General features: G+C 71.9%; 50 protein-coding genes, 2 tRNA genes and 1 pseudogene (2 of these 53 running past the window's edge). 17 read left to right on the top strand and 36 right to left on the bottom strand.

The features are described from left to right. Positions 1-372, bottom strand: the beginning of a protein-coding gene (locus SOM35_RS01350) for an oxygenase MpaB family protein (protein ID WP_320514080.1). Its footprint begins 633 nt before the window's first position; 372 of the gene's 1,005 nt are visible here — the first part of the coding sequence; its start codon is at positions 370-372; its stop codon lies off the left edge, out of view. 194 nt (positions 373-566) lie between these two features. Here SOM35_RS01350 and SOM35_RS01345 point away from each other — a divergent pair, with 194 nt between their 5' ends. Then, a complete protein-coding gene (locus tag SOM35_RS01345) occupies positions 567-2,252 on the top strand; it encodes a long-chain-fatty-acid--CoA ligase (protein ID WP_253461887.1) in 1,686 nt (561 codons plus the stop codon). A gap of 87 nt (positions 2,253-2,339) precedes the next feature. Here SOM35_RS01345 and SOM35_RS01340 read toward each other — a convergent pair whose 3' ends face one another. From SOM35_RS01340 to SOM35_RS01305, 8 genes are all read right to left on the bottom strand, one after another. Then, positions 2,340-3,206, bottom strand: a complete 867-nt coding sequence (locus SOM35_RS01340) for an ABC transporter permease (protein WP_260497572.1) — start codon at positions 3,204-3,206, stop codon at positions 2,340-2,342. After that, entirely contained in the window at positions 3,203-4,267 is a 1,065-nt protein-coding gene (locus tag SOM35_RS01335; protein ID WP_320514077.1) for an ATP-binding cassette domain-containing protein, read from the bottom strand. The genes SOM35_RS01340 and SOM35_RS01335 overlap by 4 nt, the downstream gene beginning before the upstream one ends. A gap of 90 nt (positions 4,268-4,357) precedes the next feature. Further along, positions 4,358-5,125 (bottom strand): hypothetical protein, encoded by a 768-nt coding sequence (locus tag SOM35_RS01330; protein ID WP_320514075.1) that lies wholly within the window; start codon positions 5,123-5,125, stop codon positions 4,358-4,360. Positions 5,126-5,249: 124 nt separating this feature from the next. Next, positions 5,250-6,869 (bottom strand): inositol monophosphatase family protein, encoded by a 1,620-nt coding sequence (locus SOM35_RS01325; protein WP_320514074.1) that lies wholly within the window; start codon positions 6,867-6,869, stop codon positions 5,250-5,252. Further along, entirely contained in the window at positions 6,866-7,957 is a 1,092-nt protein-coding gene (locus SOM35_RS01320; protein WP_320514073.1) for an ABC transporter ATP-binding protein, read from the bottom strand. Before SOM35_RS01320 ends, SOM35_RS01325 begins: the two co-directional genes overlap by 4 nt. 26 nt (positions 7,958-7,983) lie before the next feature. Beyond that, positions 7,984-8,796 carry an ABC transporter permease gene (locus tag SOM35_RS01315; protein WP_320514071.1) on the bottom strand — a complete coding sequence of 271 codons (813 nt, stop codon included), beginning with the start codon at positions 8,794-8,796 and terminating at the stop codon, positions 7,984-7,986. Then, positions 8,793-9,818 carry an ABC transporter permease gene (locus tag SOM35_RS01310; RefSeq protein ID WP_320514069.1) on the bottom strand — a complete coding sequence of 342 codons (1,026 nt, stop codon included), beginning with the start codon at positions 9,816-9,818 and terminating at the stop codon, positions 8,793-8,795. The genes SOM35_RS01315 and SOM35_RS01310 overlap by 4 nt, the downstream gene beginning before the upstream one ends. Then, entirely contained in the window at positions 9,815-10,972 is a 1,158-nt protein-coding gene (locus SOM35_RS01305) for an extracellular solute-binding protein (protein ID WP_320514068.1), read from the bottom strand. The genes SOM35_RS01310 and SOM35_RS01305 overlap by 4 nt, the downstream gene beginning before the upstream one ends. 205 nt (positions 10,973-11,177) lie before the next feature. On the opposite strand from SOM35_RS01305, the gene SOM35_RS01300 reads away from it, so the two are divergent. Genes SOM35_RS01300 through SOM35_RS01285 form a run of 4 tightly spaced genes read left to right on the top strand, consistent with a single transcriptional unit; the run spans position 11,178 to position 13,143 of the window. Next, on the top strand, positions 11,178-11,306 hold the full coding sequence (locus tag SOM35_RS01300; protein WP_320514066.1) for a hypothetical protein: 129 nt from the start codon (positions 11,178-11,180) through the stop codon (positions 11,304-11,306). Continuing rightward, on the top strand, positions 11,303-12,316 hold the full coding sequence (locus SOM35_RS01295) for a LacI family DNA-binding transcriptional regulator (RefSeq protein ID WP_320514065.1): 1,014 nt from the start codon (positions 11,303-11,305) through the stop codon (positions 12,314-12,316). The genes SOM35_RS01300 and SOM35_RS01295 overlap by 4 nt, the downstream gene beginning before the upstream one ends. 38 nt (positions 12,317-12,354) lie before the next feature. Continuing rightward, complete coding sequence (locus SOM35_RS01290) at positions 12,355-12,792, top strand: DUF3054 domain-containing protein (RefSeq protein ID WP_320514064.1); 438 nt, start codon at positions 12,355-12,357, stop codon at positions 12,790-12,792. A gap of 9 nt (positions 12,793-12,801) precedes the next feature. Beyond that, complete coding sequence (locus SOM35_RS01285; RefSeq protein WP_320514063.1) at positions 12,802-13,143, top strand: hypothetical protein; 342 nt, start codon at positions 12,802-12,804, stop codon at positions 13,141-13,143. Between the two features lie 48 nt (positions 13,144-13,191). On the opposite strand, the gene SOM35_RS01280 is transcribed toward SOM35_RS01285, so the two are convergent. Next, positions 13,192-13,845 carry a spermidine/putrescine ABC transporter substrate-binding protein gene (locus SOM35_RS01280; RefSeq protein WP_111076251.1) on the bottom strand — a complete coding sequence of 218 codons (654 nt, stop codon included), beginning with the start codon at positions 13,843-13,845 and terminating at the stop codon, positions 13,192-13,194. Positions 13,846-13,999: 154 nt separating this feature from the next. Beyond that, a complete protein-coding gene (locus SOM35_RS01275; protein ID WP_253467839.1) occupies positions 14,000-14,929 on the bottom strand; it encodes a DUF3097 domain-containing protein in 930 nt (309 codons plus the stop codon). A gap of 80 nt (positions 14,930-15,009) precedes the next feature. On the opposite strand from SOM35_RS01275, the gene SOM35_RS01270 reads away from it, so the two are divergent. Next, entirely contained in the window at positions 15,010-16,062 is a 1,053-nt protein-coding gene (locus SOM35_RS01270; RefSeq protein WP_320514062.1) for a zinc-binding dehydrogenase, read from the top strand. Between the two features lie 107 nt (positions 16,063-16,169). Here the strand turns inward: SOM35_RS01270 and SOM35_RS01265 are convergent, their stop codons facing one another. The 9 genes from SOM35_RS01265 to mnmA form a co-directional block, all read right to left on the bottom strand. Beyond that, entirely contained in the window at positions 16,170-16,862 is a 693-nt protein-coding gene (locus SOM35_RS01265; RefSeq protein WP_320514061.1) for a methyltransferase domain-containing protein, read from the bottom strand. Further along, positions 16,859-18,028, bottom strand: a complete 1,170-nt coding sequence (locus SOM35_RS01260) for a type III polyketide synthase (protein ID WP_320514060.1) — start codon at positions 18,026-18,028, stop codon at positions 16,859-16,861. The genes SOM35_RS01265 and SOM35_RS01260 overlap by 4 nt, the downstream gene beginning before the upstream one ends. 122 nt (positions 18,029-18,150) lie before the next feature. After that, positions 18,151-19,653 carry an Asp-tRNA(Asn)/Glu-tRNA(Gln) amidotransferase subunit GatB gene (gatB, locus tag SOM35_RS01255; RefSeq protein WP_320514059.1) on the bottom strand — a complete coding sequence of 501 codons (1,503 nt, stop codon included), beginning with the start codon at positions 19,651-19,653 and terminating at the stop codon, positions 18,151-18,153. Next, positions 19,653-21,200: an Asp-tRNA(Asn)/Glu-tRNA(Gln) amidotransferase subunit GatA gene (gatA, locus tag SOM35_RS01250; protein WP_320514057.1), complete on the bottom strand. Its 1,548-nt coding sequence runs from the start codon at positions 21,198-21,200 to the stop codon at positions 19,653-19,655. The genes gatB and gatA overlap by 1 nt, the downstream gene beginning before the upstream one ends. Positions 21,201-21,211: 11 nt before the next feature. Continuing rightward, entirely contained in the window at positions 21,212-21,511 is a 300-nt protein-coding gene (gatC, locus tag SOM35_RS01245) for an Asp-tRNA(Asn)/Glu-tRNA(Gln) amidotransferase subunit GatC (protein ID WP_111076257.1), read from the bottom strand. A gap of 202 nt (positions 21,512-21,713) precedes the next feature. Further along, positions 21,714-24,077, bottom strand: coding sequence for a transglycosylase domain-containing protein (locus SOM35_RS01240; protein ID WP_320514056.1), 2,364 nt, complete (start codon positions 24,075-24,077; stop codon positions 21,714-21,716). 202 nt (positions 24,078-24,279) lie between these two features. Further along, positions 24,280-25,488, bottom strand: coding sequence for an alpha/beta hydrolase (locus SOM35_RS01235; protein ID WP_320514055.1), 1,209 nt, complete (start codon positions 25,486-25,488; stop codon positions 24,280-24,282). Between the two features lie 313 nt (positions 25,489-25,801). Further along, positions 25,802-28,150: an NAD-dependent DNA ligase LigA gene (gene ligA, locus SOM35_RS01230; RefSeq protein ID WP_320514054.1), complete on the bottom strand. Its 2,349-nt coding sequence runs from the start codon at positions 28,148-28,150 to the stop codon at positions 25,802-25,804. A gap of 74 nt (positions 28,151-28,224) precedes the next feature. Then, positions 28,225-29,331, bottom strand: coding sequence for a tRNA 2-thiouridine(34) synthase MnmA (gene mnmA, locus SOM35_RS01225; RefSeq protein ID WP_111076261.1), 1,107 nt, complete (start codon positions 29,329-29,331; stop codon positions 28,225-28,227). Between the two features lie 41 nt (positions 29,332-29,372). Between mnmA and SOM35_RS01220 the strand changes: the two genes are divergently transcribed. The 3 genes from SOM35_RS01220 to SOM35_RS01210 all read left to right on the top strand — a co-directional run bounded on the left by SOM35_RS01220 (position 29,373) and on the right by SOM35_RS01210 (position 31,669). Continuing rightward, on the top strand, positions 29,373-30,695 hold the full coding sequence (locus tag SOM35_RS01220; RefSeq protein ID WP_320514052.1) for an MFS transporter: 1,323 nt from the start codon (positions 29,373-29,375) through the stop codon (positions 30,693-30,695). Between the two features lie 83 nt (positions 30,696-30,778). Further along, positions 30,779-30,858: transfer RNA gene (locus SOM35_RS01215), tRNA-Leu, on the top strand. Between the two features lie 133 nt (positions 30,859-30,991). Then, complete coding sequence (locus tag SOM35_RS01210; protein WP_290158327.1) at positions 30,992-31,669, top strand: DedA family protein; 678 nt, start codon at positions 30,992-30,994, stop codon at positions 31,667-31,669. 266 nt (positions 31,670-31,935) lie between these two features. Here SOM35_RS01210 and rdgB read toward each other — a convergent pair whose 3' ends face one another. The 3 genes from rdgB to murI all read right to left on the bottom strand — a co-directional run bounded on the left by rdgB (position 31,936) and on the right by murI (position 34,221). Continuing rightward, the gene (gene rdgB, locus SOM35_RS01205) at positions 31,936-32,547 is read right to left on the bottom strand and encodes an RdgB/HAM1 family non-canonical purine NTP pyrophosphatase (protein WP_320514051.1); all 612 of its coding nucleotides are present in this window, start codon (positions 32,545-32,547) and stop codon (positions 31,936-31,938) included. Next, positions 32,544-33,290 carry a ribonuclease PH gene (gene rph, locus SOM35_RS01200; protein ID WP_290158331.1) on the bottom strand — a complete coding sequence of 249 codons (747 nt, stop codon included), beginning with the start codon at positions 33,288-33,290 and terminating at the stop codon, positions 32,544-32,546. The genes rdgB and rph overlap by 4 nt, the downstream gene beginning before the upstream one ends. Positions 33,291-33,357: 67 nt before the next feature. Beyond that, positions 33,358-34,221, bottom strand: coding sequence for a glutamate racemase (gene murI, locus SOM35_RS01195; protein ID WP_320514050.1), 864 nt, complete (start codon positions 34,219-34,221; stop codon positions 33,358-33,360). 140 nt (positions 34,222-34,361) lie between these two features. On the opposite strand from murI, the gene SOM35_RS01190 reads away from it, so the two are divergent. After that, positions 34,362-35,648: a nicotinate phosphoribosyltransferase gene (locus SOM35_RS01190; RefSeq protein WP_320514048.1), complete on the top strand. Its 1,287-nt coding sequence runs from the start codon at positions 34,362-34,364 to the stop codon at positions 35,646-35,648. Positions 35,649-35,664: 16 nt separating this feature from the next. On the opposite strand, the gene SOM35_RS01185 is transcribed toward SOM35_RS01190, so the two are convergent. The 3 genes from SOM35_RS01185 to SOM35_RS01175 form a co-directional block, all read right to left on the bottom strand. Continuing rightward, positions 35,665-35,928, bottom strand: coding sequence for a DUF3039 domain-containing protein (locus SOM35_RS01185; RefSeq protein WP_110823714.1), 264 nt, complete (start codon positions 35,926-35,928; stop codon positions 35,665-35,667). Between the two features lie 74 nt (positions 35,929-36,002). Continuing rightward, positions 36,003-37,574 carry an ABC transporter permease gene (locus SOM35_RS01180; protein ID WP_320514046.1) on the bottom strand — a complete coding sequence of 524 codons (1,572 nt, stop codon included), beginning with the start codon at positions 37,572-37,574 and terminating at the stop codon, positions 36,003-36,005. Next, complete coding sequence (locus SOM35_RS01175) at positions 37,550-38,785, bottom strand: ABC transporter ATP-binding protein (protein ID WP_320514045.1); 1,236 nt, start codon at positions 38,783-38,785, stop codon at positions 37,550-37,552. The genes SOM35_RS01180 and SOM35_RS01175 overlap by 25 nt, the downstream gene beginning before the upstream one ends. 355 nt (positions 38,786-39,140) lie before the next feature. Between SOM35_RS01175 and SOM35_RS01170 the strand changes: the two genes are divergently transcribed. From SOM35_RS01170 to SOM35_RS01155, 4 genes are all read left to right on the top strand, one after another. Next, positions 39,141-39,836, top strand: a complete 696-nt coding sequence (locus tag SOM35_RS01170) for a phosphocholine cytidylyltransferase family protein (RefSeq protein WP_111076269.1) — start codon at positions 39,141-39,143, stop codon at positions 39,834-39,836. 76 nt (positions 39,837-39,912) lie between these two features. Then, positions 39,913-40,764, top strand: coding sequence for an ABC transporter permease (locus tag SOM35_RS01165; RefSeq protein WP_320514044.1), 852 nt, complete (start codon positions 39,913-39,915; stop codon positions 40,762-40,764). Then, on the top strand, positions 40,764-41,534 hold the full coding sequence (locus SOM35_RS01160; protein ID WP_290158339.1) for an ABC transporter ATP-binding protein: 771 nt from the start codon (positions 40,764-40,766) through the stop codon (positions 41,532-41,534). The genes SOM35_RS01165 and SOM35_RS01160 overlap by 1 nt, the downstream gene beginning before the upstream one ends. A gap of 108 nt (positions 41,535-41,642) precedes the next feature. After that, the gene (locus SOM35_RS01155) at positions 41,643-41,945 is read left to right on the top strand and encodes a hypothetical protein (RefSeq protein ID WP_111075636.1); all 303 of its coding nucleotides are present in this window, start codon (positions 41,643-41,645) and stop codon (positions 41,943-41,945) included. 20 nt (positions 41,946-41,965) lie between these two features. Here SOM35_RS01155 and SOM35_RS01150 read toward each other — a convergent pair whose 3' ends face one another. The 5 genes from SOM35_RS01150 to SOM35_RS01130 all read right to left on the bottom strand — a co-directional run bounded on the left by SOM35_RS01150 (position 41,966) and on the right by SOM35_RS01130 (position 48,301). Then, the gene (locus SOM35_RS01150) at positions 41,966-43,198 is read right to left on the bottom strand and encodes a CDP-glycerol glycerophosphotransferase family protein (protein WP_320514039.1); all 1,233 of its coding nucleotides are present in this window, start codon (positions 43,196-43,198) and stop codon (positions 41,966-41,968) included. Positions 43,199-43,293: 95 nt separating this feature from the next. Further along, positions 43,294-44,199 (bottom strand): glycosyltransferase family 2 protein, encoded by a 906-nt coding sequence (locus tag SOM35_RS01145; protein WP_320514038.1) that lies wholly within the window; start codon positions 44,197-44,199, stop codon positions 43,294-43,296. Next, positions 44,199-45,047, bottom strand: a complete 849-nt coding sequence (locus SOM35_RS01140) for a CDP-alcohol phosphatidyltransferase family protein (protein ID WP_320514036.1) — start codon at positions 45,045-45,047, stop codon at positions 44,199-44,201. The genes SOM35_RS01145 and SOM35_RS01140 overlap by 1 nt, the downstream gene beginning before the upstream one ends. Positions 45,048-45,052: 5 nt before the next feature. Then, positions 45,053-46,096, bottom strand: a complete 1,044-nt coding sequence (locus SOM35_RS01135; protein WP_320514035.1) for a glycosyltransferase family 2 protein — start codon at positions 46,094-46,096, stop codon at positions 45,053-45,055. 174 nt (positions 46,097-46,270) lie between these two features. Beyond that, the gene (locus SOM35_RS01130) at positions 46,271-48,301 is read right to left on the bottom strand and encodes a S1C family serine protease (RefSeq protein ID WP_320514034.1); all 2,031 of its coding nucleotides are present in this window, start codon (positions 48,299-48,301) and stop codon (positions 46,271-46,273) included. 260 nt (positions 48,302-48,561) lie between these two features. Between SOM35_RS01130 and SOM35_RS01125 the strand changes: the two genes are divergently transcribed. Further along, positions 48,562-49,764 carry an aminotransferase class I/II-fold pyridoxal phosphate-dependent enzyme gene (locus tag SOM35_RS01125; protein ID WP_320514032.1) on the top strand — a complete coding sequence of 401 codons (1,203 nt, stop codon included), beginning with the start codon at positions 48,562-48,564 and terminating at the stop codon, positions 49,762-49,764. Positions 49,765-49,810: 46 nt separating this feature from the next. Here SOM35_RS01125 and SOM35_RS01120 read toward each other — a convergent pair whose 3' ends face one another. The 4 genes from SOM35_RS01120 to SOM35_RS01105 form a co-directional block, all read right to left on the bottom strand. Continuing rightward, positions 49,811-50,626 (bottom strand): carbon-nitrogen hydrolase family protein, encoded by an 816-nt coding sequence (locus SOM35_RS01120; protein WP_320514031.1) that lies wholly within the window; start codon positions 50,624-50,626, stop codon positions 49,811-49,813. A gap of 96 nt (positions 50,627-50,722) precedes the next feature. Further along, positions 50,723-50,799: transfer RNA gene (locus SOM35_RS01115), tRNA-Met, on the bottom strand. Between the two features lie 63 nt (positions 50,800-50,862). Beyond that, positions 50,863-53,898 (bottom strand): UPF0182 family membrane protein, encoded by a 3,036-nt coding sequence (locus tag SOM35_RS01110; protein ID WP_320514029.1) that lies wholly within the window; start codon positions 53,896-53,898, stop codon positions 50,863-50,865. A gap of 194 nt (positions 53,899-54,092) precedes the next feature. Then, complete coding sequence (locus SOM35_RS01105; protein ID WP_320514027.1) at positions 54,093-55,202, bottom strand: YlbL family protein; 1,110 nt, start codon at positions 55,200-55,202, stop codon at positions 54,093-54,095. 103 nt (positions 55,203-55,305) lie between these two features. Here SOM35_RS01105 and SOM35_RS01100 point away from each other — a divergent pair, with 103 nt between their 5' ends. Together SOM35_RS01100 and SOM35_RS01095 are read left to right on the top strand one after the other, a co-directional pair. Beyond that, positions 55,306-56,742, top strand: coding sequence for a zinc-dependent metalloprotease (locus tag SOM35_RS01100; protein WP_320514026.1), 1,437 nt, complete (start codon positions 55,306-55,308; stop codon positions 56,740-56,742). A 119-nt stretch (positions 56,743-56,861) separates the two neighbouring features. After that, positions 56,862-57,659 (top strand): annotated as a pseudogene (locus SOM35_RS01095) (TOMM precursor leader peptide-binding protein); the annotation flags it as partial. On the opposite strand, the gene SOM35_RS01090 reads toward SOM35_RS01095, so the two are convergent. Then, positions 57,610-57,671: the 3' end of an ATP-dependent helicase gene (locus SOM35_RS01090; protein WP_320514024.1), read on the bottom strand. It continues 1,684 nt past the right edge of the window; the window shows 62 of its 1,746 coding nt (coding positions 1,685-1,746); its start codon lies beyond the right edge, outside the window — the gene reads right to left on this strand; the stop codon is at positions 57,610-57,612. The pseudogene SOM35_RS01095 and the gene SOM35_RS01090 sit on opposite strands and share 50 nt — an antisense overlap.

Genomic DNA, 57,671 nt, shown 5'->3' with positions numbered 1-57,671 from the left:
CTGGCCGCGCACGCGTTCGTGGAGCCGCAGCACCCACTCGCTGCCGGAGGTCGCGGTCGCGGTGTCGCCGTGGGTGACGGTGTAGATCCAGCGGATGGTACCAGCGAGGCGTCCGAACGGGTCCTCCTTGTACCGCGAGTGGTCGGCGACCCCGGCGAGCGCCCCGGGGTGCAGGGCCTGGACGAGGAGGGCACGGACTCCGGCGACGATGGTCTGGTTGCCGCCGTGCACGGACCAGGTGGCGGAGCCGGGGCCGAAGAAGCCGGCGTCGGTGCCCTGCTCGAGCGCGTCCACCCACTCCGGGCTGCCCTGGGTGCTCCCGGTGAAGGTGGCCTGGAGACGGGTGCGGAACGCATCGGTGACGAACGACATGCCCTCATGCTCCGTCGGTCCCCTGACAGCGCGCCCGGCTGCACTCCGGAAACCGCGCCCGCCGCACGCACCACCCGCGCACCAGCACCAGCAGCACCAGCACCACCTGCCCACCGGACCCGCACCCACCCCCGCACCGCGCGCCAGCACCCCCGCCTGACAACCCCTCGGATCCGCCCGCTAGGTTGGACGACGTGAGCACCGACACGCCTCGTCCCTGGCTTGCCTCCTACGCGTCAGGGGTGCCGCACGACATCGAACCGATGACGGGGTCCCTCCCGGACCTGGTCGAGCAGTCCGCCCGGCGCTTCCCGAAGGCGGTTGCGCTCGAGTTCTTCACCCGCGAGACCACGTACGCCGAGCTCGAGGACCAGATCGCCCGCGCGGCGAACGGCCTGCGCAAGCTCGGCGTGACGAAGGGCGACCGGGTGGCGCTGGTGCTGCCGAACTGCCCGCAGCACGTGGTGGCGTTCTACGCGGTCCTCCGCCTCGGCGGCATCGTCGTGGAGCACAACCCGCTCTACACGCCGCGTGAGCTGCGCCACCAGTTCGAGGACCACGGTGCGACGGTCGCGATCGCGTGGGACAAGTCGGTGGCGACGCTGCAGGACTTCCCGGCGGACGTCGCCCTCCGCGCGATCGTGTCGGTGGACCTCACGCGCGCGATGCCCCGGACCACCCGTCTGGCGCTGTCGCTGCCGGTGGCGAAGGCCCGCGAGTCGCGGGCGAAGCTGACGACCTCGGTGTCCGGCACGACCCGCTGGGACGACCTGGTGTCGACCCGGAAGCTGTCGAAGCGGCACCCGCGTCCGGAGACGGACGACGTCGCGCTCATCCAGTACACCTCGGGCACGACCGGCACCCCGAAGGGCGCCGTCCTGACGCACCGGAACCTGCTGGCGAACGCCGCGCAGGCGCGTGCCTGGATCCCGCAGATCAGCGCGGGCGACGGCAGCGTCGTGCACGCGGTGCTGCCGATGTTCCACGCGTACGGCTTGACGCTGTGCCTCACCTTCGCGATGAGCATCGCCGGGAGGCTCGTCCTGTTCCCGGCGTTCGACCCCGCGTTGGTCCTCAAGGCGATCAAGAAGCGTCCGCCGACGTTCCTGCCGGCGGTCCCGCCGATCTACGCCCGGCTGCAGCACGCGGCCGACTCGGCGAAGGTCTCCCTGGCGGGCATCGACATCGGCATCTCGGGTGCGATGCCGCTGTCGCAGGACGTCATCGAGCCGTGGGAGGCGCGCACCGGGGGCTTCCTGGTGGAGGGCTACGGCCTGTCCGAGTGCTCCCCCGTGCTGATGGCGAACCCGGTGTCGGACGCCCGACGTCTGGGTGCGATCGGCCTGCCGCTGCCGTCGACCGAGTGCCGTGTGGTGGACCCGGACGACGAGTCGCGGGTGCTGGGCACGGACGAGTCCGGCGAACTGCAGGTCCGCGGCCCGCAGGTCTTCGGCGGCTACTGGGGCAAGGCCGAGGCCACCGACGAGGTCTTCACCTCGGACGGCTGGTTCCGCACCGGCGACATCGTGGCGATCGACGCGGACGGCTTCGTGCGGATCGTCGACCGGCTCAAGGAGCTCATCATCACGGGTGGGTTCAACGTGGCGCCGTCCGAGGTGGAGGACACGCTCCTCAAGCACCCGAGCGTCAAGGAGGTCGCGGTCGTCGGCGTCGTGCAGAGCGGCAACGAGCAGGTCGTGGCCGCCGTGATCCCGACCGATCCGGCGACGTTCGACGCGGAGGCACTCCGGGCGTGGTCCCGCGACCACCTGGCCGCCTACAAGGTGCCGCGTCGTGTCGTGGTGGTCGAGGACCTGCCCCGGTCGATGATCGGCAAGGTCCTGCGCCGCAAGGTGCGCGACGCGATCCTGCACCGCTAGCCGCCCACCCCAGCACCACGAGCACGAGCACCAGCACCAGCACCAGCACCAGCAGCCGGCACCAGCAGCCGGCACCAGCACAAGCTCCTACTTGCTGCTGATCCTCGTGTACTTGTTCACCGCCCACGGCACGAACACCGCGAGCATCACCGCGATCCCGATCAGCACGGTCGCGATCGGGTGCTGCATGGTCCAGATGTCCGGCACCGGCGCCGACCCGGCGTTGCCGAACAGCTCCCGCGCGGCCTGCACGAGCGAGGACACCGGGTTCCACTCCGCGAACACCCGGAGCACGAGCGGCATGGTCTCGCTGGGCACGAAGGCGTTCGAGATGAACGTCAGCGGGAACAGGATCATGAACGAGGCGTTGTTGATCACCTCGGGCGTCTTGACGCTCATGCCGAGCAGCGCCATCACCCAGCTGAACGCGTAGCTGAACAGCAGGAGCAGCGCGATCCCGCCGACGAACTCGACCGGTGACGAGTTCACACGCCAACCGACCGCGAGACCGGTGGCCATCATGATCACCATCGAGATGCCGTTGAGCACGAGGTCGGAGTTCGTCCGCCCGACCAGGACCGCCGACGCCGACATCGGCAGGGTCCGGAACCGGTCGATGAGCCCCTCCTTGAGGTCCTGTGCCATCGCCGACCCGGAGAACGTGGCCCCGAAGACGACGGTCTGCGCGAAGATCCCCGCCATCAGGAACTGCGTGTAGTCGGTGCCCTGCACGCTGATCGCGCCGCCGTAGACCTGGCTGAACAGCAGGACGAACATGATCGGCTGCAGGACGGCGAAGACGAGCAGGTCCGGCGACCGCTTGATCTTGACGAGGTTCCGCTTCGTGACGGTCCAGCCGTCCTCGAACCAGACCGCGAGCGGTGCGGTGACGACGACGGGCAGCTGCCGGCCGAGTGCGCCGTCGGTGCCGGTCGTCGTGCTGGTGACGGTCATCGGACCAGCTCCTGCCGGGAGGCCCGCCCCGCGCCCGACGGTCCGCCCGCGCCCGTCCCGTCGCCGCCCCCACTCCGGCGGCCGTCCCCACCGCCGTCCCCGCCGGCGTCGTCCGTCGCGGCGTGCCCGGTGAGGCGGAGGAACACGTCGTCGAGGGTCGGCCGACGCATCCCGGCGTCGTGGAGCGCGACGCCGGCCGCACCGAGGTCGGCGAGGACCCGCTGCAGCGCCGCGGGCCCGGCGTCGACGGCGACCGCCCGGGTGCGTCCGTCCCCGCTCGTCTCGACGTCCCCGGTGCCGTGACGCCGGAGGACGGTGGTGGCGGTGTCCCCGTCGGCGGCGTCGACCAGGGTGACGACGACCCGGTGGCCGCCGACCTGCGCCTTGAGCTCGTCGGAGGTGCCCTCGGCGATGACCCGTCCGTCGTCGATGACGGCGATGTCGTCGGCGAGCTGGTCGGCCTCCTCGAGGTACTGCGTGGTGAGGAGCACCGTGGCCCCGCTGGCGACGAGGTCCTCGATGATGCCCCAGAGTGCCAGGCGGCTGCGCGGGTCGAGGCCGGTCGTCGGTTCGTCGAGGAACAGCACACGCGGGTTCATCACGAGTGCCCCGGCGAGGTCGATGCGTCGTCGCATGCCGCCGGAGAACCCCTTGACGGGGCGGTCGCCGGCCTCGGAGAGCCCGAACACGTCGATGAGTTCGCGCGCCCGGTCGCGGGCGGCCCGTCGACCCAGGTGGTACAGCCGCCCGATCATCTCGAGGTTCTCGAACCCGGTGAGGTTCTCGTCGACGGCGGCGTACTGCCCGGAGACGCCGATCGCTCGTCGGGTGCCCTGCGGGTCGCGGACGACGTCCATGCCGGCGACCGTCGCGGACCCGGAGTCCGGTTCGACGAGGGTGGTGAGGACCTTCACGGTCGTGGTCTTGCCGGCGCCGTTCGGGCCGAGCAGTGCGGTGACGGTGCCCTCGGGCACCGCGAGGTCGAGACCCGCCAGTGCGTGCACGGGCCCCGACTTCGAACGGTACGTCTTGGTGAGGCCGGAGGCCTCGATGATGTCCATGTCGCTCCTTCGTGACCGGCTGCGTCCCTCGGGGGTCGACCGGTCACGTGCACCGGCCGACCGGGGTCGGCGAGGAGCGACGGACGTCACTCAGACGTCGAAGCCACCGCCGAAGTCGCTGGAGCCCTGGTCGAACCCGCCGTCGGACATGCCGCCGAAGTCGGAACCACCGTCGCCCCACGAGGCGTTGTCGTACCCGCCACCGTCGGCCACGCCGCCGTCGCCGGATCCGTTCCCAGTGTCCCCCGATCCACCGTCATCCGCACCACTCGCATCGGTTCCACCGTCGAACGACCCGGGGTCCGGCAGGAAGGCACTCATCAGGGCGGAACCGATCACGTAGCCGCCGACGGTGCCGAGCAGCGAGGCGCCGAGCATGCTCCCGAACCCGGGCCCCTGCCGCGGACCAAAGCCACCGCCGCCGAAACCACCGCCGCCGAGACCACCGAGCGAGCGCTCCATGTACCCGGGCTGCCGGAGCTCGGACCGGGTCGCGCTCTGGGCGAGCGACCGCGGGTCGTCGCCCCGCGGGGCCTCGCCGGCCGGGGCGGAGCGGGTGAACTCGTCGTAGACCATCCGACGCTGCTCGGGCGTCAGTGTGGCGAACGCCTCGGCGTGCACCTCCTCGATCCGCTCGGGCGGCGCGGTCCGGAGCAGGTAGCGGTACCGCTCGACGGCCCGCTGGTCCTCGGCCCCGGCCTGCTGGCCGGGCTGCGCGGGAGCACCGTACGGTGCCGCCGGCGCCTGCTGGTACGACTGCTGCCCGTACTGGTACCCCGGCTGCGGTGCCCCACCGGTCCCGTTGCGGGGCTGCTCCGGACGCTCCTCGCGGCCGAGCAGACGGTCGAGGAATCCCATGGTGTGCTCCTTCGTCGCAGGCACCGTGCCCGCTGCCGCCCACGGTAGGCACCGGTGGACGAGACTGACTGTGCGTGCGCTCAGAAGCCGCCGTGGGCCTCCCGGCTAGGAGGCCCGTCCCCCGTCAGGACGCCGACCCGCCCCCGGTGACCGCCGCAGTCCACACCTGGAACAGCTCGTCCGCCGCCCCCGGGTGCGCGACCAGGAACGGTGCGCCGACCGGCGGGAAGTCCTGCACCGGCCCGTCGAGGGTCAGCACGACCCCGCCGGCCTCGTGCACGAGCAGCACCGCGGCACCGTGGTCGATCGGGTTGAAGGCGGAGACGCAGCCGCCGATCCCCCGACCGGCGGCGACCTGCGCGATGGTGAGCGTGCCGGACCCCTGGACCCGCAGCGTGCACGAGCGGTCGGCCAGGGCGTCGAGGAACGTGCCGAACCCGGGCCACGGTCGGTGTCCGTCGAGCTCGGTCCCCACGACGGCTCCGGCGAGCGCCCGGGGGACGTCGTCGAGTCGCAGTGCGCGGTCGCGGACGGTGGCCCCGCGGCCGCGTCGGGCTTCGAACACCTCGCCGCGCCAGGGGTCGGCGACCACCCCGACCATCGGACGCCCGCCGCGGGTGAGGCACAGCGACATCGACGTCCAGGGCACCCCGTTGACCAGGTTCGTCGTGCCGTCGACGGGGTCGAGGTACCAGCGGTGCCGGTCGCCCGGTGCGTCGCCGTACTCCTCACCGGTGAAGCCGTGCGTCGGGAAGACCGTCCGCACCCGGGAGCGGACGTGCTGTTCGACGAGCCGGTCCACGTCGGTGACGAGGTCGGCCGGGTCGGCCTTGGTGGTGACCTCGCTGACGGGGTGCTCGCGGGTGAACGCGATCACCTCGTGGGCGATGCGGTGGGCGAGGGCCTGGGCGCGCGAGGCGACCTCGGTCTCGGTGGGTTCGCGGTCCCGCTCGGGCCAGCCGTCCCGTTCGGCCGCGGCGAGGGCGGCCTGGACCCCGGCGACGTCGTTCGTCGTGATCGAGTCGACGCCGAGGCGGGCCGCCCAGAGCGCGGGTTCGACGTCGTCCACGGTCCAGACGGCGACGCGCAGCCCGAGCGCGTGCGCGGCCGTGACGGTGCGCGGGGTGAGGAACGCGACGTCCAGGTTGAGCGTCGACGGCGTCAGTTCGAGCAGGTCGGCGGCCGTCGGCGGCTCGAGCGACTGCCAGGCGAGCCAGACGTCGGCGTCCGGCAACTCCGTCCGGACGGCCGCCATCGCCGCAGGTGCCCCGCACCATGCGACGCTCGTGGTCCCGGTGGCGCCGGCGACGGTGCGTGCCGCGACGACCGCGTCGGCCGCGTCCGTCAGGTCCACGAGCAGGGTGGCGCCGCAGCCGTCGAGTCGCTCGAGCGCGGCGTCCAGGCGCGGGATCCGGTCCAGGCCGTTGCCGAGCCGGGCGACGTCGCACCAGCGGACCTCGGACACCGGTCGGGCGTCGCCCCACATCCGGCCGAGGGTCTCGTCGTGGAGCAGGACCGCGACGCCGTCCGCGGTGCGTCGGACGTCGACCTCGATGGTGTCCGCGCCGAGCGCCTCGGCGACCGCGATGGCCGGCAGGGTGTTCTCCCGCCGGACCCGCGGGGCACCGCGGTGCGCGACGAGCCGTGGGATCCGGACCGTGGCGCCGCCGCTGTCCGTCGTGGGCGCGGGCACGGGCGTGCTGGCGGGCGTGGGCGTGGCCACGGCGACCTCCGGGGCGCTCATCGTGCGACCTCCGTCAGGACGCCGTCGCGGTACACGAGCACCGCACCGATCCGGACACCGGTCTCGGTGCCGAGCGTCGGCGGTGGGCCGGTGACGTAGGCACGCAGCTCCGCGTCGCCGGACCGGAGGACGAGCTCGGCGAAGTGCCCGCGCATGAGGACGCGGGACACGGTGGCGCGGACCGGGCCGTCGTCGGTGAGCACGACCTCCTCGGGGCGGACGAGGACCTCGTCGCCGGCCGGGACCGGGGTGCGGACGGCGGCCAGGAACGCACCCGTGACACTGCTCGTGGCGCCGATGAACGACGCGACGAACCGGGTCGACGGGCGGGCGTAGAGGTCGGTGGGCGACGCGACCTGCTCGATCCGCCCGTCGTGCATCACCGCGATCCGGTCCGAGATGCTCAGCGCCTCGTCCTGGTCGTGGGTGACGATCACGGTCGTGATGCCGAGGCGCTGCTGGATGCGCCGGATCTCGTCGCGGACGCTGACGCGGAGCTTCGCGTCGAGGTTCGACAGCGGCTCGTCGAGGAGCAGCACGTCGGGCTCCTGGACGAACGCGCGGGCCAGGGCGACACGCTGCTGCTCGCCGCCGGAGATCGCGGTCGGCTTCGAGGTCGCGTGGTGGGTTAGGCCGACGAGGTCGAGCGCCTCGTGCACGCGCCGGGTCGTCTCGGCCTTCGACACCCGCCGGGTCCGCAGCGGGAACGCCACGTTCTGCGTCACCGTCATGTGCGGCCAGAGCGCGTAGTTCTGGAAGACCATCGCGCTCGGTCGGCGCTCGGGTCCCAGGTCGGTCACGTCCGCACCGCCCATCGTCACGGTGCCGCCGTCGACGGGCAGGAAGCCGGCCACCATGCGGAGGGTGGTGGTCTTGCCGCAGCCGGACGGGCCGAGCAGCGAGACGAGCTCGCCCTTCGCCACGTCGAGGTCGATGCCGGCGACGACGTCGCGTCCGCCGAGGGACTTGGTCAGGCCCCGCAGGACGAGTCCGCCGTCGGTCCGGTCGTCGCTGGTCCGGTCGTCGGTGGACCGGCCGTCGGCCTGGAGGCCCGGTGCGGGGTCCGCGAGGAGCGTTGCGTCCGACATGTGGTCGCCTTTCGTGCTGCGTGTGGTCATCGGATCTGGAACCCGTCCGCCAGACGGCCGCCCATGATGTGCTTCCGGGCGAGGGTCATCAGCACCACGGACGGGATGCTCAGCGCGATCGCGAAGACCGCCGACACCTGACGTGGTGAGTTGAGGATGAGCGAGTACATCGCGGTCGGCATCGTCATGTACGCCGGAGCGCCGACCAGGTACGTGCCCTGGGCCTCGTCGAAGGACGCCAGGAAGCTCATCACCATCGCGACGAGGATCCCCGGCCAGGCGATCGGGAACGTCACGGACCAGAACGTCCGCCAGCGTCCGGCACCGGCGTCACGTGCGGCTTCCTCGAGGGAGCGCGGCACCGCCGAGAACGCCGCCGCGGGCAACCACGTCATGAACACCACGCAGCCGAGCACGTGCACGATCAGGATGCCCGTGACCGTGTTCATCAGGTTCAACGCCGTGAACATCGCCGACATCGTGACGAACAGCCCCATCTTCGGGAAGGCGTTCGTGGCGAACAGCCCGACCAGCACCACGCGACGCCCGGGGAACTCGATGCGGCTGATCGCCCACGCGGCCGGCAGGCAGACGACCGCGGCGATGAGGACCGTCAGCGGGGCGAGCACGAGCGAGTTCTGCACGGCGACGGCCAGCGACGGGTCCTGGAACACGGTCCCCCACCACGTGAGCGTCCATCCGTCGGGCAGCAGGTTCGGGTAGGTCCAGCTCGTGGCGAAGGCCCGGACGGCCAACCACAGCAGGGGGCCGGCGATGAACACGGCCAGGACGACGGCGGTCGCCCAGACCAGGGCGGTGCCGGTGAGGCGCTTGATCATCGCGGGCCCTTCCCGAGCTCGCGGGCGTTCGAGCGCACGGTCGACCGCAGGTACAGCACACTGGCGGCCGCGGCGAACGCGAACACGATGAACGCCATGGCCGTGGACTGCTGCGGACGGTTGTACGACTGGAAGTACTTGGAGATGTCGACGCCGAGCATCGTCGGGGCGTTCGGGCCGGTGAAGTACGGCACGGTGAACGACCCGAGCACACCGATCACGGTGAACGTCGTCGCGATGACCATCGGTGTCGCGGCCATCGGCAGCAGCACCTGCCAGACGACGCGCCACGTGCTGGCACCGGCGTCCCGTGCGGCCTCGATCAGGGCGTCGGGGGTGCCCTGCAGCGCCCCGGCGATCATCAGCACGGCGAACGGCAGGCTCGTCCAGACGCTGCCGAACACGACCGCGACGAGCGTGTACCCCCACACCGGCACGTCGATGCCGACCTGGGCACCGGCGCTCCGCAGGAACCCCTGCGCGTCGGTGAAGGTCAGGATCGACCAGCTGGCGATCACCACCGGCACGAAGATCGGGACGACGGCGAGCACGCTGAGCGTCCGGCCGAGGAACCCGCCGCGCAGCCGGAGGATCACGGCGACGACCACCGCGAGTGCGATCGTCAGCCCGGTCGACGCGAGCGTGACCCCGATCGTGGCCGCGAGGTCGCGGAGGAACGTCGGGTTGCCGAGCAGCGTGCCGTAGACCGCGAACGAGAACCCGTTGACGGTGTCCTGGCCGATGTCGGCGAGCGCCTGGTTCAGGCCGCCGGTGAACCCGAGGCTGAACAGCGCCGCGTTGACCACCGGTACGCCGACGAACAGGACGACGACCAGCACCGGTGCGGTGACCAGCGCGAGGCCCTGGACGCGCCGGCGGCGCGCCAGACGCTCCTGGGTGGTGGGTCGGCCGGTCGGCCGACGGGGGCCCTGGGCTGGAGACGGGACGGCCGGGAGGCCCGTGGCGGTGTCGCCACGGGCCTCCCGGTCGAGCGCCGGGCCGTTCGGGACGGTCTGGGTCACTGCGGGACCTTCGCGTCCCACGCCGCGTTCATGTCGGCCTGGAACGCGCTCTGGAAGCCGAGACGGAGCTTCGACGGGTCGGCCTTCGAGAACTGCTCGGCGACGCTCGACGGCAGCGAGCTGAGCGGGACGACCGGGTAGCCGGACACGGCCTTCGCGACGAGCTGCTGCCCCTGGGACGACAGGACGAAGTCGGCGAGTTCCTCGGCGGCCTGCTTCTTGGCCGCCGGCTCGGTCGCCGGGATGCCGAGGTAGCTCGCGCTGCCCGTGAACGACGGGTCGGAGATCTGCGTGAACGCGACGTCCTTGCCGATGGTGCCGGCCTTCTGCGCGGTGATGAACTGGTCGCTCCAGACCGGGGCCATCTGGATCTGGCCCGAGCCGAGCATCTGCAGCACCTGGTCGTTGCCGTTCGGGTAGACGCCCTTCTGGTACGTCGACGGGCCGAGGTCCTTGAGCGCGGCGAAGCCCGCGTCCCACTTCGACTCGAGCGACTTGTCGTACGTCGTCTGCATCTGGGTCTGCTCGGACTTCGACAGGTACTTGGCCAGCACCGTCATCACGAACGCGCCGCCCGAGCCGCCGGAGGACGGCGAGTTGTAGGCGAACTGGCCCGGGTTGGACTTGATCCAGGCGAGCAGGTCGTCGAGGGTCTTCGGCGGGTTCGTGACCTTCTTCGTGTCGTACGCGAGCAGCACGCTGGAGGCGCGGTACGGGATCGCCCGGTCGCCGCCCTGCTCTCTGGTGGCCGCGGGGACGTGGGCCAGGTTCGGGATCCCGCGGGCGTCGGTCTTCGCCATCAGGCCGGCCTTGCCCGCCGTGGTGACGAAGCCGGCGTCGACCAGGTCGTAGGGCAGCGTCTTGTGCGCCTTGACCGCCGTTGCGAGGTTCGCCTGGGTCTGCGCGTCGTGCTCCCCGTGCAGGTCGATGCTGGTGTGGACGGTGATCTTCGGGTGCATCCGCTCGAAGGCGGGGATGAGCGACTTGTCCCAGAGGTCCTGGACGTTCGTGTCGCCGCTGATGAACACGTTCAGGCTCGTCGAGCCCGGGGTGGCTTCGGCGCCGTTCGAGGCGTTCGCGCTCTGGACGCAGCCGGAGAGTGCGATGGATGCGGCGGCCGCGATGGCGACGCCGGCGAGGACTCGGGTCTTCACGTCGGAGGTCTCCCTGGTTCGTGGGGGCAGTACTTCGGGGGAAGGAGGTGTGGGAACGTTCCCGCACCGGGGTCGAGTGTGGTGCGGTCGGGTGAACTCCAGGTACCGCGCTCGTCGCCGGGAGGTGAACTCCGGGCAGCGGGCTGCCGAGTCGTGGCCGAGGGGTCGGTGGGCTTCCGGCCCGGGCTGCTGCGAGGATGGCCAGATGGTCCTCCTCTCCCTGCCGACGACGCTGGCGACGGCCGCCGTGACGGCAGCAGCCGCGCCGGCAGTGGCGGCAGCAGCCGCGCCGGCAGTGGCGGCGGCAGCTGCGCCCGCAGTGGCGGCGGCGTGAACGGCGGCCGGGGCGCACAGCCGACGATCCTCGACGTCGCCGCCCGCGCCGGCGTCTCGAAGTCGGCGGTCAGCAGGGTCCTGTCCGGCTCCGGACGGTTCTCCGACGAGACCCGCGAACGGGTCGAGCGGGCCGCCGCCGAACTCGGCTACGTCGCCAACGCCATGGCACGAGGACTGGTCAGCGGACGGACGCACACGATCGGCATGCTCATGCGCGACGCGTCGTCGATGGTCTACACCGCACTGCACGCCGTGATGGAGCGCCGGGCCTCCGAGCTCGGGTACCGCGTCGTCACGACCACCGGCGTCGGCCGGGTCGAGGACGAGAAGTCCGCGCTCGCCGCCCTGGTCTCGATGCGCGTCGACGGACTCGTGGTCTGCAGCGGCCTGATGCCCGCGGCCGACATCGCCGACTTCGCCCCGCGCATCGCCACGGTGGTCGCCGGCCGTCCGGAGCTGCACCCGGCGCTGTCCAGCGTCTACTGCGACGAGGTCGACGGCGGCGCGGTCATCGCGGACATCGTCGCCGACGCCGGGCACACCGCGGTCGTCGTGCTCACCGTGCCGATCGGCGACGCGATCACCCAGCACGCCCGGTCGCGAGCGATGGTCGAGCGACTCCGAGCACGCGGTACCCGGGTCATCGACATCGACGCGAGCTTCGTGCGGCCGCCCGAGGACCTGGCCGCCGACGTCGTCGACGTCATGCGCGAGTCGGGAGCCACCGCGGTGATGTGCCCGACCGACCGGCTCATGCTCGACCTGTGCGGGGCCCTCGCCCGCCGGGGCGTCCGCGTGCCGCAGGACGTCTCGGTGACCGGCTTCGACGGGGTCCGTCCCCTCGTCGACGACTGGATCGGGTTCACGACCTTCGCGCAGCCCATCGAGCGCATCGGCCGCGAGGCCATCGACCTCGTCGTCGCCCGCATCGACGACCCGACCAGCGCCGTAGAACACCGCCCGCTGCGAGGCACGGTCGTCCGGGGGCGGACGCTCCTACCGCGGTGACCACGGGCACCACCGCCGGAGCCTGCGAGGATGGGGGTGTGGAGACTCGTACCTGGGGTTGGCTCGCGGCCGTCATCGACGTCGTGCTCATCGTGGCGTTCGCCGTCATCGGACGCTCGTCGCACGGCGAGGCGTTCGCGCCGCTCGGCCTGTGGACGACCGCGTACCCGTTCCTGGCCGGCTGGGCCATCGCCTACGTGACCTCCGGGGCGTGGTCGCGGCCGCTCGCGATCTGGCCGACGGGCGTCGTGGCGTGGATCCTGACCGTGTTCGTCGGCATGGCGATCCGGGTCGCGACCGGGCAGGGGGTCGTCGACGGCAACCCGCTGCCGATCTCGTTCCTCATCGTGGCGACGATCGTGCTCGGCGTGTTCCTGGTCGGCTGGCGGCTCCTCGCCCGCCTGGTGCTGCGGGTCCGGTCGCCTCGGCGGTCCGAGACGCGCAGTGCGTCTGCCGCCGAACGCTCCTCCCGGTAGGGACCGAGCGTGTCCACGCCCGCCGACCACCGCCGCCGCCGCCCCGTTCCGCTCGTGGTGGCCACGGCCCTCCTGTCATCGGCGGCCGGGGTCCTGCTCATCCTGTGGCTGGTCATGTGGCTCCCCGTCCTCGCAACCGGGACAGGCGCTTCCCTCGTCCTGTGGCCCGTGGTCCTGGTCCTCGCGCTGGGCCCGTGGTGTGCCGTCGTCGCTTCGCTCGTCCTCGGACTGGTCGCGCGGAGCGGATGGCCGACGGCGTCCACGGACGCGGTGATCGGCATCAGCGCGATCCTCGTCCTGGTGGTTCCGGCAGCGCTCTGGTTCGGCGTTCCGGCGCTGCTCGTGGCGTGACCGACGGCCTCCCCCTGTGACGGCTCCGGAGGCTGCTCGGCCCGTCCGCTAGAAGAGGCCGCCGCGCGGACCCTCGTCGGGACCGTCGAGCCCGCGGAACATGTCCGACACCAGCGCGGCGATCTGGGGTTCGACGAGCCGCTCGACCGCTTCGGCGATGCGCTCCCGGTGGTCGAGCAGCGCCAGGCACACCGCCGTGCCGGTCGACCGCGCGGCCTCGTCGGACAGTTCGATCTCGTGGCGGAGCGCGGCCTTCGCCTCGTCCGACAACGGCTCGCGGGGCTCCTGGGCGTCCGCTCCGGTGCCCGCCAGCTCGCCGAGGGTGAACAGGAACGGCTCCCCGGGCTCCGGCTGCGGGTCGATGTCCAGGCCCTGGAACTCCGGCGACAGCCCCTCGGCCGGCTGGTACCCCGAGCGTCGCTTGCGTGCCGCGGCCCGCTCGAGCTCACGCTGCAGCAGCGGCAGGTTCTTGGCGGTGTAGTCGTCGACGGCGTCCTCGACGATGGCGGACATCCGGCCGATCAGCGCGTGCTGCACGGGGTGCGGCACGTCCGGTCCGAACCCGGCCGCCGCGGCGATCGGCGAACCGGTGCAGCGCCGGCAGATCCGGGTGCGAGGTCGGGCGGTGCCGATCTGCCAGCGGGGCAGCCAGCGCAGCCAGACGTCGACGGCGTTCCGCACGCGTCCGTCGATGCCGTCCATCCTGCAAGCGTAGGCGGCGCGCCCGGGATCCGGCCCGCGGCTCGGGGCAGCGGACAGAACTCGGCGGAAGTGGGACGGATCCTGTCCGCCTGGCCGAGGCTCGGCGCGGCGGGGACGGGCGGGCAGGGCGGCCGGGAGGCGCGGGGCGCGGCCGTCAGGCCGGCTCGGTCACGAAGTCGATCAGCTCCTCGACACGGCCGAGCAGCTGCGGTTCGAGGTCGGCGAAGGTCCGCACCTGCCCGAGGATCCGCTGCCACGCCCGGGCGATGTCGGCCTGCTCGGCGTGCGGCCACCCGAGCGCCTGGCAGATGCCGGCCTTCCACTCGATCGACCGCGGGATCGTCGGCCACGCCTGCAGTCCGACGCGCGCCGGCTTCACCGACTGCCAGACGTCGACGAACGGGTGCCCGACGACGAGGACGTGCGCGCCCCACTTCCCGCGCATCACGGCGTCGGCGAAACGGGACTCCTTCGAGCCCGGCACGAGGTGGTCCACCAGGACGCCGACGCGGCGCTCCCGGGTCGGCCGGAAGTCGTCGAGCACGTCAGCCAGGTTGTCGACGCCGGACAGCTCCTCGACGACGACGCCCTCCACTCGGAGGTCGGCACCCCACACCTTCTCGACGAGTTCGGCGTCGTGCTTGCCCTCGACCATGATCCGGCTCGGCAGGGCCACCCGGGCGCGCTGCTGCTCGACGGCGAACGACCCGGACGCGGTGCGGAGGCGACCACCGTCGGAGGCGTGCCGGACCGCCGGGGCCGCACCGGGCCTCCCGGCCGTGGCAGTGGACCGAGCCGGCGGGGCGGCCGCGGCGGACCGACCGACCGGAGCCTGCGGGCGGCTCAGGGTGACGAGTTCGCCCTCGAGCAGGAACTGGCCGACGAAGGGGAAGGCGCGGACGCGGCCCTTCCAGTCCTCGAGCGAGACGTTGCCCGCCTCGAGCCCGACCACGGCGCCGGCCCAGCCGGAGTCCGGGTCCTCGAGCACCATGTCGCGCTCGAGCGGCACCTGCCGCACCTTCTGCACACCCCGCGAGCGCCAGTCGCCCGAGAGCACGTCACTGCCGTACCGGTCCTCGTCCACCCGCACGAGCGTACTGTCGACGGGCGTCCGGACAACGTCGACCGGCCGGTCCCCCCTCATCCCGACGGAAGGCACACCCCGTGCGCGCAACAGTCATCCACGCCCCCCGCGACATCCGTGTCGAGGAGCGCGACGCCCCCACGATCCTCACCCCGTCCGACGCCGTCGTCCGTGTCGTCGCCGCCTGCGTCTGCGGCTCGGACCTCTGGCCCTACCGCGGCGTCCGCGACACAGCCGAACCGCGTGCAATCGGCCACGAGTTCGTCGGTGTCGTCGACCAGGTCGGCGACGGCGTGACCGACCTGCACGTCGGCGACTTCGTCATCGCCCCCTTCACCACCAACGACGGCACCTGCCAGGCCTGCGCCCACGGCATGACGAGCGGCTGCGACCACGGCTCCACGTTCGGCGTCACGCCGGACGCGTACGGCCACCCGCTCGGCGGTGCCCAGGCCGAGTACGTCCGCGTGCCGGACGCCGCCGCCAGCCTGGTGGTCGTGCCGGGTCCGGTCGACGACGACCTGGTGCCGTCGCTCCTGACCCTGTCGGACGTGTTCTCCACCGGACACCACGCGGCCGTCTCGGCCGAGGTCGGGCCGGGCAAGACCGTCGTCGTGGTCGGCGACGGGGCGGTCGGGCTGTCCGCGGTCCTGGCGGCGAAGCGCCTCGGTGCCGAGCGGATCATCGCGATGAGCCGGCACGCCGACCGTCAGGCGCTGGCGCGCGAGTTCGGCGCGACCGACGTCGTCGAGGCCCGCGGTGACGAGGGTGTAGCCGCAGTGCGCGAGCTGCTCGGCGGCGACCTCGCCGACTGTGCGCTCGAGGCCGTCGGCACCGCGGAGAGCATGGACCAGGCGCTCCGCGTCGTCCGCGCCGGCGGTGCGGTCGGCTACGTGGGCGTCCCCGCGGGTGACCCGGAGCTGCCGATGCCGTTCCTGTTCGCGAAGAACATCACGGTCGGGGGCGGCATGGCCCCGGCACGCGCGTACATCGAGGAGCTGCTGCCCGACGTGCTGTCGCGGGCGATCGACCCGGGCAAGGTGTTCGACCTCGAGCTGCCCCTCGACCAGGCCCCGGAGGCGTACGCCGCGATGGACGAGCGTCGCGCCATCAAGGTGCTCCTGCGCCCCTAGCCCCTCGCAACACGCAACGTGGGCGGTCCTGCGCACCGGTACTCCGTTGCGTGGTGCCGCCCACGTTGCGTTTCGCGGAAGGGCCGCGGAGGGTCAGCCGCGGAGGGTCAGCCGCGGACGGCGAGGACGCGGTGCGGGGACGCGGGCTCGGCACGCCAGCCCGACGGCAGGGCCGCGGCCAGCTCGGGGACCGTGAAGCTCCGGCGGATGGAGCGGAGGCCGTCCTCGCGGATGAAGGTGCCGGCCGACACGAACGACGCCCCGATCGCGTACAACCGGTAAGCGGACACCGAACGTCGGATGTCGGAGTGCACACTGCGGCCGACGGCGAGCTCCGCCGAGTCCCGGAGGAACGCGCCACGCTCGGTGTCGTCGAGGTGGTGCAGCACGTGGTTCGACACGACGACGTCGAACCGCTCCCCCGCCGCGACCAGGTCGCCGCTGGACTGCGTCCGGAAGGTCACACCGGCCGTCGTCTGCCGCTCGGCCGCCGCGATCGCGCGCGGGTCCGGGTCGACGCCGACGACCTCGAGGTCGAACCCGTCGCTCCGTGCCCACCGCACCAACGACCGGGCGAGGTCACCGCCACCGCAACCGAGGTCGAGCACGCGGGCGCGTCCGGCCGCTGGCAGTGCCGGCACGACGTGGGTGCGCCAGACCGACCGCCAGCCGGACACCGCGGCGTTCACCAGCGCGAAGCGTCGGAACGTCCGGTCGAGCGTGGCGGGGTCGCAGTCCGGGTCGTCCATCAGCTCGCGCAGGTCGACGGCGCGGGTGGACAGGTCGATCGGCCCGGTCACGCCCCGGCCCCGACGGGGAGGACCGCGCCTTCTGCGTCGACCACGGCGGGCTCGCCACTGGCGTCCGCCGCCGCGACCGTGCTCCCGACGACCGTCAGGGACGCCGCCTCGACGGTCAGCCCCGGCCCGAAGGCCAGTGCGACGACGGGCGTGCCGTCTGCGGGACGTGCCTCGAGGGCCTCCCGGAGGACGAACAGCACCGTCGCACTCGACATGTTGCCGTGGTCGCGGAGGACCGCGCGGCTCGCCGTCAACGCACTGTCCGGCAGGTGCAGAGCGTCCTGGGTCCGGTCGAGGATCGCCCGTCCGCCGGGGTGCACGGCCCACACCGGCACGTCGTCCGGCGTCCACCCGCGCGGGTCGAGGAGCGGCGCGACGGCCTCGGCCGCGTGCACGCCGATGAGCTTCGGCACCTGCGTGCTCAGCACCATCTCGAAGCCCTCGTCGCCGATGTTCCAGGCCATCTCGCTCGCGCCCTCGGGCAGGACCATGGTGGTGAAGGCGTCGAGGCGGAGGCCGGGGCCGTCCGCCGTCACGACCGCCGCTGCGGCCCCGTCGCCGAAGACGCTGTTCGCGACGATCTGGTCCGGGTCCTCGGAGTTCCGCACGTGCAGCGTGCAGAGTTCGGCGCAGACGACCAGGACGACCGCGCGCGGGTCGGCACCGACGAACGCGTCGGCGATCCGGAGCGCCGGGAAGGCGGCGAAGCACCCCATGAACCCGACGTGCTGGCGGAAGACGTTCCGCGGCAGCCCGAGTTCCTCGACGATCGCCAGGTCCGGGCCGGGCTGGGTGAAGCCGGTGCAGGACACGGTCACGACGTGGGTGACGGTCGCCGGGTCGACGGCGGCACGCTCGAGGGCGTCCCGCGCGGCACCGACGAAGAGGGGCGGAGCGAGCTCGCGGAACCGGTCGTTCCGGGTGCCGGTGCTCGGCGAGGTGAGGACACCGTCGGCGTCGCGGAACGTGCCGGGTCCGGCGGCGGAGTCCAACTCCGGCAGGACACTGTGGCGGTGTTCGACCTCGGAGGCGTTGAAGGCGGCGGGGACGAGCCGCGAGGCGAGCCTCCCGAGGCCGGGTTGGGCGGCGAACAGGTCACGGACCGACGCCTGCCCGAGGGTGGTCCGCGGGACGGCGGTACCGATGGCTCGGATCGTTGCTGACACGCTCCATCCTGTCACCGGATCGCTGACGTGTCCCCAGGATGGACGGGAGGCCCGTGGCGATCTCGCCACGAGCCTCCCGTCATGCACGTCCAGCGCTGGGTCGCGCAGGGTCGTGTTCGGTCCTACTGCTGCTGCGCGCGCTCCAGGACCAGCTCGCGCACACGTGCAGCGTCCGCCTGGCCCTTCATCGCCTTCATGACCGAGCCGATGATCGCGCCAGCCGCCTGGACCTTGCCGTCGCGGATCTTCTGCAGCACGTCCGGCTGCCCGGCGAGGGCTTCGTCGACGGCCGCGGTCAGGGCCGAGTCGTCCGAGACGACCTTGAGCCCACGGGACTCGACGACCTGCGCCGGCGAGCCCTCGCCGGCGATGACGCCCTCGAGGACCTGGCGTGCGAGTCGGTCGGTCAGGTCGCCGGACTCGACGAGCGCGATGACCTCGGCCACGTGCTGCGGCGACACGAGGTCACCGGGCGCGGCGTCCTGCGCGTTCGCGACACGGCTGATCTCGCCCGTCCACCACTTGCGGGCGGCCTGCGGGCCGGCACCGGCGTCGATCGTCGCCTGGACCTCGTCGAGGAGTCCGCCGTTGAGGACGTCCTGGAACTCGAGGTCGGCGAAGCCCCACTCGCCCTTGAGGCGACGGCGGCGGGCCACCGGTGCCTCGGGCAGGCTCGCGCGGAGCTCTTCGATGAGTGCCGGGTCGGGGACGACGGGCAGCAGGTCGGGCTCCGGGAAGTACCGGTAGTCGTCGGCGTCCGACTTGGGACGTCCGGCCGAGGTGCGGCCGGTGTCCTCGTGCCAGTGCCGGGTCTCCTGAGTGATCGTCCCGCCGTCGGCGAGGATCGCGGCCTGGCGCTGGATCTCGTAGCGGATGGCACGCTCGACGGCGCGGAACGAGTTGACGTTCTTCGTCTCGGTGCGGGTGCCGAGCTTCTCCTGGCCCCACGGACGCAGCGAGATGTTCGCGTCGCAGCGCAGGTTGCCACGCTCCATGCGGGCCTCGGAGACGCCGAGCGCGCGGACCAGGTCACGGATGACCTGCACGTACGCGGCACCGAGCTCGGGAGCGCGCTCCTTGGCACCGACGATCGGCTTCGTGACGATCTCGACCAGCGGGACACCGGCCCGGTTGTAGTCGACGAGCGAGTACTCCGCACCCTGGATGCGGCCGGTGGCACCGCCGACGTGCGTCAGCTTGCCCGCGTCCTCTTCCATGTGGGCACGCTCGATCGGCACCTGGAAGATCGTGCCGTCGGCGAGTTCGACCTCGACCTCGCCCTCGAAGGCGATCGGCTCGTCGAACTGCGAGATCTGGTAGTTCTTCGGGTTGTCCGGGTAGAAGTAGTTCTTCCGCGCGAACCGCGAGCTCTCGGCGATCGAGCAGCCGAGCGCGAGCCCGAGCTGGATCGAGTAGCGCACGGCCTGCTCGTTGACGACCGGCAGGGACCCGGGCAGCCCGAGGTCGACCGGCGTCACGTTGGTGTTGGGCTCGCCGCCGAAGAAGTTCGGCGCGTCCGAGAACATCTTGGTGGCCGTCGCGAGTTCGACGTGCACCTCGAAGCCGAGCACCGGCTCGAACCGCTCGATCGCCTCGTCGAAGTCCATGAGTGCGTCCTTGGCCATCAGATGACACCTTCCTCTGCGGCGGACTGCTGTGCGGCGTCCAGGTTCGGGATCCGTGAGATCAGCGGGGCACCCCACTGCTGCTCGAGCAGACGCTCGAGTGCGGCGCCGACCCGGTAGAGCCGGGCGTCCTCGCGCTGCGGAGCCATCAGCTGCACACCGGTCGGCAGGGAGTCCTCGGGCGCCAGGCCGTTCGGGATGCTCATGCCGGGCACACCCGCCAGGTTCGCGGGGATCGTGGTGAGGTCGTTGAGGTACATCGCGAGCGGGTCGTCGATGCGCTCACCGATCTTGAACGCGGTGGTCGGCGCCGACGGGCTGATGAGCAGGTCGACCTGCTCGAACGCGGCGGTGAAGTCGCGCTGCACGAGCGTGCGGACCTTCTGCGCGCTGCCGTAGTAGGCGTCGTAGTACCCGGCGCTCAGCGCGTACGTGCCGAGGATGATGCGCCGCTTGACCTCGGGGCCGAAGCCGGCTTCACGCGTGGCCGCCATCACGTCCTCGACCGTGGCACCGTTGTCCGGCGTGACGCGCAGGCCGAAGCGGACCGAGTCGAACTTCGCGAGGTTCGACGACGCTTCCGCCGGCAGGATCAGGTAGTAGGCGCTGATCGCGTAGGCGAACGACGGGGCGTCGATCTCGACGACGACCGCTCCGGCGGACTCGAGCAGCGCGACCGTCTCCTGGAAACGCTGGGTGACGCCGGCCTGGAAGCCATCGCCCCCGGCGAGCTCCTTGACGACGCCGATCCGGACGCCCTTGAGGGAGTCAGCCTGCAGACCGTCCCGCGCGGCAGCGGCGAACGAGGGCCACTCCTGTCGCAGCGAGGTGGAGTCCTTCGGGTCGTGCCCGCCGATGACGTCGTGCAGCAGCGCGGCGTCGAGGACGGTCCGGGACACGGGTCCGATCTGGTCGAGGCTCGACGCCAGCGCGATCGCCCCGTAGCGGCTGACGCCACCGTAGGTCGGCTTCACGCCGACGGTGCCCGTGACGGCACCCGGCTGGCGGATCGACCCACCGGTGTCCGAGCCGAGCGCGAGCGGGGCTTCGAACGCGGCGACCGCGGCGGCCGAGCCACCGCCGGACCCGCCGGGGATCCGGTCGAGGTCCCACGGGTTGTGCGTCGGACCGTACGCCGAGAACTCGGTCGACGAGCCCATCGCGAACTCGTCCATGTTGGTCTTGCCGAGCGGCACCAGGCCGGCACGGCGGAGCTTGGCGACCGGGGTGGCGTCGTAGGGCGGCACCCAGCCTTCGAGGATCTTCGAGCCCGAGGTGGTCGGCATGTCCTGCGTGCACAGGACGTCCTTGACGGCGATCGGCACACCGGCGAGCGGGCCGAGGTCCTCCCCGGCCGCGCGGCGGGAGTCGATGGCCTTCGCGGCGGCGATCGCGTTCTGGTTGATGTGCAGGAACGCGTGCACGTCCCCGTCGACGGCGGCGATCCGGTCGAGGTGGGCCTGCGTGGCCTCGACGCTCGAGACGTCGCGGGCCACCAGGGCGTCGGCGAGCGCGGCAGCGCTCAGCGTGGTGATGTCGTGGGTCACTGTTCTTCCGCCTACTGTTCTTCGCCGAGGATCGCGGTCACCCGGAAGCGTTCGCCGTCCGAGTCGGGGGCGCCGGAGAGCGCCTGCTCCTGGGTCAGCGTCTCGCCGACCACGTCGGGGCGGGACACGTTCTCGAGCGGGACCGGGTGGCTCGTCGCGGGGACGTCCGGGGTCGCGACCTCGGTGACCTTGGCGACGCTGTCGACGATGAGTGACAGCTCCTCGGTCATCTTCTCGATCTCGTCGGGCGTGAGTGCGATACGTGCGAGGTTCGCCAGGTGTGCGACCTGCTCGCTCGTGATGTCAGGCATGGTGCTCCGTCGATCGGTTCGTGGAATGCGCACCAGTCTATTGGGCGGGCCGCGCGGGGGTCGGACGGCTGTGGACGGTCGACGCCGGGGGCTCCGCTGTGCAGGACGGTCGGGAGGCCCGGGGCCGGCCCGTCGGACCGGCACCGGGCCTCCAGACCGTCACGACGCGACGCGATCGGACGCGGACGCGGTTCGACGCAGCTCAGCCAGCCGGCGGTGCAGCAGCAGCCCCACCAGCGGCAGCCCCGCCCGCAGCGGCACCACCGGCCGGAGCCCCACCCCCGGTGACCGCCCCGTCAGCCGCCGGTGCCTGCGCCGCCGGGTTCGACGTCGCCGGCGCCGGCGCGCCCGACGCATCCGTCCCCGGCGTCTGCTGCTGCGTCCCCTGCTGCGCGTCCGACCCGCCCGACGGCGTCGCGGTCTTCGCCTTCGTGGGCGTCCCGATCATCGCCTGGTCCGGAGCGGGCAACGTGCCGCCGCCGTACGCGCCGTCCAGGTACGTCATCAGCTGCTTGCCGACCTGGAACTTGGCGCTGTACCCGGTGGTGCCCTGTAGGAACGGCCAGTTCGCCAGCCGCACGTGACCCTGCACGTTGCCGATCCAGGTCGCGTTCGTGTACTTCGTCGACGACGTGACCAGCCAGTTCTGCTGGTCGCCGTCGGTCGTGCCGGTCTTGGCGAACTTCGGCACCGAGTCGCCCGGGTTGGCGGTGGCCGCCGTGCCCTTCCCGCTCAGCACGCCCTGCAGCGCCCAGTCGACGGTGCCGGCGACCTCGGCGCTGACCCCGCGGTTGCAGGTCGCCGGGGTCGGCCGGATCGTCGCGCCGCTGGCCGTCGTGACGGAGTCGATGGTGGTGGGGGTGCAGGCGATGCCGCCGTTCGCGAACCCGGCGTAGGCCTCGGCGAGGTCGATCGGTGCTAGCGGGTTCGTCCCGAGGACGGACGCGGGGTTGGAGTCCGGTGCGCTGCCGTTCGCCTGGTGGATCCCCATGCCCACGGCGGTCTTCTGGATCCCGCACAGGTCGAGCTGCTTCGCCATCGCGCCGAAGGCGGTGTTGATGGACTCCACCGTCGCGTCGAGCACGGTCATCGACGGCGGCACCTCCTCGGCGTTGGCGACGCTCCACGGCTGGCCGCCGAGGGGTGCGCACGAGTTCGTGAACTCGTCCTGCGGGAACGTGTTCTCGGTCGTCCCGACGGACTCGGACAGGGTGTGCCCGTTCGCCAGCCAGTCGGCCAGGGTGAAGACCTTGTAGGTCGAACCGGTCTGGAAGCCGCTCGAGCTGCCGACGGCCTGGTCGGCGTTGTAGTTCACGGCGGTGGCACCCGGGGTGGGTGCGTCGGACTGCGTGTACGTGGTGTTCTGCACCATCGAGACCACACGGCCGGTGCCGGGTTCGACCGTGACGTTCGTGCCACCGGCGTCGACGCCGGCCATCGTCGTCGGTACGTAGGACGACAGCGCGTTCTGCGCGTGGTCCTGCAGGTCGAGGTCGAGCGAGGTGTGGATCGACAGGCCCTTCGTGTCGAGGGTGGCGATCCGGTCCGAGGCCGTCTTGCCGAAGGCCGGGTCGGAGAGCACCTGCGAGCGCACCATGTCGCAGAAGTAGCCGGCGTCGTACTTCGACGCTGCCGTGGAGCAGCCGTTGGCGGTCGCGGTGATCTTCGGCGTGATCGGTGTCGCGATCGCCTTCGTCAGCTCGGCTGCGGAGATCGCGTGGTGGGCGTGCATGCGGCGGAGGACGTAGTCGCGGCGGACCTTCGTCAGCGCGTACCCGTTCGCCGACCCGTTGGCCTTGTTGCTCGGCTGGTCGATGCGCAGGTAGGACGGGTTGTTGAGGATCGCCACGAGGGTCGCCGACTGCACGAGCGACAGGTCCTTCGCGTGCACGCCGAAGTAGTACTCGGCACCGGCCTCGGCGCCGTAGACACGGCCACCGAGCCCGACGATGTTGAGGTACCCGGTGAGGATCTGGTCCTTGCTGTACTTCTTGTCGACCGCGATCGCGTACCGGATCTCCTGCAGCTTGCGTGCCTTCGACTGGCCGGCGACCTTGTCGTAGCAGGCGTCCACCTTCTTCTTCGTGGACGCCGGGTCCTTGCCGTTGAGCTGCTCGCACTGCTGCACGAGGACGTTCTTGACGTACTGCTGCGTGATGCTCGAGCCGCCCTGGACGCCCTTGCCGAGTGCGTCGGCGATCGTCGCGCGGAGCGTCCCGACCACGTCGATCCCGCCCTCGGTGTGGAAGCGCGGGTCCTCGGTGTCGATGGCCGCCTGCTTGAGGGTGTCGGCGATCTGCCCGGACTGCACGTTGGTGCGGTTCTCGGCGTAGAACGACGCGATCGGGACCTCTTGTCCGCCCTGCTTCGCGTAGACGGTGGACACCTGCTGCGGCGTCTGGATGTCGAGGTAGCTCGGCAGGTCCTCGAAGAACTCGGCCGCGCCGCTCGCGCCCTCACCCGCGACGGCGACCGCCGGGGTCACCGCGACGGCGACGAGCAGGCCGGCGAGGACCGACATGACGACGAACATCAAGAGGGCACCCGGCCACCGCACGACTCGCATGTCGAGCACGGTAAGGAGACGGGCTGTACTCACACTGCTGCGCGCGGTCGCGCGACTGCACAGCCGCACAGGATGCTCCCGGTCTCGCCGCCGCCATGTGGTCCGACACGGCCTGGAGGCCCACATCACCGGCCCCGCGCCGGTCCGGTCACGATCCGGTCACGTCTGGGCAGCCTCCCGTCCCACCGCCGGAAGACGGTGCTCAGTCGCGCGGCTGGAGGTCCTGCGGTCGGACGAGGTACATGTCCAGCGTCGCCTGGACGACCCCGTCACCCGGGGTGTCGCCGGGCGTGTGCCGACCGCTGACCAGGTCGCCCCGTCCCACCGCGATGAGCGCGACGTCGTGCAGGGACGCCGTACCGGGCTTGAGGTAGTCGTTGTGCCCGAACGGCTGCCGGAAGACGTCCCCGGCGTCCGCGGGGTCACTGCCGCCGGCCAGGTCGAGCGCCGCCGCGCCGAACGAGGTCCGCCCGGGGTCGGTGCCGAAGAAGCCGGTGCCTGCGACCGGGTCCCAGTGCGCGCCCCCGACGTAGACCTGCCCGTGCGGGACACCGAGCTCGTCGACGGAGGTGACGGCGCTGCCCGGGGACCCGAGCATGGTCAGGCTGTCCACCCGGGTGCGTCCGGATGACAGCGCGATCATCGCCGTGGTCGACCCGTACGAGTGCGCCACGACCCCGAGCCGCGGTTCGTGGTCGTTCCGGACCGCCCGGATGCCGTCGAGGGTCCGGACCAGCCGGTCGGCGCCGAGGTGGGCGAGTTCGAGCGACATGAAGTTCGCGATGCCGGGCGTGCGGTACCCCATCCACGCGACGACCGCGATGCCCGGGCCGTTCGCGGGGGCGGCCACCGGCGCCAGGGTGGCCTGCTCGCGGAACACGTCCCCGGCCGTCGCGGTGAAGTCCACCATCTGGCCGTTGACCGAGAAGAAGATGCCGGGCACCACGACCGAGACGTCGCCGGCGGTGTCCAGGTCGCCGACCGAGATCGCGCACCGGCCGCTCCCCCGGGTGTCGAGCGTGACGAGGTACTTCCGCGGGTCGTCCGGGGTCTGCTCGAGCGACTGCCGCACCTGCCCGAGCATCGACGCAAGGGAGGTCGACGTGCCCGGGTCGGCCAGTCCCGCGGCGAGGGAGGCCCGGTTCGCGACGTCCCGGACGTCGTACGGCACGCCGTCGAGGTTGCCGATCACGACGGGGGCGTCGTCGGTCAGGACCGTCTGCGACGCCGGCGACAACCCGCGCCACCAGTTCGCGACGAGGTTGGTGCTGGGCGGGTCGTCCATCGCGGTCGCGGTGACACGCGAGTCGTCGTCGGCGGCCTGCAGGGTGAGCGGTGCCGCGGTCTCGAGGGCGTCCAACCAGCGCTGCCCGGAGGCGACGGCGAGCGCCTCGACGGCCGGTCCGGTCACGTGGTCGGACGCTCGGGGTCCAGAAGTCCCGACGGCGGCCGACGCGACGACGACGGAAGCGGGCACGGCGGGGGCCTCGACGACTCCCAGCGAGTGGATCGAGGCGGTCAACAGAGCCGCGGCGATGATCAGCAAACGGGTCTCCCCCGGGAAGGCCAGCCTGTCGTTCCCCTGCAGACGACAGGTGATGCTCTGTCGAGTTTAGGGAGATCCGGCCCTTCGGGGGTCATGCGGGATGCAACATGACCCCCGAACTGGGGTCACACCGGGGTGCGTCGCAGGGGCCGCTTTGCGCGCGACCGTGCATCGCCCCCTACTGCGGCTCGGCGGCGTCCGGCGCGGGCTCGGCCGGCGCCGGGTCGCCGAGCGCGGCCGGCCCCTCGGTCACGAGCAGCGCGAACTGCTCGGCGTCGATGATCCGCAGTCCGAGCTGCTCCGCCTTCGTCAGCTTCGAGCCGGCACCCGGGCCCGCGGCGACGAAGTCCGTCTTCTTGCTGACGCTCGACGCGGCCTTCCCACCGGCGGCGATGATCGCCTCTTGCGCACCCTCGCGGCTGAAGCCCTCGAGCGAGCCGGTCGCGACGACGGTGACCCCCGCGAGCACCCCGCCGGCTTCGGTCGCGGCCCCCGGCCCGGGGTGTCCAGGCGTCGTGAGCTGCACGCCCGCAGCCGTCCAGCGGTCGATGATCTCGCGGTGCCAGTCGACCTCGAACCAGTCGAGCAGCGCGTCGGCGATGATCCCGCCGACCCCGTCCACCGCGGCGAGTTCGTCGCGCGAGGACGACCGGATCGCGTCGAGCGACCCGAAGTGGTTCGCGAGCGCCCGGGCCGCGACGGGTCCGACGTGGCGGATGTTCAGGCCGACCAGGATGCGCCACAGCGGTTTCGTCTTCGCCGCGTCGATGTTCGCGAGCATCTCGAACGCGTTCTTGGACGGGTACCGGCTCGGCTCGCCCGTGTAGTCCGCACCGCGGGCCTCCGGGTCGAACGGCGGGTCGGTCTTCTTCCGCGCCCGGCTGAACGGAGTCACGCGCTTCGGGGCGCCGCCGTCCTCGGTCTTCTCCATGCCGGTCTCGGCGTCCCGGACGACGACCTCGATCGGGACGATGTCCTCCAGCGTCAGGTCGAACAGTCCGGCCTCGGTCACGAGGGGCGGGGTCTCCGGGAACACCGGCTGGGTGAGCGCGGCGGCGGCAACCTCGCCCAGGCCCTCGATGTCGAGCGACCCGCGGGAGGCGATGTGCTCCACGCGGCCGCGCACCTGCGCCGGGCAGCTCTCGGCGTTCGGGCAGCGGAGGTCGATGTCGCCCTCCTTCGCCGGGCGGAGCGGGGTGCCGCACTCCGGGCAGTCGGTCGGCATCACGAACTCGCGCTCGGTGCCGTCGCGGAGCTCGACCACCGGGCCGAGGACCTCGGGGATCACGTCGCCGGCCTTGCGGAGCACGACGGTGTCGCCGATCAGGACGCCCTTCGCCTTCACCACCTGCTGGTTGTGCAGGGTGGCCTGACGGACGACGGACCCGGCGACCTCGGCCGGCTCCATAGTGGCGAAGGGGGTGGCCCGACCGGTACGGCCGACGCTGACGACGATGTCGAGCAGCTTCGTGTGGACCTCTTCCGGCGGGTACTTGTAGGCGATCGCCCAGCGCGGGGCCCGGCTGGTCGACCCGAGTTCCTCGTGCAGCCCGAGGTCGTCGACCTTGATGACGATGCCGTCGATCTGGTGCTCGACCGCGGAGCGACGCTCGCCGTAGTCCTTGACGAAGCCCAGGACCTCGTCCACCGAGTCGAACACGCGGTGGTGTGTGCCGGTCGGCAGACCCCACTCGTGCAGCAGCTCGTAGACCTCGGACTGGGCGCGGACGTCGGTGTCGCGCTCGAGTTCGGCGACCGGCCAGGCCCCGATGCCGTGCACGAGCATCCGGAGGCGTCGGAGGCGGTCGACCATCAGCTCGCGCTTGCCTGCGGACTTGCCCTCCTCCTTCTGGCGGAGCGCCCCGGCAGCGGCGTTCCGCGGGTTCGCGAACACCCGCTCGCCGGCGTCGCGCTGCCGAGCGTTCAGCTCGTCGAACTGCGCGACCGGGAAGAAGATCTCGCCACGGACCTCCACCAGGGGCGGGTGACCGCTGCCGGCGAGCCGGTCCGGGATCGTGCCCATCGTCCGGACGTTGCCGGTGACGTCCTCGCCCACCACGCCGTCCCCACGGGTGGCCGCCGAGACGAGCCGCCCGTGCTCGTACCGCAGGTTGATGGCGAGCCCGTCGATCTTCAGCTCGGACAGGAAGCGGACCCGCTCGGCACCCGCGTCCCGCTGGACCTTGAGCGCCCAGTCGGTCAGTTCCTCGGGGCTGAAGACGTTGTCGAGACTCAGCATCCGCTCGGCGTGCTCGACCGGGGCGAACTGCGTGGTCTGCGCCTGCCCGCCGACCGTCTGCGTCGGGCTGTCCTCGGTCAGGAGTTCCGGGAACCGCTGCTCGATCGCGTCCAGCCGGTGCATCATCGTGTCGTACTCGGCGTCGGACGCGGGCGAGCCGTTGCCTTCGTAGTAGGCGTGCCGCAGTTCGTTCAGTCGGGCGCGCAGCCGGTCGACCTCTCGAGCGGCCTGCGCGGCGTCGAGGCCTGCGGGGTCGATGGTCTCGAAGGTCGCGTCGGTGTCGCTCATGTGTCAGTTCTACCGTGCGCCACCGACCCCGGTCGCAGCGGCCGAGGCAGGGTTGTCAGGCCGGGACGGGGTCGTCAGGCCGGCACGGGCGCTGCCGACACCGTGGTGTCGATGGTGCACTGGCCGAGCACCCGCGTGCCGACGTACACGACGGCGGTCTGCCCGGGGGCGACGCCGGACAGCGGCTCGTCCGGGACGACCACGAGCGCGCCGTCCTCGACGTGTGCGGTCGCGGGCTCCGGGTCGGCGTGCGCCCGGATCTGCACGTCGCAGCGGAACGGGGTCGACGGGTCCGCCGGTGCCGCGCCGGCCCAGGTGTACCGGGTGCCGGAGAGCGAGGCGACGTCGAGCGCTTCCTTCGGCCCGACGACGACGGTGTTGTCCTTCGGGCGGATCTCGAGCACGAAGCGGGGCTTGCCGTCCGCCGCGGGGCGTCCGAGCGCGAGACCCCGGCGCTGCCCGACCGTGTAGCCGTGGGCACCGTCGTGGCTGCCGACGACCGTGCCGTCACGCTCGACGACGTCCCCGGTCTCGCTGCCCACGCGGTCGGCGAGCCAGCCGCGGGTGTCGCCGTCGGGGATGAAGCAGATGTCGTACGAGTCCGGCTTCTGCGCGACCGTCAGCCCGCGGGCGGCGGCCTCAGCACGGACCTCGTCCTTCGACGGGGTGGCCCCGAGCGGGAACATCGCGTGCTGCAGCTGCTCCGCCGTCAGCACACCGAGCACGTAGGACTGGTCCTTCGCCCACGCCGCCGAGCGGTGCAGTTCGCGTGAGCCGTCCGGCGCGGTGACGATCGAGGCGTAGTGCCCGGTCGCGACGGCGTCGAACCCCAGGGCCAAGGCCTTCTCGAGCAGGGCCGCGAACTTGATCCGCTCGTTGCAGCGCATGCAGGGGTTCGGGGTGCGGCCGGCCTGGTACTCGGCCACGAAGTCGTCGACGACGTCCTCCTTGAACCGCGCCGAGAAGTCCCACACGTAGTAGGGAATCCCCAGGGCCGAGGCGGCGCGCTGCGCGTCCATCGAGTCCTCGATCGTGCAGCACCCACGGCTGCCCGTGCGCAGGGTGCCGGGCATCCGACTGAGCGCCAGGTGCACCCCGACGACGTCGTGGCCGGCGTCCACCGCCCGGGCCGCGGCCACCGCCGAGTCGACCCCACCGCTCATCGCCGCCAGAACACGCATGCGTCCAGGGTAACTCCGACACGGCGTACCGTTGCTCGACGATGACGAGCACCACGAACGACGCCTTCGACCTCCGCGGCGTCCTGCTGTCCGGGTTCCTGCCCGCCGCGCTCTTCGCGATCGGCGAGGGCGCGATCATCCCGATCATCCCGATCGCCGCGGACTCCCTCGGGGCGAGCCTGGCGATCGCCGGGTTCGTCGCCTCGCTGATCCTGGTCGGGGAGCTCATCGGCGACGTGCCCTCGGGCGTCGTCGTCGCGCGGATCGGCGAGCGCAACGCCATGATCGGCGCCGCCGTCGTCTCGGTGGTCGGACTGCTCGTCTGCACGGTCGCCCCGAACCCCCTGGTCCTGGCCCTCGGCGTGTTCCTGGTCGGCCTGTCCACCGCGGTCTTCGCGCTCGCCCGACACGCGTACATGACGACCGCGATCCCGCTGCGGATCCGGGCCCGCGCGCTCTCGAGCCTCGGCGGGGTGTTCCGGTTCGGGTACTTCGTCGGTCCGTTCCTCGCGGCCGGCGTCATCCACCTCACCGGCACGACGCAGAGCGCGTTCTGGGTCCACGTCGTCTGCTGCCTCGGTGCCGCCGTCGTGCTGCTCGTCATCCGCGACCCCGCGACGGGCGTGCGCGGTCTGCAGCGGCCGAGCCGCGCCTCCCGGCCGACCGCGACCGACCCGGCGACTGCCACCGACGCGACGACCGCGACCGACGCAACGACGCCGGCCGCACTCGAGGGCGAGCAGTTCGTCAAGGAGGAGTCGCAGGGCCTCTTCCAGACCATCCGCGCCCACCACCGGGTCCTCGTCCGTCTGGGCAGCGGCGCCGCGCTGATCGGCGCGATGCGCGCCGGACGGCAGGTGATCCTGCCGCTCTGGGCCGTCAGCGTCGGGCTCGACGACTCCACCGCCGCCCTGGTCATCGGCATCGCCGGTGCCGTCGACTTCGCGCTGTTCTACACGAGCGGGCAGATCATGGACCGCTGGGGACGCCTGGCGAGCGCCCTGCCCTGCATGCTCGGCCTGAGCATCTGCTACTTCCTGCTCGCCTGGAGCGACCACCTCGACGCCCGTGTCGGCTGGTTCATCGCGGTCGCGATGGCCATGTCCCTGGCGAACGGCGTCGGCTCCGGCATCCTCATGACGCTCGGCGCCGACCTGGCACCCGCGGACCGGCCGGCACCGTTCCTCGGCGCCTGGCGGTTCACCGGGGACCTCGGGTCCGCTGCCGCCCCGCTCGTCATCTCGGGCGTCACGGCGCTGGCGACCATCGCGGTCGCCAGTGGCGTGATGGGCGTGCTCGGCCTGGTCGGCGCGGGCATCCTGCTCCGGTACGTGCCACGGTACCTCCCCCGCACGTTGCGCTGACCGGCCCGCTCCGGGGTCGCCTGCCGGCCGGGAGGCCCGCCCCACCTCCGCCACCCGCCCCGCTGCGTACACTGGGTCGGCCAGCGGGAGTGGTGGAATTGGTAGACACGCAGGATTTAGGTTCCTGTGCTCCGGCGTGAGGGTTCGAGTCCCTCCTTCCGCACCGGACGGCCGGCGGACTCGCGCGCCGCGTCGCATCGGACGTCAGTCCTCCGACGGACGGCCCGGACACGCCCGCACGGTACCCTCGGTCCGGCGGGTGCTCCATCCGCCCTCGCCCGCCGACCGGAAGAACCATGCACTCCGTCGCACTCGCCCTGATCCCCTGGCTGGATCCGCAGTACATCCTCGACCACTTCGGGGCCTTCGCCGTGCTCGTCGTGTGCGCCATCATCTTCGCCGAGACCGGGCTGCTGATCGGGTTCATCTTCCCGGGCGACAGCCTGCTCGTCATCACCGGCCTCTTCGCCTTCGACCGTCACGGTCAGATCGGCGGGATCCCGATCTGGGTCGTCGCGCTGATGATCGGCGCGGCGGCGTTCCTCGGCGGTGAGCTCGGCTACTACATCGGCAAGAAAGCTGGGCCGCCGATCTTCGAACGCAAGGACAGCGGGCTGTTCTCGAAGGCGAACGTCGACCGGACGAACGCGTTCTTCCACAAGTACGGCGCCCTCGCGGTGATCCTGGCGCGCTTCGTCCCCGTGGTCCGGACGTTCGCCCCGATCGCCGCCGGTGTGGGCCGGATGAACTACAAGAAGTACTCGCTGTACAACGCCGTCGGCGCGGTCATCTGGGGTGTCGGGGTCACGTTCCTCGGGTACTTCCTCGGGTACATCCCCGCGGTGGCGTACATCGTGCGGAACTACATCGACGTGATCCTGCTCGCGGCGGTCGTCGTCACCGTGGTCCCCGCCGCGATCACCTACTTCCGGAACGCCCGCAAGGCCAAGCAGCGCGAGCCCGAGCAGCCGTAGGCCGGCGCGGCCGGCTGCCCGGCGCTGCCGGACCGCAGCTGCCGGCCGGCGCCGCCGCCGCCCGGCCCGAGCGGGACCCGGCGCGAGCGGGACCCGGCGCGAGCGGGACCCGGCGCGAGCGGGACCCGGCGCGAGCGGGACCCGGCGCGAGCGGGACCCGCACAACGAACACCGACTCGAACCACGGCATGCCGTGGTTCGAGTCGGTTTCCGTTGTGCGACGCCGAGAGGCGCCCGTGGGCGGCCGCCCGCGCCCCGCGCCGGCCTCAGGCCTGCGGCGCCTCGCCCGCGAACCACTCGCGGACGATCGGCGCGATGCCCCGGAACGCCTTCGACCGGTGGCTCAGCGCGTTCTTCTCCGCGCGGGTCAGCTGCGCCGCCGAGCGGTCGGCGTCGTCCGGCTGGAACACCGGGTCGTAGCCGTGCCCGCCGTCCCCGATCGGCTCGGTGCGGACCTCGCCGTTCCAGACCGCCTCGAACACGTGCTCGACCCCGGAGGGCGTGACGAACGCGGCCGCGCAGACGAACGCCGCGGTCCGCTCGACGACACCGTCCAGGTTCTGCAGCAGCAGCGCGATGTTGTCCGCGTCCACCCGGGTGCCCGCGTACCGGGCCGAGTGGATACCGGGTGCCCCGTCGAGGGCGTCGACCGCGATGCCGGAGTCGTCCGCCAGGGCCGGCAGCCCGGTGTGGGCGACCGCGGCGCGCGCCTTGATGAGCGCGTTCGCTGCGTAGGTGTCGCCGTCCTCGACCGGTTCAGGCCCGTCGTACGCCACGAGCTCGATCCCGCCCAGGGCGTCACCGAGGATGTCCCGCAGCTCGACGACCTTGCCCTGGTTGTGCGTCGCCAGGACGACCGTGCGGGCGGTGTCGCTCATGCGAGTCCCAGCGCCGAGCGCTGCACGGCCGCGAGGGACGCGTTGCCGGCCAGCCCGAGGTCGAGCAACGCGTTCAGCTCGTCGCGGTCGAACGGTGCGTGCTCCGCCGTGCCCTGGACCTCGATGAACTTGCCGGACCCCGTGGTGACGATGTTCATGTCGGTGTCGGCGCGGCTGTCCTCCTCGTAGGCCAGGTCGAGCATCGGCACGCCGCCGACGATCCCGACCGAGATCGCCTGCACGCTGTCGGTGAGCGGCGTCGCCTTCTTGCCGATGAACCCGCGCTCGCGGCCCCACTCGATCGCGTCGGCCATCGCCACGTAGGCGCCGGTGATCGAGGCGGTGCGGGTGCCGCCGTCGGCCTGCAGCACGTCGCAGTCGAGCACGAGGGTGTTCTCGCCCAGGCCCTTCATGTCGACGACGGCGCGCAGCGACCGGCCGATGAGCCGGGAGATCTCGTGCGTGCGCCCGCCGACCTTGCCCTTGATCGACTCACGCTGCATCCGCTCGTTGGTGGACCGCGGCAGCATCGAGTACTCGGCGGTGACCCAGCCGGTCCCCTTGCCGGCCATCCAGCGCGGGACGCCGTTGGTGAACGAGGCGGTGCAGAGCACCTTCGTGTTGCCGAACGAGATGAGCGCGCTGCCCTCGGCCTGGGTGCTCCAGCCGCGTTCGATGGTGACGGGTCGGTGGTCGGTGGTGGTCCGGCCGTCGATGCGGACGGTGCCGTCGGTGGCGTTCATGGGTTCCTCTCGGTCCGGCCTGGAGGCACGGTGCGGGTGGTCGGGGCGGGTCAGGTCGTGCGGCTGGTCAGGTCGTGCGGCTGGTCGCCGACACGTCGCGCCCGCGGGGCAGGGTGATGGCGCCTGTCTCGAGGTGCCCGACGGTGGCGACCTCGGGCCCGAGGAACCGGCGGGCGAGGCGGACGAAGCCGGCCTCGTCGGCGCCGGTGGCCTCGAACGCGTAGCTCGGCGGTTCGGTGCCGGTGCGCTCGAGGCCGTGTTCGACGAGCCGACGGTAGACGTCGTTCGCGGTCTCCTCGGCGCTGGACACCAGCGTGACGTCGGGCCCCATCACGTACTGGATCGCGGCGGACATCAGCGGGTAGTGCGTGCACCCGAGGACGAGGGTGTCGACGCCGGCGTCCCGCACCGGTGCGAGGTACCCGGCGGCGACCTCGCGCAGCTGGGCGGACGAGGTGTCACCGGCCTCGACGAACTCGACGAAGCGGGGGCACGCGGCCGTGGTCAGGGTGACGTCGGCCGCGACGGCGAAGGCGTCCTCGTACGCGCGGCTGGCGATGGTGCCGATCGTGCCGATGACCCCGATCCGGCCGGTGCGGGTCTGCTTGACGGCGGCGCGTGCAGCGGGCTGGATGACCTCGACGACGGGGATGCCGTACGCCTGCTCGTAGCGTTCCCGGGCGTCACGGAGGACGGCCGAGCTCGCGGTGTTGCAGGCGATCACGAGCGCCTTGACGCCCTGGTCGACCAGGTCGTCCATGACCTCGAGCGCGTACCGCCGGACGTCGGCGATCGGCTTCGGCCCGTACGGCGAGTGCCGGGTGTCCCCGACGTAGCGGATGCTCTCGCGCGGCAGCTGGTCGATGATCGCGCGGGCCACCGTGAGTCCGCCGACGCCGCTGTCGAAGACTCCGATCGGTGCATCCGTCACGGTGACCAGCGTACCGACGCGCGCCGCCCGCGGGACGTGGCACGGGCCTCCCGTCCACAGATCGCCCCGGCACCGCCGTTGTCCACCGTTCCGGGACACGATCCGGTCCGGTGCGGCCGGTCCTGGTTAGGGTCGGAGACGTGACCACCGCACTCCTGACCGACCAGTACGAACTCACCATGGTCGACGCCGCGCTGAAGGACGGCACCGCCGACCGCCGCTGCGTCTTCGAGGTGTTCGCCCGCCGGCTGCCGGACGGGCGCCGCTACGGCGTCGCGGCGGGCCTCGGACGCTTCCTCACGCAGCTGACCGAGTTCCGGTTCGGGGACGCGGAGATCGGCTTCCTGCGCGACCGACGCGTCATCGACGAGGGCACGGCACGCTGGCTGGCGGACTACCAGTTCACCGGGGACGTACGCGCCTACCGCGAGGGCGAGGTCTTCTTCCCGAACTCCCCCGTGCTGCAGATCGAGGGCACCTTCGCCGAAGCCGTGATGCTCGAGACCCTGGCGCTCAGCGTGTTCAACGCCGACTCCGCGATCGCCTCCGCCGCGGCACGCATGGTGTCCGCGGCCGACCGTCGTCCGCTCGCCGAGATGGGGTCCCGCCGCACCGGTGAGTGGAACGCCGTCGCCGCTGCCCGGGCCGCGTACATCGCGGGCTTCGGCGCCACGAGCAACCTCGAGGCGGGCCGGACCTGGGGCATCCCGACGATGGGCACGGCTGCGCACGCCTTCACGCTGCTGCACGACTCGGAGGAAGCCGCGTTCCGGTCCCAGCTCGACGCGCTCGGCAGCGGCACCACCCTGCTCGTGGACACCTACGACATCGAGGCCGCGGTCGAGACGGCCGTCCGCCTGACCGAGGGGAAGCTCGGCGCGGTGCGGATCGACAGTGGCGACCTGCCCTCCGTCGTGGCGTCGGTCCGTGCCCAGCTCGACCGGCTCGGTGCGACGGCGACGAAGATCACCGTGACGAACGACCTCGACGAGTACACGATCGCCGCACTCCGTGCCGCCCCGGTGGACTCCTACGGCGTCGGCACCTCGGTCGTGTCCGGCTCGGGCCACCCCGCCGCCGGCATGGTCTTCAAGCTCGTCGCGCACCACTCCCCCGCGGGCGAGTGGGTGCCGGTGGCGAAGAAGTCCGCCGAGAAGGCCTCCGTCGGCGGTCGGAAGGAAGCGGGTCGACGCCTGCGGAACGGCATCGCCACGGCCGAGATCGTGCTGACCTCGGGGTCGGTCGGCCCGGACGAGCGGGACCTGCTCGTGCCGGTGGTCACCCACGGGGAGGTCGATCCGGCGTTCCTCGGTCCCGCCGGTGTCGAAGCCGCCCGGGCGCACCACAAGCGGGCGAAGGCGGAGCTGCCGGCGGACGCCGAGCGCATCGGCCGCGGCGACCCGGCCATCCCGACGCTGCTCGTCTGAGCAGCGTCGGCGGGGGTCACTCGGACTTCATCTTCTCGTAGATGGCCTTGCAGTCCGGGCAGACGGGGAACTTCTCGGGGTCGCGTCCGGGGATCCACTTCTTGCCGCAGAGCGCCTTGACGGCTTTGCCGGTCAGGGCGGACTCGAGGATCTTGTCCTTCTTGACGTAGTGCGAGAAGCGCTCATGGTCGCCGGGCTCGATCGCCTCCTCTTCCAGGAGCTTCTCGAGTTCGCGGTCCATCACGTCGAGGCCGCCACCGCCGGGTTCCGTCGTGCTCATGTCACCAGGGTACGTCGTCACGACCCGGTCCGTCGGCGGATCGGTCACGCTGTGGGCGCACGTGGCCCCGCGCGTCAGTTCCGCTGGGCGGCGGCCAGGAGGTCCGGCCCGCGTCGGTCGAACACCGCACCGCCGACGGCCACACCGATCGCCAGGACGACGACGCCGACACCGATCCCGACGCCGAGGACGAGCGCCGTCGACGGGTCCTCCGCCCCGATGAGCGCGCGGACGGCGAACCACCCGGCGGGCACCATGCACAGCACCGTCCCGACGACCATCAGGGTCTGTGCGAACGTCGCCGTCGCGCCCGCGGCCTGCGGTTGGTGGAACGGGTGGTCGCCCGGTCGGACGGTCGGGTACGGCAGGGCGACCGAGACGATGCTCGACAGGCCGAGCCCGCCGAACAGGCCGCTGGCGGAGACCGCGACGAGCAGCGGGAACGCCTCCATGTCGCCGTACAGCGCGGCCGACACGGCGGCTCCGGCGACGAGCAGCGGGACGCCGACGACGATGAGCGGCACCAGGCGACCGAGTCGGTCGGTCCAGCCCGGAGCGCCCGAGGCGACGTGCAGCCAGACGGCCGTGTTGTCGTACGAGACGTCGTTGTGCGGCAGGAACCCGGCGATCAGGGCCATCAGCGGCAGCGGCACCAGGGCCGTCCACGCCCACGGCACCCCGGCGATGCCGAGCGGCAGCACCACGAGCGGCACGAACACCAGGATCAGGTACGAGCTGCGGTACCGCGGGTCGCGGGTCCAGTAGGTCAGCGCACGGGCTGAAACGGCGCCGAACGGGGTCGCGCCGAGGCGGTCGAACCAGCCGAGCGTGCGGTGTCGGTGCACGCGCACCGGGTGCGGCACGGCGACGAGCACCCGACCGACCAGGGCCCACCAGGCGAGACCGAGCAGGCCCACGACGACGAGCGCCACGAGCAGCCGGGCGACGGCCGTGCCGGCGTGACCGGCCGCGACGTCCGCGGGCACGGCCCACGCGGCACCCCAGGGCGTCCAGCCGGCGACGTCGGTCAGCCGCTGGAGCCCAGGTGCGGTGAGGTCGAGCCAGTCAGGTCGGAGCAGGAGCGCGACGGACGGCACCACCAACACGATGCCCACCAAGACCACCGGCCAGGTGGCCTCCCGGGGTCGGTGCCCCGCGAACGCGAGCGCTCCGAGGGTGCTGCCGACCCGGATGAGCAGGGCAGTGGTGGCGAGCACGAGCAACGCGGCGACGACGGCCAACAGGGCCGGACCGGCACCGCGGCTCCAGGTGACGACCTGCGCGGCGGCGAGCACGGTGACCGCGACGACCGGGATGCCGAGGAGGCCTGCCAGGCCGAGGCCGACGGCCAGGTCACGCTGCCCGATGCCGAACGCGGTGAAACGCCGGGGGTCGAGCTGGTCGGAGACACCGACGGCGAACGGGATCAGCGTGCAGCCGAGGGCCACCGCCGTGCCGACCAGGACCACGACGGTGCGGGCCACGAGGGGGTCGGCGGTCCGGAGCCCACCGAGGACGGACGCTGCCCAGAGGACGGCGACCAGGGCGACGAGGCTGCCGAGGACGACGGCGACCGAGCGGCGCGCACCACCACGGACCTCGCCCGCGAGCAGGTCGGCCCTCAGCCGGAGAAGCTGTGCAACCATTCCATGCTCTCTGCGACGGGGCGTCCGCCGGCGAGTTCGACGAACTTGTCCTCCAGGGAGCGACGGCCGCGGACCTGCGCCATGGTGCCGGCGGCCAGGACCTTGCCGCCGACGATGATCGCCACGGAGTCGCACGTGCGCTGGACGAGTTCCATCGAGTGGCTGGAGAGCACGACGGTGCCGCCACCCGCGGTGTAGCGCCGCAGGATGTCGGTGATGGTCGTCGCGCTGACCGGGTCGACGGACTCGAACGGTTCGTCGAGCACGAGCACGCGCGGCGAGTGGATGAGGGTGGCGGCCAGGGCGATCTTCTTCGCCATGCCCATCGAGTAGTCGGCGACCGGACGTCCGAGCGCGTCGCCGAGGCCGAACGCCTCGGCCAGGTCCGTGCTGCGGCTCCGGGCGGTCTTGCCGTCCAGCCCGCGGAGCGTGGCCGAGTAGAAGAGCATCTGCGCGCCGGTCAGCCGGTCGAACAGGCGGAGCCGGTCCGGCAGCACACCCATCGCCCGCTTCGCGGCGGTCGGGTCGGCCCAGACGTCGTGGTCGAGCACGGTGACGGTGCCGGCGTCCGGACGCAGGAGGCCGGTGAGGACCGAGAGCGTCGTCGTCTTGCCGGCGCCGTTCGGACCGACGACGCCGAAGATGGAGCCCTTCCGGATCTCCAGGTCGACGTCGTCCACCGCCAGGGTCTGGCCGTAGCGCTTGACCAGGCCCTCGGCGCGGAGCACGACGGGCTGCTGCGGCACGTTGGGCCGGCCGGTGGGCCGCTTCGTCGTGGACGCGGCCGGCGTGCCGGAGCCGCTCCGGGCCTCCTGGCCGTCGCGACGGACGTCCTGGTCGTCCCGACGGACGTCCTGACCGTCGCCCGGGTGCGACGCAGCGCCCTGCGGCCGGGTCGCGCGTCCGGAACGCTTGTCCCGCTTCTTCCCCGGACGCGGCGGCGTGGCCGTCCCGGCCTGCGTGGCTGCGCTCGCCTGCGTCGGTGACCCGGCGGGACGGGTGTCCGCCCCTGCCTCGGTCTCCGAGCCGGTCCTGTCGTCCGTCATGTCGTCACCCGCGGCTGCGCCGTACGCACCCGTGTCCCCCGTGTCGTCGTGGTCCTCGTCGCCCGTCCCCTGGGCGACGGTCGTGCCGTCGTCGTCCGCGTCGACGGTCCACGCAGCGTCCGACGTGCTGTAGACGTCGTCGTTTCCCGTTGTTCCTGCCGACACGAGGCCAACCGTACCAACGGTTCCGACCGCTCGCTGAGCCGTGTCGGACCGGGTCACGAATTGAACACGATGCCGCTCGACCCGTACCCCGACACCGCCCGGTTCCGTATCATTCACCGAGACACGACGGAGTGTTCACCACTCGGAAACCTGCCCGCAGCGCTCCCGGAGCGGTTGCTGACCGGGGCGTTATACGCTCCGGACCACGCGACTCCCGGCCAACTCGAACGCGGTGGGTGCAGTATCCGAGGAAGCCGTATCGAAGTGCCCGTCAGGACACGCTCGACGTGTCCTCCAGTGTGGACCTCCACCCTCCGGGGCGGACGGGACGCGGCGGACACCGGAAGGGACCAGCATGACCACGCAGATCGTCATCCTCGCAGCGGGGATGGGCAGCCGCCTCGGGCGCAGCCTGCCGAAGCCGCTCACCGAGCTCAGCGACGGCCGCACCATCATGCAGCAGCAGTTCGACAACATCCGCGCCGCCTTCGGGTCCAGCGCGCGGGTCACGATCGTCGTCGGCTACAAGTCGGAGTACATCGTCGAGGCGTTCCCCGAGGCGAACTTCGTCTACAACGAGTCCTACGACTCCACGAACACCTCGAAGAGCCTGCTCCGTGCGCTCAAGGCGACCGGCAAGAGCGGTGTCCTCTGGATGAACGGCGACGTGGTCTTCGACCCGATGGCCCTCGTCCGCGCCGCCGACATGATCGACGAGGGTCGGTCGTTCGTCAGCGTGAACACCGAGAAGGTCTCCGACGAAGAGGTCAAGTACACCGTCGACGCCGAGGGCTTCATCGCGAAGCTCTCGAAGAAGGTCGTCGGGGGTCTGGGCGAGGCCGTGGGCATCAACCACGTCTCGGCAGCCGACAAGCAGGCACTGATCCGACAGCTCGGCCGGGTCGACGACCAGGAGTACTTCGAGGGCGGCATCGAGGCTGCCATCGCCGAGGACGGACTACGCTGGACGCCGATCGACATCTCCGACCTGTACGCGGTCGAGATCGACTTCGCCGAGGACCTGCAGCGCGCGAACGACCTGTTCGCCTGAACGGGTCAGGATCCCCTGATCCGGACCACCGGCCCGGGTGGCCGCCCCTCGGTGCGGTCCCGGCCGGAGGGAACCCATGACTGACGCGCACCCGACCGCGCAGCCGACGACCACGCCACCGCCCGCGGTCCCCGGTGTCTCCTCGACGCCGGCGGCCCGCGGCTCAGCACGTCGGTACCGCCAGGCGCTCTGGCTGCTGACGGTCCGCGACCTGCGCGTGCGGTACTCGACCTCGGCGCTCGGGTACTTCTGGTCGATCCTCGACCCGCTCGTCATGTCGGCGATCTACTGGTTCGTCTTCACACAGGTCTTCCACCGCGGCAAGGTCGGCGAAGAGCCGTACATCGTCTTCCTGCTGACGGCGCTGCTGCCCTGGATGTGGTTCACCGGCGGTGTCTCGGACTCGACCCGGGCCTTCATCAAGGAAGCCAAGCTGATCCGCTCGACGACGATCCCGCGCAGCATCTGGGTCGCCCGCATCGACGCGTCCAAGGCCATCGAGTTCCTGCTGAGCATCCCGGTGCTCGCGGTGTTCGTCATCGCCACCGGCGCACACCTGCACTGGCAGGTGGTGCTCTGGCCGCTCGCCATCGTCCTGCAGGCCACGCTCGTCTACGGCCTCGGGCTCATCGTCGCACCGCTCGTCGTGTTCTTCCGCGACCTCGAACGCGCGGTGAAGCTCGTCCTGCGCTTCCTGTTCTACGCATCGCCGATCATCTACGGCACGCAGGCGCTGCCGAAGGCGCTGCACGACATCGCCGCGATCAACCCGCTGAGCGGGATCTTCGGCATCTACCGCTCGGCGTTCTTCCCCGGCCAGCTGGACTGGAAGGAAGTGCTCGCGTCGGTCGTCGTCACGGGCATCGTCCTCGTCGTCGGTGTCGTCGTGTTCCGCCGCAGCGAGCACCGCGTCCTCAAGGAGCTGTGATGGCCACGACCGAACCCGTGACGACGGCGAGCACCACCGCACCGGTCATCTCCGTCACCGACGCCGGCATCCGGTTCAAGCGGAACCGCCGCGCCAGCCGGAGCTTCAAGGACCTCTTCGGCCGGGGTCAGCGTCGTCGGAAGGCGGACGAGTTCTGGGCACTCCGGAACGTGTCGTTCGACGTCCGTCCGGGCGAGGCGATCGGTGTCGTGGGCCGGAACGGCCAGGGCAAGTCGACGCTGCTCAAGCTCGTCGCCCAGGTGATGCTGCCCGACGAGGGCCGGGTCCACGTGGGCGCCGGCGTCGCTCCCCTGATCGAGATCACCGGTGGCTTCGTCGGCGACCTGACGGTGCGCGACAACGTCTTCCTGACCGCCGGGCTGCACGGCATGTCCCGGGCGGAGATCCGCGCGGCCTTCGACGAGATCATCGCGTTCGCCGAGATCGCGGACTTCGTCGACACCCCGTACAAGCACCTGTCGAGCGGCATGAAGGTCCGGATCGCCTTCGCGGTGATCTCCCGCCTGGACGAGCCGGTGATCCTCGTCGACGAGGTCCTGGCCGTCGGCGACAAGAAGTTCCGTGAGAAGTGCTACAGGCGGATCGACGAGCTGCTGGCGGGTGGTCGGACGCTGTTCTTCGTCTCGCACAGCGACAAGGACCTGCGCCGGTTCTGCGACCGCGGGCTGTACCTCGACGGTGGACGACTGCTGTTCGACGGACCGATCGACGAGGCCCTGGAGCGGTACAACGCCGACCACGGCGTCTGACGTCCACTCCTCCACAACCGAGCGCCCCCGGGCCACGCTCCACAGCCCCGGTCCCCCGACGGCTCCCCGGGGGCCCCGACGTCGGACCCCACCCCTAACGTGCTCCCCATGCGCGACCCCATCACCGCCTACCCGGTACCGTTCACCATCGACCGATCAGCGGCGCCCCGCCGTTACGAGCTGGTCAACACCAGCACCGAGACCCTCGACGGGATCTCCCTCACCCACCTCGGCACGGGCTACTCCCCGCCGCTCGTCGTCCGCCGGCTCGAGCCGGGGCGCGGGCTGTCCCTGGCCGTGTTCGGCGCCGGCGCCGACGAGACCGGCGTCGTCATCGTCCGGTGGCGTCGGCCAGACCGCGGGGAGTTCCTGTGGCGGATGTCGCTGGCCGGCCCCGGGCTCGCCCCTTGACGGGCTGCGCGGACCGACGGTCAGTCGGCCGAGCGTTCGCGGGCGACCTCGTGCCAGCGGGCGACCAACCGGTCGATCGCGTCGTGGAACCGAGCCGTGGCGACACCCGGCGTGGTGTCCCCGAAGTACCGCTGCACCCAGTGCCGCAGTCGGGCCAGTTCGTCGGCGTCCGTCACGGCCCGGTCCACCCGGGCCACGACGTCGCCGGCGTCCGCCGCCCGCAGCCAGTTGGCGTCCCCCAGGTAGCCGCGCTCGTCGACGTCCGCCTCGGGTGACACCGGACGGGTGACGATGAGCGGCTTGCCGACGGCCAGACGGTCGTAGATCATCGCGCTGATGTCGGTGATCGCGACGTCCGCCCCGGCGAGCTGCCAGCCCAGCGTCGGCCCGTCGTCGTACACGTGGTGCGCCGACGGGTCGGCGGCGTTCGCGGCCTCGATCGCGGCGACGATCCGCTGGTGTGCCGCCTTGTAGGCGGGGTCGAGCACCCCGCTGCGGGGGTGCGGCCGGTAGACCAGCCGGTGTCGCGGCGACGCCAGGACCTGCTCGGCGATGGTCGTGCCGTGGCTGGCGATCGACCCGTAGGCGGCCGCGGCACGGTCGCCCTCCCAGGTCGGCGCGTACAGCACGACGGTGCGTCCGTCGGCCGGGTACGGCGGCTCCCCGGCGAAGTGGTCCGCCTGCGGTCGGCCGATCGCGATGGTCCGGCCGTCCAGGTCGTAGTTCCAGAGCGCCTCGGCGAGCCGGTCCCGGGCGGCGTCCCCGGCGATCAGCGCGGTGTCGTAGGCCTTGAACTGGTTCGTCGTCATGTACATCTTGTCGCTCTCGCCGTGGTTGACGAAGACGTGCCACATCCGCCCGTACCGCATCATCTGGAAGTTGCGGGCGTTCTGGTTGACGTACAGCACCACCTTCGGCGCCTGCTCGGTGACGAAGCGCTCGAGGTCGACGACCTGGCGGGCGTAGACGACGGGGACGGGCGACTCGTCCGCCAGCGCCAGCATCGCGCCGGGGCTGCGGGACAGGATCGCCACCCCGCGGTGCTCGGCCAGGGCGGCGAGCGGCGCGTACCACTGGCGGATCTGGTACATGTTCACGGGGCCGTCGGCGAAGTAGACCGCGATCTCGATCGTGCCCGGCGCGGGCGTCGGGACCGACGGCAGTCGGCGGGCCAGCTGCGACCGCGTCTGGCGTGACCGCCACAGCCGGCCGGCGAGCCGGATCGCGGTTCGGGCGTCCTTGACGAGGGCCATGCTGTGCTCCTGGGCAGTGGTTCGGACAGGTCGTGCGGTGCGGACGGGACGTGTGCTGCGGACGGGAGGCGCGCCTCCTGTCCGTCTCGACACTCTCAGACGACGGGTGGGCGGCCCGCCAGCGTCATCCGACCGATCGTGAGCCAGCCCATCACGCGGACCGGTCCGCAGTCGGTGCGCCACCCCTCGGCGATGCCGCCGAACCAGGTCGCGAGCCGCCGGGGCGACCGCCACCAGCGCAGCACCTGGATCGTGGCCCAGCTGCCGACGTAGAGCGGCCGGAGCACGGCGGGCAGGTTGCGCCGCGCGAGCCACACCCGGTTCCTGGCGTTCAGACGGACGTACTCGCGGTGGCGTGCCGGGTCGATCGCCGGGTGGTTCGCGACGAGCTCCCCCGCGTACCAGGTCCGACGTCCGGCGTCCCAGACCCGCCAGGCGAGTTCGATGCCCTCGTGGGCGTAGAAGTACTCGGCTCCCCAGCCGCCGACCGCGCGCCAGACGTCCATCGGCAGGACGACGGCGCCCTCCCACACGGAGAACACCGGCGAGCTCTGCTCCGGGTCGCCCTTGCGGATCCGGGGCACCCAGCGGCGGGGGTTCGCCGAACCGGAGGGGTCGACCACCCGGGGCTGCACGAGGCCGAGCGACGGGTCGTGCTCGAACAGGGCGATCGCGTCGCGGAGGAACGTCGGCGACGGCACCGAGGCGTCGTCGTCGAGGAAGAACACGTAGTCGCCGACGACCTCGGCAGCACCGGCGTTCCGGCCGGCGGGGATGCCGAGGTTCTCCGGCAGCGCGAGCGCCCGGACACCGTCGGGCAGGCCGACCGGCTGCCACCCGTTGCCGACGCAGACCACGTCCAGGTCGACGCCCTGCTGCGCGAGCACGCTCTCGAGGCCACGGCGCAGGTCGTCGGGGCGGGTGCCTTGCGACAGGCTGACGACGGCGACGCGGGGTCGCTCGCGGTGCGGGACCGCGCCACGACGGCGGGTGCCGGGCATCACGCGCGGACCCGCTTCGACGACATGATCGCCAGGAAGTGCCCGGCCGTCGCCAGCACGGCGAGCGGCAGGAGCGCCCCGACCAGGATCCGATCCGCCAGCGGGTGGCCGATGACGAGCGCGAGCAGGGCGACGACGAACGTGATGATCGTCAGTTCGACCGAGTGGTACAGCCGGTGGAAGGGCAGGAAGCGGGCGACGCGTCGGAGCGTCGCGAGCCGCGCACCGGACGGGGCGGTGACCCCGTCGCGCCGGTCGGCGAGCTTCGCCATGCCGCCGTGGGCACGGGCGACGTGCACCATGTCGTTGAGCGCCTTGTTGAGCACGATCACCAGGCCGAGGGCGCAGCCGATCGTCGTCCACATCCAGTCGGCTCCGTGGATCGGCCAGGTCGCCGCCCGGACGCCGAGCGCGATCGGGATGAGTCCCTCGGTCGTGTAGTGCCCGACCTTGTCGAGGAAGATGCCGGCCGGCGAGCGGGTGCCGCGCCACCGGGCGACCTCTCCGTCGGAGCAGTCGACGAGCATCTGCAGCTGCCCGAGCACGAGCGCGAGCAGGGCGCCCCAGATGCCCGGGATCAGGAGGGCGGCCGCGGTGGACCAGCCGACCAGGATCATCAGGCCGGTGACCTGGTTCGCGCTGACCCGGGTGCGCAGCAGCAGCGACGTCAGGTACGGCGAGACGTCGCGCAGGTAGAGCGAGGCCGTCCAGTGCTCGGCGTTGGCGCGTGCCCGGACCTCGTCCGGCTGGGCCACCGCCCGCAGTTCGGCGATCGAGGTCGGTCGGGTGAACCCGCGGCCGTCCCGGGGGTCCGGTCCGCCGCCGTTCCCGAGGTCGTCATCGGCCATGTCGGTCACCGTCCCGTGTGCGTGGTCAGATCGGAGGTCCGTGTCAGGAACCCGATGATGAAGCCGACACCCCAGCCGACGTGGATGCACGGCAGGACGACGAGCAGCCACGCCCGCGTCGCCGGCACCGATCGCCGCGACACCGCGAGGGCACCGACGACGACGAAGAGCAGGTAGACCGCCGGCACCGCGAACCCGGTCATCGCCCACGCGAGCGGCGAACCGAGGACCGCCCCGACGGCACCGACGAGTCCGGCGACGAGCCCGAGGGCGACGGCCAGGACCATCAGCGGCGGGACGAAGTAGCGCAGGCCGTTGCCGGCCGGGAACCGGCGTGCCAGCTCACCGCGCCAGAGGCCGGTGGCCACGAACTGCCGGACCAGACGCTTCAGGCTCGGCCGCGGCCGGTAGGTGACGACGAGCTCCGGCGTGAACCAGACCGTGCCGCCCGTGGTGCGGAGGCGTCGGTTGAGCTCCCAGTCCTGGCCGCGCTTGATGCCCTCGTCGAAGAGCCCGACCGCGAACAGGCGCTCGCGTCGGAACACCCCGAGGTACGCGGTCTCGGCCGGGCCCGCCTGCCCACCGACGTGGTGCGGGGTCCCGCCCAGGCCGACGCGGCTGCCGTAGGCCAGGGCCACGGCCTGCTCGAACGGCGTCCGACCCTCGGCGCGCATGATGCCACCGACGTTGTCGGCGCCCGACTCCTGCAGGGTCCGGACGGCGATGCGCGTGTAGTCGGGCGGCAGGACGCTGTGTGCGTCGACCCGCACGACGATCGGGTGCTCGGAGGCCCGGATCGCGACGTTGAGACCGGCGGGCGTCGAGCCGACCGGGTTGTCGACCGCTCGGATCCGTGGGTCGGCGGCGCTCATCTCGGCGACGAGTTCGTTCGTGCCGTCGATCGACGGGCCGAGGGCCAGGATGACCTCGAACGGCCCGGCGTAGTCCTGCTCGAGCAGACTGCCCACCGCGGCGCGGACCTCGGTCACCTCGTTGAGGACCGGCATGACGTAGGAGACACCTGGCAGGGCCTGTCCGTCGTGCTGCATGTGATCCTCGGGGTCCGGCGGGCACGAGGCGACCCGTGGGGCCGCCCCGCAGAGCGGACCGAGCCTATCAAGCACCCGCGATGGGCACCTGGCCGCCCCCTGGAGCCGACCCCGGACGGACGGGAGGCCCGCCACCGGCTGGTTGCGGGCCTCCCGGTCATGCGGGTGGTCGGGTCACTTCGAGCTGTCGTAGGTCCCCAGCTTGACGTCGGCGGTCCGGGTCTCCCCGTTGCGGACGTAGGTGACCTGCGTCGTCGCACCACCGGCGAAGAAGCGGACCTGCGCGGTGAGGTCCGTCGCGTCCGCGATGGTGGCGTCACCGAGCTTGGTGACGACGTCGCCCTTCTGCAGCCCGGCGTCGGCGGCGGCGCCACCGGAGACGACCGACTTGATGAGCGCGCCGACCTGCGAGGCGTTGGCGTCCTCGGTGGCGTCACCGACCGACGCGCCGAGCAGACCGTGCGTGGCCTTGCCGTTGTCGACGATCTCAGATGCGACGCGCTTCACCAGGTTCGACGGGATCGAGAACCCGACACCGATGCTGCCCGACTGGGAGCTCGACGAGCTCGAGCTGCCGGCGCTGGCGATCGCGACGTTGATGCCGATGAGCCGGCCCTTGTCGTCGAGCAGCGCACCACCCGAGTTGCCGGGGTTGATCGACGCGTCGGTCTGGATCACCGGCAGGGACACGGTGGTGCCCGCCGAGGGGCTGCTGCCGTTGTCGCCGTTGCCCCAGAAGTCGAACGGGCCGTTGCCGTTGTTGCCCTGACCCTCGTTGGTGTCGCCGCCCGCGTTCGGGTCGCTCGAGGTGACCTGGATGCTGCGGTTCAGGGTCGAGACGATGCCGTCCGTGACCGTGTTCGACAGCCCCAGCGGAGCACCGATCGCCACGGCGGTGTCGCCGACGTTGAGCTTCGACGAATCGGCGAAGGACATCGGGGTGAGGTCCGGCGCGTCGATCTTGATGACCGCGAGGTCCACCGTCGGGTCGGTGCCGATGAGCTTGCCCTTGTAGACACGGCCGTTCGAGGTCGTCACCGAGATGGTGCCGCTCGAACTGTCACCGTCGAGCGTCACCACGTGGGTGTTCGTGACGATGTAGCCGTCCTTGTTGAGGATGACGCCGGAACCGGTGCCGGCTTCGCTGCTCGCCGAGACGTTGATCGTGACGACCGAGGGGGTGGCCTTCGCGGCGACCGCGGTGACGACCGTGGCGGAGTCGTAGTCGTTGACGGTCAGGTTGCCGCCGCTCTGCGAGGTGCCGCCGCCGCTCGAAGTGACGTTGCCGCCGGTCGCCGAGTCAGCTGCCCAGACGACACCACCACCGATGAGGCCGCCGACCAGCGCGATCGCCACGGCCGGCAGGATGAGCTTGTTGCGGCCGGAGCGCTCGCGGGTGGTGGTGCCGGTCGTGGCCGGGGCGCCGGAGAAGTAGTGGCCGTTCGCACGCTGCTGGTCGGCGGCGTCACCGAACGAGCTCGTCGACGACGGTGCCTGGTCGGCGGACGGCGTCGGGGCCGCGGCGCCGGAGTACTCGCCGTAGCGGGGGCGGTCCTGGCCGTACTGGCTCTGCTCGCCGTACTGGCCCTGCTGGCCGTACTGGCTCTGCTGGCCGTACTGCCCCTGGCCGTACTGGGCGGGCTGGCCGTACTGGGCGGGCTGGCCGTACTCGCCCTGGCCGTACTGGCCCTGCTGGCCGTACTGACCCTGGTCGTTCTGGCCCTGCTGGCCGTACTGCCCGTACCCCGAGTCCTGCCCGTACTGGCTCTGCTGCCCGTACTGCGCTGCCTGACCGTACTGGCCCTGCTGGCCGTACTGACCCTGCCCGTAGTGCGAGGTCTGGTCGTACTGCGAGGTCTGGCCGTACTGGGACGTCTGCCCGGACTGCGCGTCCTGGCCGTACTGGCCCTGCTGGCCGGACTGCCCCTGCTGCGAGTACTGGCCGTACTGGCCGTACTGCGCGGTCTCGGTCGCGTCGGCGTCGGTGGACGCCCCGGACCCGAACGTCGGGTACGGGGTCGTGTACTGCTCGGTGGGGTGGTCGGAGGCGGCGGTGTGTTCGCCCTCCGCTGCCGGAGTCGTCCCCACCACGTCCGTGTCGTCGGCGTGACGGTGCCCGTACTGGGTGCCGTTCGACTCGTCCGGACCGGTGGTCTCGTCGCGACGGTCGTCGTCGCCGTGCCCGTTGGGCGTGGTGTCGCTCATGTTGGACGTGCTCCTTTCAAGCTCCTGCAGTCTCCACCACCGACCTGGGCGGTCATGATGGCGCACCTGCGAGCTGGCCAAGCCGATCGTATGCGTCAGCTGTGTGCCCGGTCCGCACACGACGGACGAGGGCCGCTCGACGAACGGGGTCTGCACACGGCGGCGGCGACCGCCGGGGCCGGGACGGGGCGGACGCTAGGTTGGGGGCCAGCGTGCGCCGCGCCTCCCGGCCGGTGCCTCGACGTCGAGAGGGGTCGCTCATGCGGCAGACCGGTCCGTGGCTGCGAGCCGCTGAGGGCGCGATGCTCCTGGGACCCGACGGGGTGCCCGCGCCGACCGTCTTCGCCGAGATGAGCGCCCTGGCGGCGGCCACCGGAGCGATCAACCTGGGGCAGGGCTTCCCCGACGAGGACGGGCCCGCCGAGGTCCTGGACGCCGCGGTGGCGGCGATCCGCGCCGGTGCGAACCAGTACCCGCCGGGTCGGGGCACCCCGGACCTGCGCGCGGCCGTCGCCGAGCACCAGGCGCGCTGGTACGGCCTGGACGTCGATCCCGACCGGGAGGTCCTGGTCACCGCCGGCGCGACCGAGGCGTTGGCCGCCACCCTGCTCGCGCTCGTCGAGCCCGGTGACGAGGTCGTCACCTTCGAGCCGTTCTACGACGCTTACGGGGCCCTCATCCGGCTGGCCGGTGCGACGCACGTCACCGTGCCGCTGCGGGCCCCCGACTTCCTGCCCGACGAGGCCGACCTGCGCGCCGCGTTCTCCGACCGCACCCGAGTCGTGCTGGTGAACACACCGCACAACCCGACCGGCCGGGTGCTGCCGGTCGAGGTCCTCCGCACCGTGGTCGAGCTCGCCGAGCAGTTCGACGCGGTCATCGTCACCGACGAGGTCTACGAGCACCTGGCGTTCGCCGACACCCACGTCCCCCCGGTCACGCTCCCCGGGGCACGCGAGCGCACGGTCTCGATCTCGAGTGCCGGCAAGACCTTCAACACGACGGGGTGGAAGATCGGCTGGCTCACCGCTCCCCCGGCCCTGGTCGAGGCGATCACGACCGTCAAGCAGTACCTGACCTTCGTCAACGGGGCGCCGTTCCAGCCGGCGATCGCCACCGGACTCCGCCTGCCCGACGTCGTCTTCGCCGGGATCGCGGCGGACCTCGGGGCGAAGCAGGAGATCCTGGCCGCCGGGCTCGCGGCCGCCGGCTTCGACGTGCTGCGGCCGGACGCGGGCTACTTCGTCATCGCGGACGCGGCCCCCCTCGGGCACGAGGACGCCCGGGCGCTCTGCCTGGAGCTCCCACGACTGGCCGGCGTGGTGGGGGTGCCGGTGTCGGCGTTCGTCCGCCCGGACCACGTCGACGGGTACCGGTCGCTCATCCGGTTCGCCTTCTGCAAGCAGCGGTCGGTGCTCGAGGAGGCCGTGGCCCGGCTGGCAGGGCTCGCCACGGCGGTCTGAGCCGCGCGCAGGGCGGAGTGCGCGTCGTCTCCCGAGCGGGTGCGCCTCAGCCGCGCGGCTGGACGTCGTACCGGCGCAGGGACAGCGACGGGTTCACGGCCCGCACCCGCTCGGTGACGGCGGTGTCGACGGTCGTGACGAGCAATCCGGGCTCGGCCCCGAGCGCGGCGACCGCGGTCCCGGTGGGGTCGAGCGCGACCGTGCCGCCGATGCCGACGGGCGGCGCCTGCCCGACGCCGACGACCCACACGGTGTTCTCGATCGCCCGTGCGGTCAACAGCGTCCGCCAGTGGTGCTCTTTGCCCGGACCCCGGACCCACTCGGCCGGCAGCACCACCACGTCGGCAGCGCCGTGCTCGGGAGCGGCCAGGCGGCGGGTGACCTCCGGGAAGCGCAGGTCGTAGCAGGTCTCGAGGCCGACCCGGACGCCCGCGACCTCGACCACCGGCAGCTGTGCGGGATCGCCGGCCTCGATGCGGTCGGACTCCCGCGACCCGAACGCGTCGTAGAGGTGCACCTTGCGGTACGTGGTCAGCACCGAGCCGTCCGCACCGATCGCCACCAGGGTGTTCCGGAAGCGCTCCGCCGTCTCCCCCGTCTCGGCCACGCCGACGACCAGCGCGATGCCGGTGCTGCGGGCGATCCGACGGAGGCCGGTGACGAAGGACCCGTCGAGCGGCTGCGCTGCCGCGACGAAGCGGTCGTCGATCTCGGCCGTGAAGTACGAGGTGTACTCCGGCGTGACCAGGAGCTGTGCGCCCCGCTCCGCTGCGATCCGGGCAGCATCGGCCACGGAGCGGAGGTTCGCGGCGGTGTCGTCGACGGGGGCGAACTGGGCTGCCGCGATGGTCAGGGTCGTCACCGTGCCAGGCTAGCCGCGCTCGGCCCCGGAACGCGAAGCAGCCCGGGAACGCGAAGAAGCCCCGGTCCGTGAGGACCGGGGCTTCTCGTGTCGCGTTGGTTGCGGGGGCAGGATTTGAACCTACGACCTCTGGGTTATGAGCCCAGCGAGCTACCGAACTGCTCCACCCCGCGGCACATGGAAAACACTACACGGACCCGAGCGGGGTGCCAAATCGAGCACCCCGCTCGGCGTGTTCAGCCCTTCGAGGCGCCGCTGTTCTCGGCTGCGATGGCGGCCTCGATGGCCTGCTGCAGCTGCTTGTCGGCCTCGGCGGCACCCACCAGGTCGTTCTCGGCGTACGCCTGCTCGCGGGCCCGGAGCGCCTTGTCGGCGTCGGACAGCGCCTGCTGCACGTCCGGGTTGCTGCTGCCCGCGGACGAGCCGCCCGTGGAGCCTCCCGTGGCACCGCCGGTCGAGCTACCGCCGGTCGACGTACCCGATCCGGAGTCACCCGAGTCCGAACCGGATGCTGCCCCGGAGTCACCCGCGGCCGCACCGGAGTTGCCACCGAACAGCTTGTCGAGCGCCTGGTCGAGCGTGTCCTCGAACGCGATCTTGTCGCCGAAGGCCACCAGGACCTTCTGCAGCAGCGGGTACGAGCCGCTCGAGGTGGACTGCACGTACACCGGCTGGACGTAGAGGAACCCGCCACCCACCGGCAGGGTCAGCAGGTTGCCCTGCTTCACCGTGCTGTTGCCGCGTTTCAGGATGTTGAGCTCCTGCGACACGGTCGGGTCGGAGTTGAACAGGTTCTGCACCTGGGACGGACCCGGGATGCTGTCGGTCTTGGGGATCGTCAGCAGCGTGAGCTTGCCGTACCCCTCGCCCTTCTTGCCCTTGCCGGCCCCGCTGGCGTCCGACCCGACGGCCAGGTAGCCGGTCAGGACGTTGCGCGCGTTCGACGACGAGTTCTGCTTCGGGATGTACGTGCTGTACAGCGAGTACGCCGTCCCGGAGCCGGGGACCTTCATCGTCAGGTAGTACGGGTCCTGCTGGTCGGGGTTCGTCGCGGTGGTCTGCGTCCCCAGGGCGTTCGTCGTGGTCGTGTTCGTCCCCGAGCCGGAGCCGGCCGAGTCGGCGTCCCCCGCGCTCGTCGACGTCGAGGTCGGGTCCACCGGGGTCGTCCACGCGTCGTCGCCCGAGTAGAACGAGTTGGCGTTGGTGACGTGGTAGGTGCCGAGGATGCTCCGCTGGACCTTGAACAGGTCCGTCGGGTAGCGGACGTGCGCCAGCAGGTCGGCGCTCATCGAGGAGACCGGCTGCAGCGACGTCGGGAAGATCTTCTGCCAGGTCTTCAGCACCGGGTCGGTGGTGTCCCAGGCGTAGAGCGTGACCTTGCCGGTGTAGGCGTCGACGGTGGCCTTGACCGAGTTCCGGATGTAGTTCACCTGGTCGGTGCGGAAGCTGCCGGTGTCGGTGCCGTTGATGCTGTCCGTCATGCTCTGGCTCTGCGAGTACGGGTACGCGTTGCTCGTGGTGTACCCGTCGACGACCCACTGGATGCGGTTGTCGACGATCGCCGGGTAGGCGTCCTTGTCGAGCTTCAGGTACGGCGCGACCTTGCTGACGCGCTGCACCGGGTCACGGTCGTACAGGATCTGCGAGTCCGCGTTGACGGCGTTCGACAGCAGGATCTGCTCGGACTGGAACTTCGCCGCGTAGACTAGGCGGTTGAAGAAGTTGCCGATCTTCGGGCCACCGTCGGCCGCGTAGGTCGTGGTCGCGTTGCCGTCGTTGTCGTCGGACCCGGACGGGTAGTCCAGCTCGACGTCCTTGGTGCCCTTCGGCGCCCCGACGATCGAGTACGCGGGCGAGTTCTCGCCGAAGTACACGCGCGGCTGGTACTTGCCGAGGTCGCCGCCGGCCGGGATGCCCGACTCGATGAAGACCGGCTTGCCGTCGCTCGCACGCTGGTTGCCGTAGGCCGCGACGACGCCGTAGCCGTGGGTGTAGACGAACGTGCGGTTGTACTGCGTCGCCGACGAGCCCAGGCCGTCGAGGTCGATGTCGCGCACGGCCAGGACGGTGTCCTCGGTCTTGCCGTCGACCTGGTAGCGGTCGACGTCGAGCTGGTCCGGGAACTGGTAGTACTGCCGGTACTGCTGCAGCTGGCTGTACGTGTCCGCCACGATCTTCGGGTCGATGATGCGGATGTTCGCGGTGGTCTGGGCGTCCTCCGACAGGGCGCCCGAGGTCGCGGTGGTGGTCGCGTCGTAGTCGCGTTCCTTGACCCCGGCGACGTCGTAGGCGTCACGGGTGGCGTCGATGTTCCGCTGGATGAACGCCGACTCGAACGACCGCTCGCTCGGTGCGACCTGCAGGCGCTGGACGATCCACGGGTAGATGCCGCCGATGACGATCGCCGCGACCAGGAGCAGGCCGGTGCCGACGATCGAGATCCGCCAGCGGCCGATGACGGCGGTGACGATGAACAGGATCGCCACGATCGCGGCGATGCCGGCCATGATCTCGCGGCCCGGGATGGTCGCGTTCACCTCGGTGTACTGGGCACCGGTGATGAGCGAGTTGTCCTTGGTCAGCGCGGCGTACTGGTCGAGCCACAGGCTGGCGGCCTGCAGGGCGATGTAGAGGCCGGCCGTGACCGCGAGCTGGATGCGGGCGGCCCGCGAGATGCGGACCTCGCGCCCACCGAAGCGGAGCGCCCCGTACAGGTACGTGGCGGCCAGGGCGGCGAGGCCGGCGATCAGGACGACCGCGGACGAGTACGCCACGACGGCTCGCCAGAACGGGAGCTCGAAGACGTAGAACCCGATGTCGAGCCCGAACTGCGGGTCCGTCTTGCCGAAGGGGGTGCGGTTGAAGTACTCCAGCACCATGCTCCAGCGCGGCGCCGTCGCGAGCCCGGCGAAGACACCGAGCACCGCGGGGATGCCGAGCATGACGACGCGGCGCAGCGGTTCGATGACCTGCTGGTAGCGGTCGAGCTGCGAGTTGAGCTTCGCGTAGACGGGGCGGAACCGGAAGGCGAGCGTGATGCTCAGCCAGACCGGGACGGCCATCCCCAGGAACCCGGCGACGAACATCGCCGTCCCGGCGAGCCACCTGGTGGTGAGGACCCGCTCGAACCCGAGTTGCGTGAACCACGCGTAGTCGGTGTAGAGGCTGGCGAAGATGAAGAAGCCGATCACCAGTGCGGCCAGCACGATGATCGTGACCACGATCGGGACACGCGGCGAGCGCCGTCCCGCGGTGGACGAGGTGTTCGTCACTTGTTGTGCTCCAGACGTGTCGGACCGGCGGCGCCGGCAGGCCGAGCCGTCAGTGCGTCGATCCTATTCGCCCCGGCCGACAGTCAACCTGTGCTGCGTCTCAGGAATTCGGCTCGGGCCTCCAGACCGGCCGGGAGGCCCGTCCCCCGTCCGCCCCGTCACTCCCGTCGGACAGTGACCAGGCCGAGCAGCGCTCAGCGCGTGCAGCGCTCGAGTCCGGCGGTGCTGCGGCCGGCGGCGATCGTCTGCAGGTCGGTGACGGCCTGGGCGAGGGTGGAGACGGCGTAGACGTCGAGGCCGGCGGGCACGTGGCCGACGACCTCGTCGCAGTTCGTCTTCGGGGCGAGGAAGACCTTCGCGCCGGCGGCCTCGGCGCCGTAGAGCTTCTGGCGGATGCCACCGATGGGGCCGACCTCGCCGGCCGCGGTGATCGTGCCGGTGCCCGCGACGTGTTCGCCGCCGTTGAGCTTGCCCGGCGTGATCTCGTCGATGATCCCGAGCGCGAACATCATGCCGGCCGAGGGGCCGCCGACGTCCTGGAGCTTGATGTCGACGTCGAAGGGGAAGTCGTAGTGCTCGACGACGCCGACACCGATCAGCGCGGTGCCCTGCTCGGACCGGGGGGTCAGGGAGAGCTCCCGACTCGCGCCCCCGCGCTCCACCGTGACCGTCGCGGGCGACGAGGTGCCGTGCTTCGCGACGAGTTCGCGGAGCGTCGTCGCATCGGCGTTGGTGCGCAGCGACGTGCCGTCGAAGGCGGTGACGACGTCCCCGGTGCGGACCACGCCGTCGGCTGCGGAGCCGTCCTGGATGCTGCCGACCTCGAGTTCGGTCGGGATCCGGTACCCCTGGTGGATGAGCGCGGCGGCCACGGCGGACTGCTGGGAGTTCGTCATGTCGGCGGCGTCCTGCTTGTTGACCTGGTCGGTCGAGGTGCCGGGCGGGTAGATCGCGCTGGCCGGCACGACCGCCTGCGACTTCGTGAACAGGGCGCGGACGACGCTGGTCCACGAGGGCCGCTCGGTGGCGGTGCCCTGCACGCTGACGGTGAGCATGTCGAGCGCACCGGAGGTCGGGTACGTGCGGTGTCCGTCGATGTCGATGAGCTCGACGTCCTTCGCGTCCTTGCCCGTCCCCTGCCGCTGGGTGCCGATCGTGTTGAACACGGGTCCGGGCATCTCGATGACGTACGGGCTCGGCAGCACGCTCGCCACGAGTCCCAGCACGACGGCTCCGGCGACGAACACCCACCCGACGGTCCGCGAGCGCGAGCGACGACGGGGAGCGGGGGCGAAGAGGGTCACGCAGGGTCCTTCCGGAGGCTGTTCGCCCACGGCGCAGCCGTCCGGGCGGATGCCCGGGCCGGTCCCAGGTCCGGGCCCGCGGGCAGCGGTTAGCGTAGTCGGCATGCCTGATGAACCGCAGCCGGGGCCGGACGACGACTTCCAGGAGATGCTCCGCAAACTCCTGTCCGGCGAGGGGCAGATCGACCCGTCGCAGCTGGCCGGTGCCGCCGGCCTGCCGAACGACCCGGCCGCCGTCGCCGAACTCATGAGCCAACTCCAGCGCGCCGCGCAGACCGGCTCGGACGGCATCGACTTCACGGTGACCGCCGACCGCGCCGCCACCATCGCACGCGAGGGCGCCGAGCCGCTCGACCCCGCCACCGCCCAGGCGTCGACGCAGGCGTTCCAGGTCGCGGCCCTGTGGCTCGACGAGGTCACCACCGTCGCCGAACTCACCGCGACGCCGAGCGTCTACACCCGTGAACAGTGGGCGAAGGCGACGGCACCGGTGTGGTCGCAGATCGCCGAACCCGTGGCCTCGAGCATCGCCACGGCCCTGACCGAGGCGATCGACCAGCGTGCGCCCGAGGAGCTCAAGGCGATGCTGGGCGACGTCTCGAAGGCGATGCGCGGCGTCGGCGGAGCCCTCTTCGCGATCCAGCTCGGCCAGGTCGTCGGCCAGCTCGCGAAGGAGGTGGTGTCCGGTGGCGACGTCGGCATCCCGCTGCTCGACGAGCAGGTCGCCGCGCTGGTGCCGCAGAACGTCGCCGAGTTCGCCGACGGGCTCGACGTGCCGGTCGACGAGGTCCGCATCTACCTGGCGGTCCGCGAGCTCGCCCACGCGCGGCTGTTCCGCTCGGCCCGCTGGCTCCGACTGCACATCATCTCCTCGATCACCGAGTACGCGAAGGGCGTCCACATCCCGTTCGACCGGGTGGAGGAATCGCTCTCCGGCATCGACCCGACCGACCAGGAGCAGCTCCGCGACGCCCTGGCCTCCGGGGCGCTCATCCCGCCGCGGACACCCGAGCAGGACGCCGCCCTGGCCCGCCTCGAGACGATGCTCGCGCTGGTCGAGGGCTGGGTCGACACGGTCACGGCCGCCGCGACCGCACGCCTCCCCCGTGCCGGGGCGATCGCCGAGATGGTCCGCCGCCGCCGTGCCGCAGGCGGGCCGGCCGAGTCCGCGTTCGCGACGCTCGTCGGTCTGGAGCTCCGCCCCCGCCGACTGCGCGAGGCCGCCGCGATGTGGCAGCGCGTGACCGACGAGCTCGGTGCCGACCAGCGCGATGCACTGTGGGCCGCGTTCGACCTGGTGCCGGGCTCCGACGACATCGACGCACCGGAGTCGCTCGTCGCCCGGCTGCGGGACCCGTCGCAGTCCGCCGAGGACGACGCGTTCGACCGTGCGCTCGAGGACCTGCTCAACGACGCCACCGACGACCGTCCGCACGAGGACGAGTCCGGCGGGATCGACGAGGACCCCGGCGCCGACGGTCCGTCCGACGGCCCCGCGACCGGTCCGGCAGCTGGCCCGACCGGCGGTCCGCAGCAGTAGTCGTCCGGACGGGAGGCGCGCCCCGCCTCCCGTCCACACCCGCCGGCCCGCCCCGGGGTTGTCCACAGATCACGCCGTCCACCTCCGGCCGACACCGGTGATGCGCGAGCGTTGGCGACATGGGCATCCGCATCGATCCGACGCTCGAGTTCGTGTGGCGCGACCCGTGCACCGTGCAGCTCGGGGTCGACCCGCCGCGTGCCGTGGTACCGGTCCCGACCACGGCCGAGGAGCGGTTCCTCTGCGCGCTCCGACGCGAGACCGCACGCGACGTGATGGCCGGGCTGGCACGGAGCGTCGGCTGCGCACCGGCCGCGGCCGCCCGGGTCCTCGGCGACGCCGCCGCCGCGGTCGTCGACATGCTGCCGGAGCCCCTCGCCCGGGTCGAGGTCGCCGGCGTCGGGCCCCTCGCCGACGAACTCGACCGGATGCTCACCGGCGACGGCGTGACCGTCGTCCGGACGATCGCTCCGCGGGGCGGCCCGGTGCCCGAACCGGACCCACCGCCGGCGCTGGCCGTCCTCGTCGCCGACCACGTGACCGACCCGGTCGTCCGGTCCGCGTGGACCCGGCGGTCGGTGCCGCACCTGCCGGTCGTCGTCGGTGACGGCCGGGTCCGCGTCGGGCCGTTCCTCGTGCCGGGGGCCGGGCCGTGCCTCCAGTGCGTGGAGCTGGAACGGACCGACGCCGACCCGGCCTGGCCGGCGATCGCCGCGCAGGTGTGGGGACGACCGGCGGCGGCGCTGTCCCCGTGGCGTGCGGCCAGCCTGGCGGCCACCGTGGCCCGGACGGTCCTCGACCGGCTGCCGCTGGTCGTGCAGCGGCCGGACGCCGAGCAGCTGGTGTTCGACCGGGCCGACCTGTCGGTCACCCGGCGGTGGGTCGCTCCGCATCCGCGGTGTGCGTGCCGATCGCTGCCAGGAACCGAC

The organism is Curtobacterium sp. CFBP9011 (assembly GCF_034045095.1).
Taxonomy (GTDB): domain Bacteria; phylum Actinomycetota; class Actinomycetes; order Actinomycetales; family Microbacteriaceae; genus Curtobacterium.
Note: the sequence above shows the minus strand (reverse complement) of the source record. Positions and strands in the feature narration are given on the sequence as shown.

Coding starts and splice junctions, on each gene's coding strand:
- SOM35_RS01165 (WP_320514044.1), top strand. CDS start 39,913: ATGACTGACGCGCACCCGACCGCGCAGCCGACGACCACGCCACCGCCC.
- ligA (WP_320514054.1), bottom strand. CDS start 28,150: ATGAGCGACACCGACGCGACCTTCGAGACCATCGACCCCGCAGGCCTC.
- SOM35_RS01170 (WP_111076269.1), top strand. CDS start 39,141: ATGACCACGCAGATCGTCATCCTCGCAGCGGGGATGGGCAGCCGCCTC.
- SOM35_RS01150 (WP_320514039.1), bottom strand. CDS start 43,198: ATGGCCCTCGTCAAGGACGCCCGAACCGCGATCCGGCTCGCCGGCCGG.
- mnmA (WP_111076261.1), bottom strand. CDS start 29,331: ATGCGTGTTCTGGCGGCGATGAGCGGTGGGGTCGACTCGGCGGTGGCC.
- SOM35_RS01145 (WP_320514038.1), bottom strand. CDS start 44,199: ATGCCCGGCACCCGCCGTCGTGGCGCGGTCCCGCACCGCGAGCGACCC.
- SOM35_RS01320 (WP_320514073.1), bottom strand. CDS start 7,957: ATGTCGGACGCAACGCTCCTCGCGGACCCCGCACCGGGCCTCCAGGCC.
- SOM35_RS01185 (WP_110823714.1), bottom strand. CDS start 35,928: ATGAGCACGACGGAACCCGGCGGTGGCGGCCTCGACGTGATGGACCGC.
- SOM35_RS01315 (WP_320514071.1), bottom strand. CDS start 8,796: ATGATCAAGCGCCTCACCGGCACCGCCCTGGTCTGGGCGACCGCCGTC.
- SOM35_RS01160 (WP_290158339.1), top strand. CDS start 40,764: ATGGCCACGACCGAACCCGTGACGACGGCGAGCACCACCGCACCGGTC.
- SOM35_RS01330 (WP_320514075.1), bottom strand. CDS start 5,125: ATGGGATTCCTCGACCGTCTGCTCGGCCGCGAGGAGCGTCCGGAGCAG.
- SOM35_RS01140 (WP_320514036.1), bottom strand. CDS start 45,047: ATGGCCGATGACGACCTCGGGAACGGCGGCGGACCGGACCCCCGGGAC.
- SOM35_RS01135 (WP_320514035.1), bottom strand. CDS start 46,096: ATGCAGCACGACGGACAGGCCCTGCCAGGTGTCTCCTACGTCATGCCG.
- SOM35_RS01280 (WP_111076251.1), bottom strand. CDS start 13,845: ATGGACGGCATCGACGGACGCGTGCGGAACGCCGTCGACGTCTGGCTG.
- SOM35_RS01100 (WP_320514026.1), top strand. CDS start 55,306: ATGCCTGATGAACCGCAGCCGGGGCCGGACGACGACTTCCAGGAGATG.
- SOM35_RS01340 (WP_260497572.1), bottom strand. CDS start 3,206: ATGACCGTCACCAGCACGACGACCGGCACCGACGGCGCACTCGGCCGG.
- gatC (WP_111076257.1), bottom strand. CDS start 21,511: ATGCCTGACATCACGAGCGAGCAGGTCGCACACCTGGCGAACCTCGCA.
- SOM35_RS01130 (WP_320514034.1), bottom strand. CDS start 48,301: ATGAGCGACACCACGCCCAACGGGCACGGCGACGACGACCGTCGCGAC.
- SOM35_RS01220 (WP_320514052.1), top strand. CDS start 29,373: ATGACGAGCACCACGAACGACGCCTTCGACCTCCGCGGCGTCCTGCTG.
- SOM35_RS01240 (WP_320514056.1), bottom strand. CDS start 24,077: ATGCGAGTCGTGCGGTGGCCGGGTGCCCTCTTGATGTTCGTCGTCATG.
- SOM35_RS01335 (WP_320514077.1), bottom strand. CDS start 4,267: ATGGACATCATCGAGGCCTCCGGCCTCACCAAGACGTACCGTTCGAAG.
- rdgB (WP_320514051.1), bottom strand. CDS start 32,547: ATGAGCGACACCGCCCGCACGGTCGTCCTGGCGACGCACAACCAGGGC.
- gatB (WP_320514059.1), bottom strand. CDS start 19,653: ATGGCCAAGGACGCACTCATGGACTTCGACGAGGCGATCGAGCGGTTC.
- SOM35_RS01325 (WP_320514074.1), bottom strand. CDS start 6,869: ATGAGCGCCCCGGAGGTCGCCGTGGCCACGCCCACGCCCGCCAGCACG.
- SOM35_RS01180 (WP_320514046.1), bottom strand. CDS start 37,574: ATGGTTGCACAGCTTCTCCGGCTGAGGGCCGACCTGCTCGCGGGCGAG.
- SOM35_RS01155 (WP_111075636.1), top strand. CDS start 41,643: ATGCGCGACCCCATCACCGCCTACCCGGTACCGTTCACCATCGACCGA.
- SOM35_RS01210 (WP_290158327.1), top strand. CDS start 30,992: ATGCACTCCGTCGCACTCGCCCTGATCCCCTGGCTGGATCCGCAGTAC.
- rph (WP_290158331.1), bottom strand. CDS start 33,290: ATGAACGCCACCGACGGCACCGTCCGCATCGACGGCCGGACCACCACC.
- SOM35_RS01300 (WP_320514066.1), top strand. CDS start 11,178: ATGGTCCTCCTCTCCCTGCCGACGACGCTGGCGACGGCCGCCGTGACG.
- SOM35_RS01125 (WP_320514032.1), top strand. CDS start 48,562: ATGCGGCAGACCGGTCCGTGGCTGCGAGCCGCTGAGGGCGCGATGCTC.